General features: G+C 58.7%; 55 protein-coding genes and 6 pseudogenes. 33 read left to right on the top strand and 28 right to left on the bottom strand.

Going from position 1 to position 56,681, the window contains the following annotated elements; genetic code table 11:
- Positions 1-407 (bottom strand): hypothetical protein (locus AC0L3L_RS30120; RefSeq protein WP_473640676.1); only part of this gene is annotated, 407 nt, incomplete at its 3' end.
- A gap of 576 nt (positions 408-983) precedes the next feature.
- On the opposite strand from AC0L3L_RS30120, the gene AC0L3L_RS30125 reads away from it, so the two are divergent.
- Both AC0L3L_RS30125 and AC0L3L_RS30130 read left to right on the top strand, forming a co-directional pair.
- Positions 984-1,403, top strand: coding sequence for an Hsp20/alpha crystallin family protein (locus AC0L3L_RS30125; RefSeq protein WP_473640678.1), 420 nt, complete (start codon positions 984-986; stop codon positions 1,401-1,403).
- The gene (locus tag AC0L3L_RS30130; protein WP_473640680.1) at positions 1,396-1,860 is read left to right on the top strand and encodes an Hsp20/alpha crystallin family protein; all 465 of its coding nucleotides are present in this window, start codon (positions 1,396-1,398) and stop codon (positions 1,858-1,860) included. Before AC0L3L_RS30125 ends, AC0L3L_RS30130 begins: the two co-directional genes overlap by 8 nt.
- 79 nt (positions 1,861-1,939) lie before the next feature.
- Here AC0L3L_RS30130 and AC0L3L_RS30135 read toward each other — a convergent pair.
- From AC0L3L_RS30135 to AC0L3L_RS30150, 4 genes and pseudogenes are all read right to left on the bottom strand, one after another.
- Positions 1,940-2,185: pseudogene (locus AC0L3L_RS30135) on the bottom strand (cation transporter); the annotation flags it as partial.
- A 21-nt stretch (positions 2,186-2,206) separates the two neighbouring features.
- The gene (locus AC0L3L_RS30140; RefSeq protein WP_473640682.1) at positions 2,207-2,701 is read right to left on the bottom strand and encodes a hypothetical protein; all 495 of its coding nucleotides are present in this window, start codon (positions 2,699-2,701) and stop codon (positions 2,207-2,209) included.
- A gap of 193 nt (positions 2,702-2,894) precedes the next feature.
- A complete protein-coding gene (locus AC0L3L_RS30145; protein WP_473640683.1) occupies positions 2,895-3,563 on the bottom strand; it encodes a hypothetical protein in 669 nt (222 codons plus the stop codon).
- Positions 3,564-3,852: 289 nt separating this feature from the next.
- A complete protein-coding gene (locus tag AC0L3L_RS30150) occupies positions 3,853-5,106 on the bottom strand; it encodes an OmpP1/FadL family transporter (RefSeq protein ID WP_473640685.1) in 1,254 nt (417 codons plus the stop codon).
- A gap of 1,268 nt (positions 5,107-6,374) precedes the next feature.
- On the opposite strand from AC0L3L_RS30150, the gene AC0L3L_RS30155 reads away from it, so the two are divergent.
- Positions 6,375-6,575, top strand: a complete 201-nt coding sequence (locus tag AC0L3L_RS30155; RefSeq protein WP_473640687.1) for an Rmf/CrpP family protein — start codon at positions 6,375-6,377, stop codon at positions 6,573-6,575.
- A 47-nt stretch (positions 6,576-6,622) separates the two neighbouring features.
- Here the strand turns inward: AC0L3L_RS30155 and AC0L3L_RS30160 are convergent, their stop codons facing one another.
- The 7 genes from AC0L3L_RS30160 to AC0L3L_RS30190 form a co-directional block, all read right to left on the bottom strand.
- On the bottom strand, positions 6,623-6,868 hold the full coding sequence (locus tag AC0L3L_RS30160; RefSeq protein ID WP_473640689.1) for a hypothetical protein: 246 nt from the start codon (positions 6,866-6,868) through the stop codon (positions 6,623-6,625).
- A 373-nt stretch (positions 6,869-7,241) separates the two neighbouring features.
- Positions 7,242-8,894: an ABC transporter ATP-binding protein gene (locus AC0L3L_RS30165; RefSeq protein ID WP_287075206.1), complete on the bottom strand. Its 1,653-nt coding sequence runs from the start codon at positions 8,892-8,894 to the stop codon at positions 7,242-7,244.
- Positions 8,884-9,768 carry an ABC transporter permease gene (locus tag AC0L3L_RS30170; protein WP_473640691.1) on the bottom strand — a complete coding sequence of 295 codons (885 nt, stop codon included), beginning with the start codon at positions 9,766-9,768 and terminating at the stop codon, positions 8,884-8,886. Before AC0L3L_RS30170 ends, AC0L3L_RS30165 begins: the two co-directional genes overlap by 11 nt.
- On the bottom strand, positions 9,765-10,811 hold the full coding sequence (locus AC0L3L_RS30175; RefSeq protein WP_287075208.1) for an ABC transporter permease: 1,047 nt from the start codon (positions 10,809-10,811) through the stop codon (positions 9,765-9,767). The genes AC0L3L_RS30170 and AC0L3L_RS30175 overlap by 4 nt, the downstream gene beginning before the upstream one ends.
- Positions 10,812-10,883: 72 nt before the next feature.
- Complete coding sequence (locus tag AC0L3L_RS30180; RefSeq protein ID WP_473640694.1) at positions 10,884-12,491, bottom strand: ABC transporter substrate-binding protein; 1,608 nt, start codon at positions 12,489-12,491, stop codon at positions 10,884-10,886.
- Between the two features lie 111 nt (positions 12,492-12,602).
- Complete coding sequence (locus AC0L3L_RS30185; RefSeq protein WP_473640696.1) at positions 12,603-12,956, bottom strand: Rieske (2Fe-2S) protein; 354 nt, start codon at positions 12,954-12,956, stop codon at positions 12,603-12,605.
- Positions 12,957-12,968: 12 nt separating this feature from the next.
- Entirely contained in the window at positions 12,969-14,051 is a 1,083-nt protein-coding gene (locus AC0L3L_RS30190; RefSeq protein WP_473640698.1) for an amidohydrolase family protein, read from the bottom strand.
- A gap of 133 nt (positions 14,052-14,184) precedes the next feature.
- Here AC0L3L_RS30190 and AC0L3L_RS30195 point away from each other — a divergent pair, with 133 nt between their 5' ends.
- The 5 genes from AC0L3L_RS30195 (at position 14,185) to AC0L3L_RS30215 (ending at position 19,099) form a co-directional block, all read left to right on the top strand.
- A complete protein-coding gene (locus AC0L3L_RS30195) occupies positions 14,185-15,042 on the top strand; it encodes a LysR family transcriptional regulator (RefSeq protein WP_473640700.1) in 858 nt (285 codons plus the stop codon).
- An 89-nt stretch (positions 15,043-15,131) separates the two neighbouring features.
- Positions 15,132-16,214 (top strand): FAD-binding oxidoreductase, encoded by a 1,083-nt coding sequence (locus tag AC0L3L_RS30200; RefSeq protein ID WP_473640702.1) that lies wholly within the window; start codon positions 15,132-15,134, stop codon positions 16,212-16,214.
- A 401-nt stretch (positions 16,215-16,615) separates the two neighbouring features.
- A complete protein-coding gene (locus AC0L3L_RS30205; RefSeq protein WP_473640704.1) occupies positions 16,616-16,927 on the top strand; it encodes a helix-turn-helix domain-containing protein in 312 nt (103 codons plus the stop codon).
- A 407-nt stretch (positions 16,928-17,334) separates the two neighbouring features.
- Positions 17,335-18,129, top strand: a complete 795-nt coding sequence (locus AC0L3L_RS30210; RefSeq protein ID WP_473640706.1) for a methyltransferase domain-containing protein — start codon at positions 17,335-17,337, stop codon at positions 18,127-18,129.
- A gap of 181 nt (positions 18,130-18,310) precedes the next feature.
- Entirely contained in the window at positions 18,311-19,099 is a 789-nt protein-coding gene (locus AC0L3L_RS30215; RefSeq protein WP_473640708.1) for a class I SAM-dependent methyltransferase, read from the top strand.
- Between the two features lie 72 nt (positions 19,100-19,171).
- On the opposite strand, the gene AC0L3L_RS30220 is transcribed toward AC0L3L_RS30215, so the two are convergent.
- Positions 19,172-20,179 carry an RcgR family putative quorum lactone hydrolase gene (locus AC0L3L_RS30220; protein WP_473640709.1) on the bottom strand — a complete coding sequence of 336 codons (1,008 nt, stop codon included), beginning with the start codon at positions 20,177-20,179 and terminating at the stop codon, positions 19,172-19,174.
- Entirely contained in the window at positions 20,169-21,782 is a 1,614-nt protein-coding gene (locus tag AC0L3L_RS30225) for an RcgA family putative transporter (protein WP_473640788.1), read from the bottom strand. Before AC0L3L_RS30225 ends, AC0L3L_RS30220 begins: the two co-directional genes overlap by 11 nt.
- Positions 21,783-21,900: 118 nt before the next feature.
- On the opposite strand from AC0L3L_RS30225, the gene AC0L3L_RS30230 reads away from it, so the two are divergent.
- The 3 genes from AC0L3L_RS30230 (at position 21,901) to AC0L3L_RS30240 (ending at position 23,875) form a co-directional block, all read left to right on the top strand.
- Positions 21,901-22,278, top strand: coding sequence for a hypothetical protein (locus AC0L3L_RS30230; protein ID WP_473640711.1), 378 nt, complete (start codon positions 21,901-21,903; stop codon positions 22,276-22,278).
- A gap of 190 nt (positions 22,279-22,468) precedes the next feature.
- Positions 22,469-23,041 carry a recombinase family protein gene (locus tag AC0L3L_RS30235; RefSeq protein ID WP_473640790.1) on the top strand — a complete coding sequence of 191 codons (573 nt, stop codon included), beginning with the start codon at positions 22,469-22,471 and terminating at the stop codon, positions 23,039-23,041.
- A 339-nt stretch (positions 23,042-23,380) separates the two neighbouring features.
- Positions 23,381-23,875, top strand: coding sequence for a hypothetical protein (locus AC0L3L_RS30240; protein WP_210237729.1), 495 nt, complete (start codon positions 23,381-23,383; stop codon positions 23,873-23,875).
- 349 nt (positions 23,876-24,224) lie between these two features.
- Here the strand turns inward: AC0L3L_RS30240 and AC0L3L_RS30245 are convergent, their stop codons facing one another.
- The 6 genes from AC0L3L_RS30245 to AC0L3L_RS30270 all read right to left on the bottom strand — a co-directional run bounded on the left by AC0L3L_RS30245 (position 24,225) and on the right by AC0L3L_RS30270 (position 27,454).
- Entirely contained in the window at positions 24,225-24,644 is a 420-nt protein-coding gene (locus AC0L3L_RS30245) for a hypothetical protein (protein ID WP_473640713.1), read from the bottom strand.
- Positions 24,645-24,658: 14 nt separating this feature from the next.
- Positions 24,659-25,051 (bottom strand): hypothetical protein, encoded by a 393-nt coding sequence (locus tag AC0L3L_RS30250; protein WP_473640715.1) that lies wholly within the window; start codon positions 25,049-25,051, stop codon positions 24,659-24,661.
- Positions 25,052-25,212: 161 nt separating this feature from the next.
- The gene (locus tag AC0L3L_RS30255; protein WP_473640717.1) at positions 25,213-25,617 is read right to left on the bottom strand and encodes a hypothetical protein; all 405 of its coding nucleotides are present in this window, start codon (positions 25,615-25,617) and stop codon (positions 25,213-25,215) included.
- Positions 25,618-26,316, bottom strand: coding sequence for a thermonuclease family protein (locus AC0L3L_RS30260; RefSeq protein WP_473640719.1), 699 nt, complete (start codon positions 26,314-26,316; stop codon positions 25,618-25,620). It lies immediately after the preceding gene.
- The gene (locus AC0L3L_RS30265) at positions 26,313-26,852 is read right to left on the bottom strand and encodes a thermonuclease family protein (protein WP_473640721.1); all 540 of its coding nucleotides are present in this window, start codon (positions 26,850-26,852) and stop codon (positions 26,313-26,315) included. Before AC0L3L_RS30265 ends, AC0L3L_RS30260 begins: the two co-directional genes overlap by 4 nt.
- Positions 26,849-27,454 (bottom strand): hypothetical protein, encoded by a 606-nt coding sequence (locus tag AC0L3L_RS30270; protein ID WP_473640722.1) that lies wholly within the window; start codon positions 27,452-27,454, stop codon positions 26,849-26,851. Before AC0L3L_RS30270 ends, AC0L3L_RS30265 begins: the two co-directional genes overlap by 4 nt.
- Positions 27,455-27,629: 175 nt before the next feature.
- Here AC0L3L_RS30270 and AC0L3L_RS30275 point away from each other — a divergent pair, with 175 nt between their 5' ends.
- From AC0L3L_RS30275 to AC0L3L_RS30335, 13 genes are read left to right on the top strand one after another with little or no spacing between them, the layout of a single operon-like run.
- Positions 27,630-28,574, top strand: coding sequence for a lytic transglycosylase domain-containing protein (locus AC0L3L_RS30275; protein ID WP_473640724.1), 945 nt, complete (start codon positions 27,630-27,632; stop codon positions 28,572-28,574).
- 11 nt (positions 28,575-28,585) lie between these two features.
- Positions 28,586-28,936, top strand: a complete 351-nt coding sequence (locus AC0L3L_RS30280) for a TrbC/VirB2 family type IV secretion system protein (protein ID WP_473640726.1) — start codon at positions 28,586-28,588, stop codon at positions 28,934-28,936.
- Between the two features lie 3 nt (positions 28,937-28,939).
- Positions 28,940-29,239 (top strand): VirB3 family type IV secretion system protein, encoded by a 300-nt coding sequence (locus tag AC0L3L_RS30285; protein WP_236372195.1) that lies wholly within the window; start codon positions 28,940-28,942, stop codon positions 29,237-29,239.
- 3 nt (positions 29,240-29,242) lie between these two features.
- A complete protein-coding gene (locus tag AC0L3L_RS30290) occupies positions 29,243-31,663 on the top strand; it encodes a VirB4 family type IV secretion/conjugal transfer ATPase (RefSeq protein ID WP_473640728.1) in 2,421 nt (806 codons plus the stop codon).
- Complete coding sequence (locus tag AC0L3L_RS30295; RefSeq protein ID WP_473640731.1) at positions 31,653-32,738, top strand: lytic transglycosylase domain-containing protein; 1,086 nt, start codon at positions 31,653-31,655, stop codon at positions 32,736-32,738. The genes AC0L3L_RS30290 and AC0L3L_RS30295 overlap by 11 nt, the downstream gene beginning before the upstream one ends.
- A gap of 11 nt (positions 32,739-32,749) precedes the next feature.
- Positions 32,750-33,451: a type IV secretion system protein gene (locus AC0L3L_RS30300; RefSeq protein ID WP_473640732.1), complete on the top strand. Its 702-nt coding sequence runs from the start codon at positions 32,750-32,752 to the stop codon at positions 33,449-33,451.
- A gap of 22 nt (positions 33,452-33,473) precedes the next feature.
- Positions 33,474-33,656: a hypothetical protein gene (locus AC0L3L_RS30305; protein WP_473640734.1), complete on the top strand. Its 183-nt coding sequence runs from the start codon at positions 33,474-33,476 to the stop codon at positions 33,654-33,656.
- Between the two features lie 15 nt (positions 33,657-33,671).
- On the top strand, positions 33,672-34,709 hold the full coding sequence (locus tag AC0L3L_RS30310) for a TrbL/VirB6 family protein (protein ID WP_473640735.1): 1,038 nt from the start codon (positions 33,672-33,674) through the stop codon (positions 34,707-34,709).
- Between the two features lie 36 nt (positions 34,710-34,745).
- Positions 34,746-35,441, top strand: a complete 696-nt coding sequence (locus AC0L3L_RS30315) for a VirB8 family type IV secretion system protein (RefSeq protein WP_473640737.1) — start codon at positions 34,746-34,748, stop codon at positions 35,439-35,441.
- Positions 35,438-36,247: a P-type conjugative transfer protein VirB9 gene (gene virB9 / locus AC0L3L_RS30320; protein WP_473640739.1), complete on the top strand. Its 810-nt coding sequence runs from the start codon at positions 35,438-35,440 to the stop codon at positions 36,245-36,247. Before AC0L3L_RS30315 ends, virB9 begins: the two co-directional genes overlap by 4 nt.
- Entirely contained in the window at positions 36,247-37,479 is a 1,233-nt protein-coding gene (gene virB10, locus AC0L3L_RS30325) for a type IV secretion system protein VirB10 (RefSeq protein WP_473640741.1), read from the top strand. Before virB9 ends, virB10 begins: the two co-directional genes overlap by 1 nt.
- On the top strand, positions 37,460-38,482 hold the full coding sequence (virB11, locus tag AC0L3L_RS30330; protein WP_473640743.1) for a P-type DNA transfer ATPase VirB11: 1,023 nt from the start codon (positions 37,460-37,462) through the stop codon (positions 38,480-38,482). The genes virB10 and virB11 overlap by 20 nt, the downstream gene beginning before the upstream one ends.
- The gene (locus tag AC0L3L_RS30335) at positions 38,479-40,605 is read left to right on the top strand and encodes a type IV secretory system conjugative DNA transfer family protein (RefSeq protein WP_473640745.1); all 2,127 of its coding nucleotides are present in this window, start codon (positions 38,479-38,481) and stop codon (positions 40,603-40,605) included. The genes virB11 and AC0L3L_RS30335 overlap by 4 nt, the downstream gene beginning before the upstream one ends.
- Before the next feature lie 436 nt (positions 40,606-41,041).
- On the opposite strand, the pseudogene AC0L3L_RS30340 reads toward AC0L3L_RS30335, so the two are convergent.
- Together AC0L3L_RS30340 and AC0L3L_RS30345 are read right to left on the bottom strand one after the other, a co-directional pair.
- Positions 41,042-42,748 (bottom strand): annotated as a pseudogene (locus AC0L3L_RS30340) (adenylate/guanylate cyclase domain-containing protein); the annotation flags it as partial.
- A 233-nt stretch (positions 42,749-42,981) separates the two neighbouring features.
- Entirely contained in the window at positions 42,982-43,896 is a 915-nt protein-coding gene (locus AC0L3L_RS30345) for a LysR family transcriptional regulator (RefSeq protein WP_473640746.1), read from the bottom strand.
- A 103-nt stretch (positions 43,897-43,999) separates the two neighbouring features.
- Between AC0L3L_RS30345 and AC0L3L_RS30350 the strand changes: the two genes are divergently transcribed.
- The 5 genes and pseudogenes from AC0L3L_RS30350 to AC0L3L_RS30370 form a co-directional block, all read left to right on the top strand.
- On the top strand, positions 44,000-44,617 hold the full coding sequence (locus AC0L3L_RS30350; RefSeq protein WP_473640748.1) for a nitroreductase family protein: 618 nt from the start codon (positions 44,000-44,002) through the stop codon (positions 44,615-44,617).
- The gene (locus AC0L3L_RS30355) at positions 44,614-45,471 is read left to right on the top strand and encodes an EamA family transporter (protein ID WP_473640750.1); all 858 of its coding nucleotides are present in this window, start codon (positions 44,614-44,616) and stop codon (positions 45,469-45,471) included. Before AC0L3L_RS30350 ends, AC0L3L_RS30355 begins: the two co-directional genes overlap by 4 nt.
- Before the next feature lie 52 nt (positions 45,472-45,523).
- Positions 45,524-45,934, top strand: a complete 411-nt coding sequence (locus tag AC0L3L_RS30360) for a VOC family protein (protein WP_473640752.1) — start codon at positions 45,524-45,526, stop codon at positions 45,932-45,934.
- A 27-nt stretch (positions 45,935-45,961) separates the two neighbouring features.
- A complete protein-coding gene (locus tag AC0L3L_RS30365; protein WP_473640754.1) occupies positions 45,962-46,579 on the top strand; it encodes a YdeI/OmpD-associated family protein in 618 nt (205 codons plus the stop codon).
- 226 nt (positions 46,580-46,805) lie between these two features.
- A pseudogene (locus AC0L3L_RS30370) lies at positions 46,806-47,153 on the top strand (transposase); the annotation flags it as partial.
- Here the strand turns inward: AC0L3L_RS30370 and AC0L3L_RS30375 are convergent.
- Both AC0L3L_RS30375 and AC0L3L_RS30380 read right to left on the bottom strand, forming a co-directional pair.
- Positions 47,120-47,401, bottom strand: coding sequence for a GFA family protein (locus tag AC0L3L_RS30375; protein WP_473640756.1), 282 nt, complete (start codon positions 47,399-47,401; stop codon positions 47,120-47,122). The pseudogene AC0L3L_RS30370 and the gene AC0L3L_RS30375 overlap by 34 nt on opposite strands.
- Before the next feature lie 70 nt (positions 47,402-47,471).
- A complete protein-coding gene (locus AC0L3L_RS30380) occupies positions 47,472-48,293 on the bottom strand; it encodes an alpha/beta fold hydrolase (RefSeq protein ID WP_473640758.1) in 822 nt (273 codons plus the stop codon).
- A gap of 75 nt (positions 48,294-48,368) precedes the next feature.
- Between AC0L3L_RS30380 and AC0L3L_RS30385 the strand changes: the two genes are divergently transcribed.
- Positions 48,369-49,001: a TetR/AcrR family transcriptional regulator gene (locus AC0L3L_RS30385; RefSeq protein WP_473640760.1), complete on the top strand. Its 633-nt coding sequence runs from the start codon at positions 48,369-48,371 to the stop codon at positions 48,999-49,001.
- Positions 49,002-49,735: 734 nt separating this feature from the next.
- On the opposite strand, the pseudogene AC0L3L_RS30390 reads toward AC0L3L_RS30385, so the two are convergent.
- From AC0L3L_RS30390 to AC0L3L_RS30400, 3 genes and pseudogenes are all read right to left on the bottom strand, one after another.
- Positions 49,736-50,243, bottom strand: a pseudogene (locus tag AC0L3L_RS30390) (alpha/beta fold hydrolase); the annotation flags it as partial.
- Between the two features lie 340 nt (positions 50,244-50,583).
- Complete coding sequence (locus AC0L3L_RS30395; RefSeq protein ID WP_473640762.1) at positions 50,584-51,498, bottom strand: hypothetical protein; 915 nt, start codon at positions 51,496-51,498, stop codon at positions 50,584-50,586.
- Positions 51,499-51,942: 444 nt separating this feature from the next.
- Positions 51,943-52,161, bottom strand: a pseudogene (locus AC0L3L_RS30400) (hypothetical protein); the annotation flags it as partial.
- A gap of 468 nt (positions 52,162-52,629) precedes the next feature.
- Here AC0L3L_RS30400 and AC0L3L_RS30405 point away from each other — a divergent pair.
- The 3 genes and pseudogenes from AC0L3L_RS30405 (at position 52,630) to AC0L3L_RS30415 (ending at position 55,572) form a co-directional block, all read left to right on the top strand.
- Positions 52,630-52,794, top strand: coding sequence for a DUF3309 family protein (locus AC0L3L_RS30405; protein WP_473640764.1), 165 nt, complete (start codon positions 52,630-52,632; stop codon positions 52,792-52,794).
- Between the two features lie 96 nt (positions 52,795-52,890).
- Complete coding sequence (locus AC0L3L_RS30410; RefSeq protein WP_473640765.1) at positions 52,891-54,102, top strand: NAD(P)/FAD-dependent oxidoreductase; 1,212 nt, start codon at positions 52,891-52,893, stop codon at positions 54,100-54,102.
- A gap of 202 nt (positions 54,103-54,304) precedes the next feature.
- A pseudogene (locus AC0L3L_RS30415) lies at positions 54,305-55,572 on the top strand (NRAMP family divalent metal transporter).
- A gap of 294 nt (positions 55,573-55,866) precedes the next feature.
- Here AC0L3L_RS30415 and AC0L3L_RS30420 read toward each other — a convergent pair.
- A complete protein-coding gene (locus AC0L3L_RS30420; protein WP_473640767.1) occupies positions 55,867-56,475 on the bottom strand; it encodes a cysteine hydrolase family protein in 609 nt (202 codons plus the stop codon).
- Between the last annotated feature and the right edge of the window lie 206 nt (positions 56,476-56,681).

Here is a 56,681-nt window from a genome sequence, read left to right on the forward strand (position 1 = left end):
CTGCACGGCTGGCTGTTCGGAGTCTCGCCCTTCGCTTGAACGTCCGCAGCGACGGCGCGCCTTCGAGGATGTCCTGGCGAATCCCACCAGTTGCCGCGGATCGAGCGCCTCGCAGACGCCACAGTGAACCAATGCTTGGCATAAGGTCGGCACATCAGAATTTTGATCCATAGACCGGCTCCAGAACCTCCGGTGCCTGCTCGCCCAACTGCGGATGTGGAAGCCGGGTTAACGGTTGAACGCCTAAAGAAGACCTTTACGCCGATCTCTCCTCGCATGCGCCGAAGCGTCATAGGCCACGACGTGCGACAGTGGAACAGCAGATCGAACATGAGGCCGCCGAGCCAAGCCGGAGCAGTCGGGTTGCTGCTCGTCGCGCTGATCAAGGGATAGATCGGCGCCGCCATTCCGGTGTTCAGCGTATCTGCGTTCGACAGACCTCGGAAATCGATGGAGCCATAATCAGCTTCGAAGACCCGCGATCCAGAACGGGATGAGAGGGTGGCTGGCGTAAAATCGAAGCCTCGGAACGAGCCGGCTGGTTCGCTTCCCCGACCCAGAGTCCGTGGCCTGAGTACGCTAATCTCAGAGCTACGCCCATCTCATCGCCACTAAAAGGGGGATTGGGGACGGAACCATCCAATGAGGTGTTCGAATTGATTCAGATCAAAGCAACAAAGTGCCATCCGCGCATTCTTCTTCATCGTCATGCGGAGACAAACTGGCCATACACCATGGAGGACCGTTCAAGCGAATGGGAACCCGGGCAGGTAAACCAGATTGCCAGTGAAACATGATAGGCGAACCCGCGGCACCACCTAGGCGACTCTGAAGTTAAGTTCAGAGCTGGAAGGTGAGAGCCGCGGGCTCGGTACTCCTCGCTCCATGGCGCACCGCCGATGGGCGGTGAAGAGCGGGGATGGCCCGGCTGTACATCGAGGGAACCCGAGGGCCTTGCGGCGCGGCTTTCCAAGGAGGAGACAATGATCGCACGAATGCTATTCGGCGCAGATCCTTTCCGCAACATACGCCGCCTCCAGGACGAAGTGAGCCGACTGGAATTCCCGGCGGTGAATGTCGTCGTAAACCAGGACGGCGTCATCATCACCGCCGAACTGCCTGGGGTAAGATCAGAAGACTTGGACATCTTGATTCACAGGGATTCCGTTACGCTCAGCGGAGAGCGGCAAACCGAAACTGAGGAAGCCCGACGGGGATACCACCGGCGTGAGCGTCGTCGAGGCCGGTTTGTGCGGACTGTGTCATTGCCGTTTGTGGTCGACCCGAACAAGGTTGAAGCGGATCTCGTCAATGGCGTACTGACTCTGGATCTTCCTCGGGCCGAAGAGGACAAGCCCAAGCGCATTCACGTGAAGGCGAGCAAGGAGGCGGGTCATGGCTAAGCGAGAGACCACGAGAGCGGGGACGAAGGGGAGCAAGCAGTCTCAGGCCACGCCGACTAGCCAACCGGAGCTGGAGGGCAAGCTGTCCGCGGAGCAGGACGCGGGCGAGCGGACCCATGAGAGGCTGGTCTTCGTACCACGGGTTGACATCTACGAAACTGAAACGGGCCTTGTCGTCGTTGCGGATCTGCCCGGCGTCAGCCCGGAGGGTTTGGAGGTCACGTTGGAGAAGCGGGTGCTGTCGATCTATGGCCGCGTCGAAGAGGATACGCCCCAGGGCTACAGCCAGGCCTATCGCGAGTATGACGTCGGCGATTTCGAGCGGCAGTTCACTCTCTCCGGGGATTTCGACATCAACGGAATTGAGGCGAACATGAAGGATGGTGTGCTTCACCTCGCCATCCCGAGAGCTCCGGAGGCAGCGGCAAAGCGGATCGAGGTTAGATCGGTTTCCTGACGATCGAGGAAGATTGCGCAGACGCCGCGCTCGCCAGCGGTTAGCAGAGCCTACTGCATGACTCGCGCCGGGTCCTCTTCAGACCGGGGATCAGAATGACGCCCGCCAGGACCATCGCAAGCCGTGCCCGATTGCGGGCCGACCAGCCCAGGCCAAGGGCGATCAGCAGATTGATCGAGGTATCCTCGAGGAAATCGACGCTGTCGGCGAAAAGCGACACCGAGCCGATGGCCAGCGCCACGGCGAACTCGATGCCAAAATAACTCAGATTGAGGGCCGCCACTATGATGACGGCACGACGGAGCGACGCATTCAAATTCATCATCCCATGGTTGCGGAGAGCACCTTACTTAAGCGGAACGACCTGACGGAACTTGCCGCCCTTGGATTGCTCTGGTGGCTCGGCGCCGGGCTCCAAGGAAACATGCTCGAGACCGTGCTCGGCGAGCAGACGCTCAATGCCGTCCTTGATGGACTCCCACACGCGATCTGGATGAGCACCGTGCACCTTCAGGCGCACGCGCAGCTTTGTCGACTCGGTCTGCACGATCTGGAACATTTGCAGCCCCGGTGTGCGATCGGCCAGCGTCGAAAAGGCCAACGGTGGGATCGTCACCCGGTCGCCATCGGTGCGGAAGGTGAGAACTTCAGCGGATCGCCCCTGCACTCGGATTGCCGGGAGCGGATTGCCGCACGGGCAAGGCCCGGACTGCTGGACGACACTGTCGCCAAGATCATACCGCAGGATCGGCTGCACGCGATTGGCCAGATTGCTGATGAGAAACGGTGTGCGCGGGCTCGCCCGCCGGCACCGGCCGATAGTCCGCGTCGACTGGCTCAAACGAGACCCAGTCGCTGTCCACGTGCAGCCAGCCATACTCGCAGCTGTAGCTGAAAAACGGGCATTCGGTAGCAGCGTAGCTGTTGCCGACCTTTGCTTTGAATGCTCGTGCGATTCGCTCGTACTCGCCTTCGGGCAGTCCTTCGGCTGAGAGCACCAAAAGAACCGGATCAATCCGCAGTCGACCGGCTTCCTATTCAGTCGCAAGCAGCGCGGCCATGCTCGCATACGGGGTAAGGAGCACAGGCCGGAACTGATTGAGGCGAGCCACCAGCTCAGACATCGGCATGTGAACCGACAGGACCTCGAGCTGTCGCCCCCGGCTTTTCTCAAGACGTGCCGCAGCCACCGCAGAGGCAAAATGGCCGCCTGTGGCCATGACCATCGCCATGCGCCCTCGGCCCACCACGATCCGAATGAAATCCCCCGCACTGAGCCAGGCCGTCAGCGTCCGAAAGAGCATTGCGGTGGTGACAGCCATACTCCGATCGTCAAGCACGAAGAGGCCGTGCGTTCCCGTCGTGCCGGACGTCGTCAGCAGCGTGTATTTGTCGAGGAAGCGTTCGCCGATGAGGTTCGGGTCTTCTGCAAATGCTTGCGCCCGCTCCAGAGTGATCTCTCGATCGACGCACCAGTCATCGAAGCGAGCCATCAACGTCTTCTTATCGGTAACAGGAAGCTGCTCAGTGGCTTCGACGCGACCCTGCAGATCACGGTACAGCTCACGATAGTATGGCGAACTTGCCCGGGCATGGGCGACGATGTCGGCGAGACGGGCGCGCTGACGTTGCGCGATTGCGCCCACGCCCTTCTTTCGTGTGCGCCACGCGTCCCAGATCAGCCTTACAACATGCTCGGTCACAATCGTTCTCGGGTTCACACACCTCCAGCCACTCGCTATACGTACATCCTGTAGCCACTACAGAATCAACGCGCAATGATCGCTATCGGGCCTTATCCAAACGTACCGGCGTCAATATCGAGACGATCAGGCGACCCCGGCAGAGCTCGCCCTTGAATTCCGCACTTCAATCTTGTGCGACTTTTCAAGCACGGCTTGCCTTTGTAGCCTATCCCGATGTTGTCGGTCCTGATCCGCTTCATCTCCTCGGAGCCATCCCTGCCGAACTGCGCGCCAAGGGATTGAACTCCTATCCGCCGAATTTGTAACGCACGCCGAGCGAGATGATGTCAACGCGGCCCTCGGCCGTACCGGCATAACGAATGTTTGCCGTCGTCTCGTCGACCGGCGCATCGTCTACGAAGAGGTGTGCATAGGCGGCGTCGATCGAAAGCCGCTCGTTCCAGTTGTAGCTCGCGCCAATGCTGGCCCAGATGCGGTCTGCGTCCGGCAGGCGCATGGAGCGGTGCTCGTCCGTGGTTGGTGCGATCTCATAGCCGAGACCGGCCCGGAACGTCCAATTGGGATTGTACTTGTACTCGCCACCGAGCGAAAAGAACCATCCATCGTCGAAATCGAGTGCCAAGCTCGTACGGGCCGGCGAACCGCCGAACGGCACGGTCTGAATGCGGCTCCAATTGGCCCACTCCATGCCTGCCATGACCGTGAAAGCGTCGTTGATGCGCTGACGCACGCCGATCGAGACAGTTTCAGGTAGCGTGATGTCGGCGGAGACCGGATAGGTTCCCGCGGGTATCGTGCCGATCTGCGTAACGACGGGGATGCCGAAGGACTGGCTGCCGTTCAGCGAATGCTTGACCATCGAACGGTAGCCGATGCCGATGGTAGTGCCGTCGAACGGCGTTAACGTCACGCCGGCAACGAAACCGGCGTTGACGTCGTCGCCCTTAAGCCGTTGCCGTGGCGGCGTGGCGGTCGGTGCGAGCGCCGTTTCGATGTCGACGTCGAAATACTCGATCTGCATGCCGATGCCGACGCTGATCATGTCATTGAGCTTGAAGCCGAGCACCGGAGTCGCGTTGACCGAGACCACCTTCGCGTCGAGATGGCTGAACATCCCGACCCATGGCGCGTGCGAAGTCGTAGCGAGGCCATAGGGCGCGGTGACGCTCAAGCCGATATAGAACTCGTCGGTGACCGGCACCGCAAAATAGCCCGCCGGCACGATGCCGGTCTCGCCAACGTTGCCGCCATTGCCTGTAATGCCCAACGCCGTGAGCGTTGAACGCGTGGGGTCGACATCAAGCTCCGAGCGCGGGAAAATGGCTGTCAGATTGCCCTCGATGGTCGTACTGGTCACCGTGGTCACCGCCGCCGGATTCCAGAACATCGAGCTGATCGAATCGCCCGGCGCTGCCATGCCGGCAAAGCTTGAGCCCAATCCGTAGGCGGATTGCTCGCGGACCGCAAAGCCCCCGGCCTCCGCTGTCGCGACTTCCGCTACCATCGCCACTATCGTCGAAACAAAGAATATTGCGCGCATCTCGCTACTCTCGATGGCCGCCGGCGCATCGAGGCGACGGCAGTGCCACGTCAGAAGAGATAGAAGATCGGAAGCTGTTGTTGGTGTCGACGGCAGGCGGCCAGCACTTCTGGCACGTCAATGATGGAATGAGGGCAAATCCAAGTGCCCTACTTGCCAAACCGTCACGTACAAAATGGCTCAGGCGCATTCAGAGGTCCCCCTCTGCATTATCCAGCCAAGCCCGCCTTGATATGAAGGTGAATTATCATTGCGTACCAATCAATTGCTTTTTGACCCGAACCGGCATTGCGTCTTGCTGTGTGACGCATCGGCCACAGAGCTACCAACTGATGAGAGTTCGCCGAAGTCATCTTTGCCTGAAAAACCTCCCCGGCCATCCCCGAAGAGAACGGCAGGAGGCCAAAGCTGTGCATTTGAACGCGAAATGCGCAACGTACTCGTTCTGGCTGTTGAGCCGAACGGCAACTCCCCATCCATTTCGGCCGCTGGCAGCGGCCAGTTGGTAGAGTTTTGACCTTAGAACGCCAGCGTGTGAGATCGCCGCCGCCGGGACGGCCGGTCGGCGGCACCGCCCCGCCGGGGTTCGCCGGGGGCGGGGGTGGGGGGGGTGAATGTGGGGCCCCATCACCCCGCGCGCTCGGCCTGCGTTAGGCCGAGGCGCTTGTGGATGGCACGGAACTCGGTCGGGGATAATGGCGGAACGATCCGCTCCGATTTCGCATGAGATGGGATGACGATTATAAAAAATAGACGGTCTGTGAAGTTGCATCGCTCATGAAACTTGCCTCCATGACTCGGGGCTACGCCAATCTTCGCAATCAGATTAGGCCATCAAAACAGCAAAAATGGCGCCGAGCAAAATAGGAAGCGATGAGCGCGTTTGATATAGCCGTGCGCTGATGGAACCGAATTGATCCGGTGTGACTTATCAGGCCCATGAGCACACGCGGGAAAAATCTTTTTTCATCATTGGCTGACGAACAATGTGCCCGAGACGGTGGGCGCCGAGTTAATCTCGGTGAGCGAGTTGGCCAGCAAACTATTTGCCGACGCAAAGCGTCAGGGTATCAGCAGATCGAGGAGGACACCGACAGTGTCTACGAGACGATCCTCGACGCCATCGTGCACTACGACGCCGGTTTAGCCGACTGATCCTAGTCACAGGCCCTCTAGCCGTTCGACCGTTTGGTAGTGTCTCAGTTTGCCTTTCGCAAACCGGCCCGACTCTCCTATATGCTTGGCGGAAAGCATATGGAGGCACACACGTGGGCAAGCCCGACCCGAGAGACGAAGGCATAGACGCATACTGCCTAAAGCTGCCCCGATCGGCCTGCCCTTATCCCCTATTGACCAAAAAGCGACGCTCTTGGCTGCAAGGTTGGGACGAATCCAAACCGATTGATGAAGAGGAGCAGGAGGCAAAATGGTGCCTCGATCCTGATAGAAGCGCGTCCCTTGCGCCGTGATCTACGGCCGAAGCTTTAAGGCTTCCCTGCGGCCGATCATCACGAACCTAGATAGGCCGGCCGGTTCTCATCATGGCACGGGCGATCGCGAGCTGCGCCTCGACCTTGGCATTTTCCTTTTGCGTCATCTTGTCGGCGGCGATCAGCCGGCGTAGCGAGCGCATGATTTCCCCGCGTGTCCAGCCGGCCTCGAGCATGCAATCGACGATCGCCTGAAAGCCGGGCTCCATAGCCTCCTGGCAATCAATCTCACGGTCGAGATACTCGTCCTGTCGTCTTGGCGGTCTGATCATCCAGGCTTCCTCAAAGATATCGCTCGCCCTCGGCGCGGTGCTCGAAACAGAACCAGTGCGACGGCTGCCGCGGCTTGGCAAATCCCCATCCCGCATGCTTCCCGCAGCCTCGATGCTCGCCGGAAGAGTCCGATTAAACAATCACTGGGCCGGCCGGAACCTTTGTTGATTTAGAAGCTCTGGACGTCGCGGTTGCGCCATCCGCTGATTCCCGCAAACCGTCAATAGCGAACGTTTGCGCGAGAACTGGTGCCGGAGTCTCAAGCGGTCAAACCTCCACTGCCGACTCCCAAAGCCGCCGCCCCTTAAGCGTTGGACGGCGACTCAGGGCGCAGCCTGCTTGCCGTTGTTGCCATTCGTGATCCGTTGGGATTCAGTTCGCCGCGCCGACCCGCTTGCGCTCCCGGGTTTCCAGCAGCTTCGTCAGCCAGTCTGGATCCATCTCCGGCACCGAGGAGAGAAGCAGTTCGGTATACGGAGCATGCGGCGGCGTCAGGATTTCGGTCTTGAGCCCCTGCTCGACGACTTTGCCTTGGTGCATGACGACAATTTCGTCGGCGATTGCCCTCACCGTCGCGATGTCGTGCGTGATGAAAATGTAGCTGACTCCGAATTCTTGTTGCAGCCGCATAAGAAGCTTCAGGATCTCTTCCTGTACGATCTGGTCGAGCGCCGAGGTCACCTCGTCGCAGATGATGAGCTCCGGATTAGCAGCCAGCGCCCGGGCAATGCAGATGCGCTGCTTCTGACCGCCCGAGAGTTCGCCCGGCAGACGGTCGAGGAAGCTTTCATCCATCTCGATCATGTGCATGAGTTCGCCAACGCGGCGGTCGCACGCCGCCCCTTTGAGGCCGAGATAGAACTCGAGCGGCCGGGAGATGACTTCCTCGACGGTCTGACGCGGATTGAGCGCGTTGTCAGGCATCTGATAGATCATCTGAATGCGGCGCAGAATGTCTTTGGGCCTCTCTTTCAGTGTTCTTGGCAGACGATGCCCCGCAAATGAGATCGAGCCCGAGACCGGCGGCAGCAGGCCGGTGATGACGCGGGCGAGCGTTGATTTACCGGAACCAGATTCACCGACGACCGCTACCGTCCGTCCGCGCGGCACCTTGATCGATACATCCTGCAGAACCTTGACTTTCCCTGCGTAGGCGGCGGTGATGTTATCGATCGTGAGCAGATGGTCCGCGGCCGGCACTTCGGGTTTGGCTAGCTTTCGCACCGCCCAGAGCGTCCTCGTATAGTCTTCGGCCGGCGCCGCAAGCATCTGGCGTGTTTCGGCCTCCTCCACAGTACGGCCATGGCGCAGAACCATGATCCGGTCCGCCATCTGCGCAACCACGGCCAGATCATGCGTGACGTAGATCGCGGCAGTGTTGAATTCTTCGACAATCTTGCGGATCGAGGCGAGGACCTCGACCTGTGTGGTCACGTCGAGCGCCGTCGTCGGCTCGTCGAAGACGATCAGGTCGGGCCGGCAGGCCATAGCCATCGCCGTCATAGCCCGCTGCAACTGCCCTCCGGAGACCTGGTGAGGATAGCGGAAGCCGATGGTGTCCGGATCCGGCAGGTGAAGACGCCGGTAAAGTTTGATGGCATCCCGATTCGCTGCCTCGCGACTAGCGATCCCGTGCGCCACGACCGTTTCGACGGTCTGATCGAGGAGCCGATGGGCCGGGTTGAAGGAAGCGGCCGCGCTTTGCGCGACATAGGCGATGCGCGAGCCTCGGAGCCGCCGCCGTGCGGTTTCGGCCATGGCGAGGAGGTCGATCCCGTCGAACAGGATGGATCCTTGCGTGATCCGGCAGCCTGGCTTGGCATATCCCATCGCGGCAAGCCCAATGGTGGACTTTCCGGCGCCGGACTCGCCAATGAGGCCGAGAACCTCACCGCGCTTTAGCGAGAGATCCACACCGCGAACGATCGGATGCCAGCGCTCGTCGGAAAACCCTTCGACGTGAAGGTTGCGAACGCTGAGGAGTTTCGTTCCCTTTTCGCGTTGGCCAGAATTCTTACTTTTCATCGCGCAACCCGCTTGTCGCATGCAAGAACCAGTCGACAACGAAATTCACCGAGACCGTGAGAAGGGCAATCGCGCCTGCCGGCAAGAGCGGAGTGATGTCGCCATAGGTGATGAGGGTAGCGTTTTCCCGCACCATCGAGCCCCAGTCGGCAGTCGGCGGCTGGATGCCGACGCCGAGAAAGGAGAGCGCGGCGATGGTGAGGAAAACGAAACAGAAGCGCAGGCCGAATTCCGCGATCAGCGGCGGCAGCACGTTGGGCAGGATCTCCTTGGTCAGAATCCATCTCGGCCCTTCGCCACGCAGTTGCGCGGCTTCGACATACTCCATGACGGCAACATTCAGCCCGACCGCGCGCGCCAGCCGGAATACGCGGGTCGAATCGAGCAGGGCGATGATGAGGATCAGGCTGGTGACCGACGAACCGAAGATGGATAGCAACATCAGCGCGAAGATGAGGCTCGGGATCGACATCAGCACGTCTACCGCGCGCGACAGAATCTGGTCGAGCCACCCCCGGTACATCGCGGCCAGCAAACCGAGCGTGACGCCGATCGCGAAGGACAGAAGCGTAGTCGCGAAGGCGATGCCGATCGTATTGCGCGCGCCATAGATCAACCGGGTGAGCACGTCGCGACCGAGTTGGTCGGTCCCGACGATGAACTCTTGGCTCCAAGGCGCGAAAGCCTCGGTGAAAACCTGCGTTTCTCCGTAGGGCGCTATCCAGGGCGCTAACAGCGCGACGAAGACGTAGCCAAGGATGACCACGATGCCGAACCAGGCGCTGAATGGAGCCTTTTTGAGTGCGGTTTTTACCCGGGAGGCGCGCGTGCGCCTCTGTCTTGAGACCGCCACGACATGTTCGGTGCTGGTCATCGCGGGTGCAAAAGCCTCGGATTGGTGGCAATGGAAATGATGTCGGCGGTCAGGTTGAGTAGGATGTAGGTTGCCGCGAAGATTAGGGCGCAGGCTTGCACGACCGGAACATCCCGGGACTTCACCGCATCGACCATCAATTGGCCGATGCCGGGATAGACGAACACCACCTCGACCACGACCACGCCGACGATGAGATAAGCGAGGTTGAACGCAATCACCGTGACGATAGGCGCCCAGGCATTGGGCAGGGCGTGTCTGAGAACGATTGTCATAGGCGACATTCCCTTGAGCCGCGCCATATCGATATAGGGGCTTGCCAGCATGTTGATAATCGCCGCGCGCGTCATACGCATCATATGGGCAACAATCACCAGCGTGAGGGTGATGGACGGCAGCGCTGCGCGCCAGACGTGCTCCCAGAACGGCGTTTGGTCGCTGATATTCGCCAGTGTCGGAAACTTGGGAACCAGGTTCAGGACCCAGTTGATCGAAGCCGCGAGCCACTCGGGCAGGGATTGTGCGAATTCGGTTCCGATGAACGTGTCGCGCGAGATGATCAGGTAGGCCAGCATATAGGCGACGAAGAATTCGGGGAATGAAATCGTCGTCAGCGTCACCGTGTTCACCACACGGTCGAACCAGCTGTTGCGGTAGAGAGCGGCGAGAATGCCAAGTCCCAGCGCGAGTGGAACCGCTATAAGGGCGGTCATCACGGCAAGGAACATCGTGTTGTAGAGCCGGGGCGCAATGATCTCGGCGACTGTGCGCCGGTAGCCGGTGCGGCTTGCGAAGGAAGAGCCGAAATCCCCCTGCACGATCTGCCCGACCCAGGCGAAATAGCGCTCAACCGGCGGACGATCGATGCCGATTTCGCGCTGGAATGCGGCGACCGTCTCGGGCGTCGCGGATTGCCCGAGCATCGCCTTGGCGAAATCGCCCGGAAGCATGGCAATCGCCGAAAAGATGATGATGGTGACGATGAACAGCGTGATCAGGCCGAGGCCCAGGCGCTGCAGAACCGTCCTAACGACCGGATTCATGGGCGGTGCCTTCGAGCGTTTCCCCTGAAAAGAGCGAACCGCCCGCGCCGCGGGCGGTTCGCTTGGCGAACGTCACGCGTTGGCTACCCACCAGCGCTCGGCCATCTTCAGTCCGTCATTCTCCCAGTTCGGCGCCAGCTCGCCGTGCGCCAGTTTCTTGGACTTGGCGCCGACAAAATTGTTGAAGACCAGGACGATGGCGCCGCCGTCGTCATGCGTCAACTGCTGCATTTCGGCATACATCGCGGAGCGCTTGGCCTCGTCGGTCTCCGCGCGTGCCTGGATCAGCAGTTCGTTGAAGCGGGCATTTTTCCAGAACGTCTCGTTCCAGCTGGAATCCGCCGAGTAGGCCTGCGTGAACATCCAGTCGGCCGTTGCACGACCGCTCCAATAGGAGGCGCACCACGGTTTCTTGAGCCAGACATTGTCCCAATAGGCGTCCTCGGCCTCGCGCACCACATTGACATCGATGCCGCATTGGGCCGCCGTCTCGCGGATGAGGGCGGCTGCGTCCACGGCGCCGGCGAAAGCGGCGTCGGCGACGGAAAGGTCGACCTTGAGATTTTCCATTCCCGCTTTTTTCAGATGGAAGCGCGCCTTTTCCGGATCGAACTTGTGCTGCGGCTCCGGATTGATGGCGAACTTGATCGCCGGTGCGATCGGGTTGTCATTTCCGACGGTTGCATGGCCAAGGAAGATCTTCTGCGCGATTTCCTCGCGATCGATGGCCCATTTCAACGCCATGCGCACATCGGGGTTGTCGAATGGCGCCACCGTCACGTTCATCGGCAGCGTGTAATGGCCGTATCCGGTGACCTCGAGGATCTCGATATTCGGCTTGCGCTTCAGCATACCGAGCGTTTTCAGGTCGGCGCGGCCGATATAATCCACCTCGCCGGTTGACAGCGCGGCCATACGCGCGGCGAGGTCCGTGATGGCGATAAACTCCACCTCGTCAAAATAGGGTTTGCCGTTCTTGAAGTAGTTGGGATTGCGCTTGAGCTTGGCCGAGACGCCTGGCTGAAAGTTCTCAAGCACGAAGGCACCGGTCCGGACGCCCGATTCCCAGTCCGCCTTTCCGTCCTTGGCAGGCATGACGACAAGGTGATAGTCGCTCATGATGTAGGGAAAGTCGGCATCGCCGCTTTTTAGCGTGAAAACGATCGTTTCCGGACCGTCCGCCTTGATGTTGGTCACCGATTCGAGCAGCGACTTCGCCGCCGATTTGGTGTCGGCTCCCATGTGATATTGCATAGAGGCGACCACGTCGTCCGCGGTGATGGTCTTGCCGTCGTGGAAGGTCGCACCTTTGCGCAGCTTGAAGACCCACGTCGTCGCGTCGTCCGAGGTCTCGAAGCTTTCGGCAAGATCCGGCTGGATGCTGCCTTTCGCGTCCACCTCGGTCAGGCTGTTGGACATGGCGCCCGAGAAGGCGGTTTGCGTGAAGGTATCGGGATAGCCGGCCGGATCGATCGAATCCGTCGTCGCGCCATGTGCCATACCGAGCTTGGCGAAGCCGCCCCGCTGCGGTTCGGCCCGCGCCACGCTCACGAAGAGCATATCGGCGGCGGCGACGGTCAGGCCTGCCGCCAGCCCAAGATGGATGAAATCACGGCGCGAAACCTTGCCGCGGCCGATCAGGTTTTGCGCCAAGCGCAGTTTGTATTCAGATTCTGACACTGCTTCCTCCCATTGCGGATTTCCCGCATTCTTGTTGTTGGCATTTATTGAGCAGATCTGGCGGATTCAGCCGATTTGCCTCCTTTCGATTTTCCCCGGTTTGACGCAAATCTACGCCGTTACATAGATTTCACCAGCTTCCACCATGACCGGGAATGTTCGGGCACGCACGCCCGGATCGACCAGGGCCGCACCGGTCTTTATGTCGAATTCCCAGCCGTGCCAGGCGCAGCGCACGATCTCGTTCTCGCGGTGATAGATGAATTGCGCTTGGTCGACCGGCGCCGTGGTTCCGCATTGCGGTCCCTCGCAAAGCGGAGCGCCGCGGTGCGGACAAACGTTCAGCAAGGCATGGAATGAATCTCCGATGCGGAAAACCCCGACTGAAAGGCTGCGGATCTTGGCGATGTAGGGAGTTCCGGTCTCGATTTCGTCGACGCGGCAAATGTATGTCTTCTCAGCCATGGTTGACTCCCGTCAGGCGGCATTAGCCGCTTGCGTGCGGGGAATGCGTTTGTAGACCTCGAGCGCATTCAATCCCATGATCTTGCTCCTCCAGGCAGGCGGGATGTGCAGCGTGTTGGCATCGTCATAATCCCAATGCGGGTAGTCGGAGGCAAACATCAGCGTGTTCTCGCCGTCCATCGCTTCGAGAGTGGTCCAGAGATGCTGTATGTTCGCGGGCTGCTCCAGCGGCTGCGTGGAAAAGCGGATGTTGCGACGGCAATACTCGGAGGGCAGCATCTTCAGCCACGGCGTTTCCTTGCGCAGCGCTTTGTAGTCTGCGTCCAAGCGCCACAATACCGACGGAACCCAAGCCACGCCGCACTCGATGATCACGAAATACAGATTCGGCCATTTCTCGAAAACGCCATGCGCGATCATGCTTGCCACGTGCGACAAGGCCGACATGTGAAGAATAGCGTGCGTCTCCCAGAAGAAGGTCGTGGGAGCCGGTGCCACCGCGTTCCAGTTGATGCCGCCATGGCCGCCCAGGTGAATCGCGAATGGCAGCCCGACTTCGGCGCAGGCCTCGAAAATGGGATGGTAGAACGGATCGCCGTAGGGTTTGACCGAGCCTTGGGAGGCTAGGACCTGGACCATACGGGGGTGGTTGCCGAGACGGCGGATTTCGGCTGCTGCGAGCTTCGGATCCTGCGGCGCGATGATGATGGAACCCATGAAGCGGCTGTCTTTGGGAAGCCACTCGGCGATTTGGTAGTCGTTATAGGCGCTGACCAGCGCGCTAGCGTAATAGGGATTTGCCAGCGTGGAGGCTTCGATCGGCTCGTCGCCGGTGAGGATAGCGGCCGCGACATTGTATTTGTCGAGGTGCTTTTCTTTCATGATGAGATAGTTGTCGGCCTCCGACTCGGGCCTAACGTCCTTGCGGGAAAAGTCCTGCGGGTGGAACCACGGACGGTGCCCGTGCGGGAAGGCGCCTCTCGGACCAGTTTTCTCGCCTTCTGTGAACATGTCTTTCCAGACGCCGGAAAGATAGGGCTCGAGCACCGTCGCGCTCGACCAATAATTGTGACAATCGCAATCGACTATGAACACCCTATCCAACTCCCTGGCGCGGCAGGCCGGCTAACCTAGCCGGCTTCTTCAACCGCAGCTTCCGCCTTGGCAATTATTTGATCAAGCTTGTGATCTGGGGTAATACGATCGGATTTTTCGATTGCGAGGCGACATGCAGCTGGATCACATCGAGACCTTCCTCGACATCATGGAGTCACGAAATTTTAACCGTACGGCCGATCGGCTAGGGGTTACGCAATCGACGGTGAGCACGCGCATCAGGAACCTGGAGCAGGCCATTGGTTCGGAGCTCTTCCTGAGGGGACGCGCCGGCGCCGAACCGACCGCGGCGGGGCGACGTTTCGAAGCCTATGCGCGCGCCATGCTCTCGACATGGTCGCAGGCCCGCCATGACGTTCGGGCATTCAACCGGTTCGAGGGCACCTTGCGCGTCGCTGCGCAGGTCGGGATGACGCGATCGATATTGCCGGGTTGGGTGGAAACGCTGTTCCAGGTGCTGCCGAAATCGTCAATTCACGTAGAGTCCGACTACTCGCCGCAGATGATTTCCGATTTGAGCTTGGGAAACCTCGATATTGCTGTGGTCTACGCGCCCCGTTACCTCCCTGAAATCTCCTACGATCCTCTCATGGTTGAAGAATATGTGATGGTGTCTACGACGGCCAGCCTCCTGTCGGAGGTCAACCCGGATACGTATATCCGGCCAGGCTACACGGTCGCGCTTGAGAAAGCCCACGCCGAGGCGCTGCCGCAATTGGCGATAGGCCGCCTTTCGATGGGCTCGGAAACGCTCGCCGAAGCGATGCTGCGGCGCATGGGTGGCACTTGCTATATGCGCAGTGACGACGCTCGGCGGTATACGGCCGAGCGTCCGTCTTTTATGGTCGAGGGTGCGCCCGCGCTTCAGCAGCCCGTCCACACCGCTATTTTGGCGCGACGCAAGCACGAGCCGATTATCCGTAGAGGGATTCGCGCGCTCCATCTGGCCGTTATGTCCATGGAAAGTTAGATCGGAATACCCGATTGTAAAGGCGACATCTGCCGCTTTTTCGAAAGCATCCAGGCTGCCATCCTGGCCGGGTAAAGCAGAGTCGATCGATGAACGCGCACGCTTCCTTTTCAACCACCGATTTCGCTCCGGCGATGCGTCAACGGCAATGGGCGGAGAGCTCAAAACAGTTCGTGCGCTGCCGGCGCGTAATCGACGAGACGCGCGATGCCCGCACATTCGTCTTTTCGGCCGCTTCGGGCCAAATGTTCAGCTTCAGTGCAGGCCAATATCTGATCCTGCACCTGACGATCAACGGCGCCACGGTAACGAGATCCTACTCGGTTTCCTCGCCGCCGACCCGACCGCTCGACCTGCAGATCACGGTGAAGCGGGTGAAGGGCGGGCTTGTTTCCAACTGGCTTCACGACAATCTCCGGCCGGGCCACGACATTGAAATCGAAGGGCCGATCGGACGTTTCAGCTTCGACGATCTACCATGCGAGAAGCCGCTTTTCCTTTCGGGCGGCAGCGGCATCACTCCCGTTATGTCGATGCTGCGGGCGCTAACCGACAGGGCATCTGGCCATGACATCCGTTTCATTCACTGCGCTCGGACGGCGAACGACATCGCTTTCCGCTCCGAGTTGGAGGCGCTCGCCGCGCGATTCTCCAATGTCGATGTAAGCTTCATCTGCAGTCAGGAAGGTTCGGCGTGGCAGGGCCCTAAGGGTCGCATCGACGGCCCCATGCTCTGGCGGCTGGCTCCCGACCTTCACCAGCGCACGTCTTACGTTTGCGGCCCCGAGCCGTTTATGCAGACGGTTCGGGCCTGTGTCGCGGAGATCGGCATCGCACCCTCGCAATACCACGAGGAAAGTTTCGGCGGCGCCGTGGGCAATTCCATGCCTCCTCAATCGGCTGCCGCTGGCCCAACTTGTGTCCGTTTCGCCCGGTCTGGCGTGGAGCACCTGTGTGCGCCTGGAGAGACCCTGCTCGATGCGGCGCGCAATAGCGGCCTCTACATTCCTACCGCATGCCAGCAGGGCATTTGCGGAACTTGCCGGACGGTCAAGCTGTCGGGTGAAGTCGTGATCGACGACCTTGGAGGACTCAGCCTTGAAGAGAAGGCGGCTGGTTATGTGCTGGCTTGCTGCAGCCGGCCGCAAGGCACCGTTTGCCTCGATCTCTGAGCGCATTGCGGACTGATGGCAAAGCCCGGCGCTGCGGGCATGCCGGTGGCTCACATGATTGAATAACGTCGCGCTCACTCATGGGTCGGTTCGGGCAAGTTGTGCTTGGCCTCGCGCCCGCCTTCTGGTGGCAGGCTGGTTGCGATCGCTGCTGGCCGTGGGGATGCGCACCTCGTTTAAGCAGATGGTGGAGATCGGGGGTGATGCAATTGTGCTGATCTTGGTAAAAACGGCGGTCCTTACCGGATTGGTATCGCCGGCCTCGAATTTATCCAGGGGTAATAGAGGCAATGTCGGAGAATTGGCGCCTGCGACGGGCGGTCCAACAGCTCCGGCCACGGCGCTGAAATCCGGAACTGAAGTTCGGTTCGGCGGAGGAGATCAGCGCCAGCCTTCGACGCGTGCGCGACAAGCGAAAGATTCCGCGGTCAAAATTCGCCCCGATGCTCGGCCTGAGCGAACCGGTTTATGTCCGCTACGAGCGGGCAGTGTCGAAATTGACGGTCGGCCGACTTCTCCACATTTGCGAGCTGCTGGATGTTTCGCCGCTGGAGATTCTGTTCCCGGCCGCGCCGCATCTTTGGGGCGACGGCCAGGCCGAAGCGGAGCAACGCAAAGCGATCATCGAAAGGCTCGAGGACTTCGACGAGCTGACCCTGACGGCCATCAATGATTTCCTCCAACACTTGAAAACCAAGCACTGCTGCTTGTGAACTGTAAGCGGTGTTCTCAGGGCCACGGCCCCCTCAGCGTGGGAGTGCGGATGTAGGCCTAGGGCAAGGAGACTCGTCTGTTGGCGTGGCCGTTGACGATCCTGGTGAGGGCGTCCGCGAGATGGCCAAACGGTTCGATGCCGTTTCGACGGCCCCGACGGTGGCGGTGAGCGGGCTGCGGCAATAGCCCACAAGCAAAGTCGCAGATGGGTGGAAAGCGGAGAAGCAGCCATCCTCCAATTCCCACATAGCTGGCATTCCGCGAGCCGCCTTGATGGGCGAGTTACTGCCGCTGCCATGGGACTGCAATGCTCTCAAAGAGACTCATCGTCGGAAAGCGGACGTGATAATGTGAACCCCATGCTTTTCGCGGCGGCTAGCGCCCAGTGGAGACAGGGCACATCAAAATGAGCGGCGGGCTGGAATTTGACGAAGAGACCAGCCGAAAGGTCGAAGCGCTCTATTTGACTCCCGACGTGGTCGAACAGCGGTGCCAAGTGCTGAAGGCACTGCAGCTGAGGGAGGGCGAACGGATTCTCGACATCGGTTCTGGCCCCGGACTCCTGGCTTACGACATGGCAGCTTCTGTCGGGCCCGACGGGCGTGTGTGCGGTATCGACATCAGCGACGACATGCTGGCCATGTCCAGAAAACGTTGCGCTAATCGGCCTTGGGCCGAATTCCTGCGGGCAGAGGCAACCAAACTGCCCTATCCGGACGATGATTTCGATGCTGCCGTATCAACTCAGGTCTACGAATATGTTGCCGATATTCCGGCAGCGCTCGCGGAGCTTTACCGAGTAACGCGCCCGGGCGGTCGCGTGGTTGCTCTGGATACGGACTACGATTCGTTGGTAATTTACACGGGCGATCAGCCGCGCATGGAGCGGGTGCTTTCGGCTTGGGACGAACATTTTGTACACGGCGGGCTACCCCGGACCTTGTCGGGGCAGCTCCGCGACGCCGGGTTCACGATTCGACAACGCGGTGTGATTCCGATGTTCAATCCCGAGTACCACGACAATACCTACGCCAGACGCATGCTGGCTATCATGGCATCCTTTGTAGTCGGGCGCAGAGGCGTGTCCCAGGAGGAAGCAAACGCTTGGCTTGCTGAGTTTTCTGAACTTGGCAAGCAGGGGAAGTTCTTCTTCAGCCTCAATCGTTACCTTTTTGTCGCGGACAAGGTTGCGGTTACGTGACCGGAGAATTTCAGCGGAATCAATGTCGCGTTAGCAGTCATCTTCCGTCGTAGCCTGCTCGATGCGCGGACGCCTGGATTGGGTCAAGCCTTCGCGTTGTGGAGGTCGCGGTCGCGCCAAAACCGGGCATTCGCTTCTCAAAGTTGATATTGTGAAGCTCAGTCGGGGAGAGGTGATCTCGATGAGCCAGATCGAAATCCGCTATGACGATGGGGTCGCCTATGAAAAGATGATGGGCACCTGGAGCCGAGCGGCCGGCGAAATCTTCCTGGAATGGCTCGCGCCCTCGCAAGGCTTACGCTGGATCGACGTCGGCTGTGGAACTGGCGCGTTTACGGAATTGATTATTGAACGTTGGGCGCCCGCTGAGGTCCAAGGGGTTGATCCCTCTGATGCGCAGCTGTCGTTTGCACGGACGCGACCCTTGGGTCAAATCGTCAAGTTTCAATGGGGTGACGCCCTGAGCCTTCCGTTTTCGGAGGCCGAGTTCGATGTCGCCGTTATGGCGCTGGTGATCTTCTTCGTTCCTGATCCCGCCAAGGGCGTTGTCGAGATGGCGCGGGTAGTTCGTCCAGGCGGCATCGTGGCCGCTTACGTCTGGGACATGATCGGTGGGGGACATCCGCTTGAGATGATGCACACCGAATTGAGCGCGATTGGTTTCCCTGCTGTACATCCGCCGCATTCGGAAATAACCGGCCTGGAAGCACTGCGGCTATTGTGGCGAAATGCCTCCCTGGATGAGATCGATACGCGAGAGATCACAGTTCGACGAACATTTGCTGATTTTGAGGAGTATTGGACGACCAGCACGCTCGCGGCTACCGTGCGTCAAACCATCAAAGCCATGCATCCAAGTGATGTTGGGCTGCTTAAAGAGCGCATGCGTGGACGCTTATCGGCGGATGCTGAGGGGCATGTCACCAGCGTTGCCCGTGCCAATGCAATAAGGGGTGTCCGATCTCGATAGGAAGGTGAACTGACCGGCCAACGCCAAACTCATGCTCGCCGGGCCGACTTGTCAGCAGACGACAGAAACCGCTCAACGGCCGCGCGTTAGTAAGCGCTTCAAGCTCAAACCGGCCAACAAAATGTAAGGCGGCATGGCGAGCGAATAGTGACCACAGTTTAATTCCAGAATATTTGGCCTAGCCCCGGCGTCCTTCAGCCTCTGCATGAACCTCTCCGATAGCTCTGGCAACACCACTTTGTCTCTCTTAGCCAACACAACCTGAAGATCGAGATCAGGCCGTGCCAAACTATGCGCGTAATTCTCCAAGTTAAGTGGACCCCAGGCCCTTCTGAGATCGGTCAGCTCAATCTCAGGCTCAAGGCTATCGCGTATCGATCGTGTCGCCCGGCCCGTCCAAACCATATCCGCTAGACTCCCCGCCGTCAGAAACAACGAGGCTTTTGACACAGCCAAGTCGTGTGCCGCGACTATGGCCGCAACCCAGGAACCTAAGCTCATTCCGAGAACCGAAATCTCTCGATAGCCTTCGCTTTTCAACCAACGTATGAGTTTTCGCCCATCCAACACTGCCTGCCTTACAGATTGGATCGTTCGACCGAGATTGGGGCTAAGCATATGGTCGGCGTGCACGGAGCCGGGACGGCTGCGTTCGAAGTGATAAGGCATAGCAATCTCGACAACCGTGATGCCACGCTGCGAGAAAAAGTTGGCAATCTGACGATTCCGGGCGCTTGCATTCCAATGGTGAAAAATCACCATCGCCTGATCGAACGACCCGCTTTCTGTGATTTTCGCCGAGACGACATTGTTCTGTTCGATATCAGTAGAAATGTCCGATGGAAATTTGAGCCACCCATCTAGCCTTTCAAAACCCTGATCACTCACACTCGGCTCATCGAAAAAGGCTGGATCAGCCACGGCTTGGTCCGCAAGGGCACAGAATTCCTCGATACTTGTTATCTTCTTCGCACCTGGAAAGGCGCGTTCCGCGTCAAGGACGAAATCCGTTGGTTTCTTCCCTTCCTCTCCGCGAAGGGCCCGGCGTTCGTCCCAACGATCGAGCCAACTATGAAACACTCTGATTGTTTCCTAACTCGCTCGCTCGCCAGCGGCCTAATCCTGGATCGAACAGGCCGTATAGTGCGACTAGCACTGAAATGGCCAGAAGGGTGGAAAAGCCGGCAAACGCGTCGATCAACAAGTAGCTGACAACAAGTAACGCCACGACCGCCGACATCTTCCACAAAGGCGCATGAAAACGACCTCCGACACCTAATCGGATGGAGCCATACAGAAATACAAAACAGGTCGAAATAACGATAAGAAGGCTGCTGTAATGCGTCGGCATACGATAGCGGAACCCGGTGCTCACATCATCGCGACCTTGGAACATCGAAGACATATCGCCGACCAACCACGCCACAATATTCTCACCACTGGATGCCAGATAAGAGCTTTGGACCTTCATCCATATGGCGACCAGAACCCCCAAAACGGTACACCGAAAAACCCCACGCATCACTGTGAGGCCGGCTTCATTGAGCTCTTGCTGACGATCAACATGCGGCAGCTTCTTCAATCCGTCTCCAATTCTCCAAAGATCATGAACAACCGTATAGAGCAAAATGAGACCTGCGAAGAAAAGATAAAACACCAGGCACATGTATAGGTAAGCGAGCCCCGTAAAAATGACTGTTTCGGGGACAGATATGACCTCAGGACGCACAAGAGCTATTTTCCCCCAATCTATGGCATAGTTGCCACCGCCCTTCATCAACGGCATCAAGGACACGCCGATCCATTGAAAAAGACCCGCGAACAGCAAGCAAATCAAAAAAACCGACAAATATGTGTACGAGGAAGCGTCAACGTTGCGCAACCAGGCGTCGTCGCTTTCCACCTGATCGCCCTGCGCTGCGAGCTTTCTGCGCCCCTCACTTTTCCAGAAGACCAGCAACTCTATAACGAAGAAGAAAAACAGCGGTAAGAACACCATAAAGTCGAGTGTCCAATTCGCTGCCCAAAGGAATCCAACCTGCTTAACGAGCCCGTCCGCTCGCTCGTAGGTGACGTTGTGGATACCAATGATGTACGACAAAAAGCCGAGGGCGGTCATGCCGGCAAACACCGACGCCGGTAAATTCAGGGGAGATCCGTGACTAAAAAACGCCTCCGATTTCCTCGCCAAACTAAAACGCCGCCTCGGCCCCTTGGCGTCAGTATCCCGTGTCGGCTCTGCCGGGGAGTCTGTCTCGTCATCGAATGTCGCAGCCAGTGCCGTATCTGGAATCTCCTGTGCAACGCTGCTTCCGGCTCTCTTCCATTCTCGTCTCTTGGCCGATAACCGCGATTGCGCCGCACTAAGCTCCATCTGCCATTCGCTGGTTGCCACCGGATCATCGCACCCAAAAACCCTCGCCAGCCAACGAATATTGGCAGTGCTAATTCCCTTCTCGTTCTCTTGAAACCAAAGCTGCACCGTTCGCAGATCGACCCCAATCCGGTTGGAATCGATCTGTGAAATCGCCTCTGCGAGAAGCTCTGGCGTCCATGGGCCTGCAGGAAACCCGTCCTTGCCCAATGGCCTACCAGCACCCGCCGCGGCCAACCGCTTGAATATTTCTTTGAAATCACTTTCGTCCCCCGGCGGAGGGAGAAATATTTTTCCATTCTTAATCAATGGCTTACAGGCGCTGCTTTCGTTTCGTTTCGTTTCGTATCCTATCGTGCTCTCGTCCTTGATCAACGTTTTTATCAACTCGATTTTGGCCGGGGTGGCAGGGGCGGAGTGTGCCCGCATGAGGAATGAAGCCATGCTGAGCCTAGGAAAATCTTCAAATGACCTATCCGGAGACAACCATTTCACTCGGCAGAATCGCACGGCGATTAATGCCGAGGCGCGGCTCGGCACCCTGGCCGACATAACCGAACGACATGTCGCAGCTCAAAGAGTGGCCAAAGCGTTGCGAAAGACTGAGAAGGGGCCCGGGGCTGGCGACGTGATCGCGTTGGACGAGGCCGCGGCGCGGCGCGACGTGATTGCGTATCAGCCCGCCGATCACCAGGAATCCATCGGGAAGCTGGTATACATCGCGGCATATTTGATCGCGAGGCGGGAGCGTCTCGAGGAACGGGAAATGGCGACGGTTATGGAGATGGCGGCGCCTTTTGGGTGAGGTGATCGGCCATCATGGGGGTGAACAAGCCCGCTGAAAAGCGGGCTTCTTCATGCCACAGGTGCTTGCGGTCAAAGTCGATCTGCTCTTCCGTGGATCAACCTGATCGCACCGGCTTGCACGGCACCGGTCAAGCATCCCCAAATCAAAGCGGCTATGAAGTTCCAGCCGAAAAGCAGGGCAATGACACCTGCAGCGCGATGCGCTGATCAAGGCCGGCGTTCTTCCCAACCATATCTATCAGGATGCCGCCTCCGGCCGGCGGGATGACCGGCCTGGTCTCGAAGCGTGCCTGAAGGCACTGCGCGGGGGCGATGCGCTCGTGGTCTGGAAACTCGACCGGCTCGGCCGCGATCTCCGTCATTTGGTCAATCTCGTTGGCGATCTCACGAAGCGCAGTGTCGGCCTGAAGGTGCTCGCTGGCGAAGGCGCCTCGATCGACACTACGACCGCCAACGGCCGACTGGTCTTTGCGATCTTCGCTGGGTTGGCTGAGTTCGAGCGGGCGCTGATCGTCGAACGTACCAAGGCGGGGCTGGCATCAGCCCGCGCGCGAGGGCGGCACGGCGGTCGTCCTTTCAAGATGACCCCGGCCAAGTTGCGCCTTGCTCGTGCGGCGATGGGGCAGCCCGAAACCAAGATACGCGATCTGTGTGCCGAACTCGGGATTACCAGGCAGACGCTTTACCGGTTCGTCGGGCCGAACGGCGAATTGAGGGCCGATGGTGAAAAACTCCTCGCCCGTCGCAAGCGCGAAACCTGAAGCATTCAGGGGAGACAGATTAGCGGCTTTTTCGGCCGCTCTCGACGCTTTGCGGTCGTTCAGTTGCGAGGGTAGCATGACGCAATCTGACCCGGCTAAGACGTTGCGTGCCTATGCAAAGCATCGGCGTGCGCAGGCCTTGACACCGCTTTCTCAAGGACATGAGATCGTGTAATCTTTGCAGCTCTGTTCTTGAAGCTCGAGGCCCCGAGAGGCCTTCGCGGGAGAGCGGCAGTGACATCTACATTCGACGCATCCAAACAACGCGCGTGGTACGCACGTCCTTGCGTGCTCTCGACATGTTCACCGAGCTTTCGAGACGAATCAAAGGAGAACACAATGAGGAGGTTTAGCACGATCACTGCGGTTGCGACGCCTTTGTTAATTATCGCGTCTCCCGTTCAGGCCGAGCCGGTGAAGTTTGAGGCGCTTGTCGCGCAGAAGGAAGCCATCCGGCTCGATTTCGCCGATGCGAGCAAGCACTTCTTCTTGCTGGTCCGACGGGAAGGCAAGTCCGAAGGTCAGGGTCCACTCGCCGGCGCGACCGTTCAGGAATATGGCGCTCACGACGTCGTGCCAGGCGTTGGCGGCGAACCGCGCGGCTATCTGGAATTCGCTACGACGGATGGCAACAAGGCCTACATAAAATGGGTTATCCAGGCGGTGTTCGTCCCCGGGCCCGATGGTAAGCCGAAGCTCCTGGACAATGGAGTGTGGCAGGTCGTTGGCGGCACCGGCAAGCTGGAGAAGCTCAAAGGCGCCGGAAGCTTTCGTTTGCTGCCAACCGGTCCCACCGAGCGCCGTTTCGTGATGGAAGGCGAACTCGTCCAGTAGGGATCGCCGTCGAAGACGAAATTACTCGCTGGTTGCCGATCGTCACAGCGCTCGGCTTAAGCTTGACTGAGCGGTTCGAGTCGACTGGGTCCATGGTGCCCACCACATCGCGTGGGCTTGTCAGCTGATGGCACCACGTGCTCGTTCTGTAGCCGAACGGCAACTTCCCACCCTTCTCCGACCCTCGATTTCGCGCGGGACTGGAGCTCGGAATCGGGCCGCTGTTCATGATATGATCTTTCTACCGTATATCTGTGCCCCTTTAATGTTCAGGGGCGAGTTCGTCTTCCATTTTCAGCAACACCTGTTTTCGTCGGTCTCGCCGTTTAAAAACGGCGGCGGAGGCCGGCTAGTTGATGGTAGCGATCCATTCGCCGGATGCACCTTTTGCAAACCCGACGACGCGATCCAGGGGCTGAGCCTGTGGTGACATCTTGATTGATGTCATGCACGATACTCCGAGGCCGCTGCTGTTCTTGTCGCACTGGCCGAGAGTAAGCGAGATCTCGGGCATGTTGTTGCGGTCCCAAACGAGCGGCGAAGCTTCCTGTGCCTTCCGGAAGGCGGCAAGAGCTTCATCCTCCGTCGGCGCTTCGACGATCGGGGCTTGCGGAACAGGGCACAGAGAAGGATCGGCAGAAATAGCCGCTGTGAGTTCGGCCTTAGAAAGTGCCTGTGCTTCGACGCCGGGCATCGCAAGCCATGTGCCGCCAGCGCCGGCTAACAAGCCAACGGTGGCGGCAATCGCGAGAAGTGCGTTTTGGTTCACGCTGGAGTCCTCACCTAGAGATTCAAATTGAACCAGTGGCGTTGTTTTACGCCTTGGTCGTTCGGGATGTCGAAATACCAGGGATCGGCGCGGCGGGGACGCATTGACGAAATTTCTTTAGTGCAGCTATCGCTTCCGTTGTCGCTGTCACGACCAGCGCGACGAACGGGAATAGTGAGGCCATTTTTGTCGGCTTGGCTGTTAAACCTCGATTTGCAGACATTCACGGTCTTGACGCACTGATCGGGGACGCGGCGATTGCCTTCCTTGCCCCGCTCGCTATAGCCGACCTTCGAGCCTTCCGGGCAGTCGGCGTACTCTTGGCGGCCAGGTTCTCCAGCCTTTGCTTCGTGGCAAATCGGCCAAGAGAAGCCTGGCTTCGCCATGGCGCGAATGAGTTTCGTCATTGGCGGAACGCAGTAGGAGACGCCATGCCAGGACGGACTTTGCGAGGCAGCACAGAGCAGTACTTGGCAACCCCAGGAGGCATCTTGAGCCTTGGCGGCGGTAGCAGGCAGGAAGGTGACAGCGGACAAGGCCGATTGCGGCGTAAAGCAGTTGTTTCATGTCAGATGATCCTCTCGATTGTTGCTGCTGGTGGCTCCCGACCGACAAATATTTGGTCGATGGGTGAGGCGTTCGACGCTCGATCGCCGGCGGCGTAGGAGACGGCGGCAATGAGCGTGAAGGCAGAGAACCAGAAGATCCCCACACGATAGAGCAGCGGTTTGTTGGGGATATCGCGGCAAAGAGTGGGAAAGGCGAAGAGGCCGACAAGAAAGCTGTCGAACGCCAGGTGACGTTGATCGTGAAGCAAAATCGAAGCGACAAGGAGCAGTGCGGCGAGCGGCCCGTGGACCCACCACAGTTTGGCCGAAACGGTAAGGAGAGCAAACGATAAGGGAATGGCGAGCAATAGGCCCGCCAGAGGATCGGTTGCGAACGAGCTCGCAATATGAGCGAAGTCCGGCAACTATCGGTCTGTCCTCTTCGGTTTATGACGAGCATCGACGAAGGGAGGCGAAATTTCACTCTCGCGCTCAGCGAGCAGGTTAAAATCGGCGATCGGACGCCGGTCGAGCGTCTTGTCGACCGCCTTGCGTCGCCACTCATTCATATCGAGGACGTACGTGGCCCACATGCCGTAGCGCGCTGCCATCGCGTAGTTCTGAACGGTCAGATACTGGCCGTTCACGGGGTAGGGCGAGGCAACGCGCGCCCATCCGACACGCAGCATTTCGAGGGCGAGATCCTCGCCGCCCGTTGCGCAGCGACCGCGCGGCACACCGTCATGGCTGTAGCCGAGAACAGCACATTCGACGCTTTTGTTGCCGACAGTGCGTTTCAGCCATGCCTTGGCGAGCGGACCGCATGGGACTGGTGGCGGCGCCTTGATCTTGTCGCGGGTCTCCCATTTGGGATTGAGCGCCCATTGCGGCAGCTCGCATGCATCGATGTCTGCGAGGCGAACCCGTTGTGCATATTGGGGATACCAAAGCGTTCGGCCGTCCATGACCGCCACCCGGCCGCGAAAGACGGCGAAGGCCGGAGCTGGCGCTGCGGCTTGCGGCCCGAGGCGCGGCGGCAATGGCGGCTCGTCGATGATGTCGGCGGCGATCGAGGGATGCGCGATGGCGGCGGATACAGCAGCCGCGAGCACATGCTTTTTCATTTGGCAGCTTTCTTGGCGCGTTCGTTTGCCGACCTGCTCAAGAGGATCGCCGGGTGCTGTACGTCTTCGAACTGCCACAGACCGGCCCGTTGCTCTCGGGCGCCTTGTTCGGCAACGGCATAAGGAGGATGAAACGGCAGGCCTTCGGCATTGAGGGCAGCGAAGGCATATCCGCTAGTGACCATCATGGTCGCAAGGTCCAGTCTGTCCCTGCCGACTGTGGCGTAGCAGACGACATAGGACGTCTCCACGGTCTTGGCGACAGGCGCACAAACCGGTCGGGTGTCTTTGATGTAGGCGGCGAAAAGGGCGAGCGAAGCGTCGCCACAATCTCGCTTTTGGCCTGTCTTGTCGGTGTAAGGGGTCCCGCGAAGGCAAGATTGCACACCGTAGAGACGATAGCGGTTGCCGCCGGCAACCCACGTGTCGCCGGATTCGAGCGTCACGCCAGGTTGAAGATCGAAGTATCCTGCAGGCGCGGCATTGATCTCTCCTGATGTGAGAATCGCCGCTAGATAAATCGCGGCCCTTCTCATTGGCCTTTGACCCTCGGATCGGCCCACATCCCGTATCCTTGTTTGCCGATGCGTTGTGCTTTTTCGAGATCCACTCGCGCGGGCGAACCATCCGGGTTTTTCACCACTCGAAGTGCGCCAAGGGAAACCAGCTCGTCTTCAAGCATGTCAACGCTGTCGAGGCTGCCGGGATAGTTATAGTAGCCGTAGCAAGTCGCATCCTGGCTCGGTGCATTCTGTTCGCTGACGAAGGCGCGGCAGAAGAGAACCTTTGCTGACTTCAGCATCACCTGCAATTCTTGCTGCGCGAAGCCGCTGCATGATCCCGAATATCCTTCGGTGCGATTCACCATCTCGCCGGTGCACGGCTCGACGCCGTAGAGATGCAGTATTGTCTTGTCGTCGACCTGAATGTCGGTCGGCGAGACAGCCTTATATCCACTGGCAGATGCAAAGCCCTTGCGATCCACGACTTTACCGCTGCCGTCATAGTATTCGACGACCAGGACTGTCTTGCCCGGCGACGCCAGCGATTTGACGTAGTCCTTGTCGATGTCCGGCGCAGCGAAGGCAGACGTTGCCAATATGCAACTTGCGAGTGCGGCGATGATCGTGCCTTTCATTTTCTAGCCCTTACCATTTTGGTTGTGTTGGATTCCCTGCACCTAGGGGGTTTAAGTATGGCGCAAAAGCATGTATCAGTATGCCATATCGGTATCATACCTGTTAGAACTTAACGGTTTTCGTTGCGATCTCAACACCTCAAATGGGGTGGGGCCGATGGCAGGAAGGGCTAGGATGGCAGCTGATTCACGCATCGTTCTGCTGATAGGTGTAGCGGCGCTTTCGACCTTGGGAGGAGGAGCATCCCAGGGCGGCGAAATCCTTAAAAGAACGCCAAAACAGCACGTTTCTATCAGCGATCAGGGAAACCCTGCCGCTCTTAGCGAAACCGCGATCACGGCCATATTCGATAGACGGTGGTCCAGCCCTGAAAGCGACTTTGTCCTTGGTGCCGATGGCGTTGTGCTGTCAGAGCCACCGGCTAAAAACGCCGTCATGACATCTAATCATATCGGTAACATTTCTCCAGTGCAGAGAGTTAAGAACGATAAACCGATTGATACCGACCGAGTTGGAAGCGTCACGGGTGCAATAACCCACAATGGCATCATTGTGCCCGACAAACAGGACACGGAAAACGTGCGGCAATGCGGCCCATCTCCATTAAGTGCGTCTGAAACCAAGACGTTGGTCATTGAGTCAGCACGTCGCCACAGGGTCGATGAAGTATTTGCGACGGCCATTGCCTGGGCTGAGAGCGGCTTTGATCGAATCCGAAACTCGGAGAAGGGCGCGCGCGGGCCGATGCAGCTCATCCCTGCGACCGCGGCACAATTCGGTGTGCGCGACGTCTGCGATCCCGCGGAAAACATCGAAGGCGGGATGAGGTACCTGCGGGTGCTCCTCGACGAATTTCAAAATCCACTGCTGGTCGCGGCCGCCTACAACGCCGGGGAACGGCGGATTTATGAGTACGGCGGCATTCCGCCTTTCAGAGAGACCGTCGGCTACGTGGCGAAGGTCGTGAACTATCAGCTTGGCCTGCCGATGCCGGCAACCACGGGCAAGTCGCCGGCGGATGCTTCGGAAGCAATCGCCGATGCGGGCGATGATCGAGATGTTGGCGTCATCGCGGTCAAGAAAACCGGCAGGTTCGTCGGCGGTGTGATGCATTTTTGAAGGAGAGAAGTATGAGAATTGATGCGGTAAGGGGACCGGGGGCAGGGGCTGTCAAGGTGGCGGCGCTACTCGGGCTCGTGGCGGTTATGCAGGTGGCTGGCGCCGATCTGGTGCTTGCACAAGACACTGGCGGTGGTGGTGGTGCATTCGGGCCGCTTCAAACCGCCGTACAGATGATTGTTGACTTCATCACCGGTCCGTTTGGTCGGTTGCTCGCGATCATCGCCGTCATCGGACTGGGCTTTCTGGCATTTGCGGGCCGTCTGTCTTGGTTCACGGCGGGCGCGGTTGTCATCGGCATCGGTTTGGTGTTCGGCGCTCCCAATATCGTCGATGAGATGATCTCGGCTGTCGGCAATTGACCGATGGCTGAGCACCAGGACGAAAAGCCTCTGGTGACCCCGTTGGTGATCGGACTAACCCGGTCACCAACGCTGTGGGGAGTGCCGTACATGGCCGTCATCATCATCGTCGGCATAACCATCATCGGCTGGCTTGGGACGAATTCGCTGTGGGCGCTCCTGGTAGCTCCGGTGAGCTACCTCTTCCTGTTTTCGCTCTGCACTTGGGACAGCAAGATTCTTGACGTGTTGCAGGTGGCGTCCCGGAAGACTCCGCGGACGCCCAATAAGACATTTTGGGGAGCCAACTCATATGGGCCGTAACGGATGCTGAAAGTCGTTAGAGAAGAACTCGGATTTGGGAAGGTCGCTAACAAAGAGCGGCCTATGGCGGCTCATATTCCTTACTTACGGCACGTCTCGAATACGGTCGTGGGGTTGGAAAATGGCGCCCTTCTTTGCGTGATCAAGCTGGATGGCCTGTTCTTCCAGACGGAGGATCAGGCTGAGCTCAATATGCGCTCGGTCGTCCAGAACACGATGATCCGGGCGCTCGGTTCAAGCCGTTTTTCTGTCTGGTCGACGGTTATCCGGCGCGAGGTCGAAACGGAGATTGAGGGAACCTTCGATGATCCGTTCTGCGATCTCCTGAACAGGCGCTACATGGAGCAGTTGCGCCGGAAGCGCATGTTCACAAACGAGATCTATCTGACCATTGTGCGATCGGGTTTGCGCGGACCGCTCGGCTTGAGCGATGCGGCCAAGCGCCTTCTGGATCGGACTGCAGGCGGCGATGCGCGCGGGCAGCAAACGCGCGAGGATGTGACGGAGCTCGAGGAGCTGATCGGAAACATCACGCGTGAGCTTCAGAAATACGGTGCCCGGGCGCTCGGCATCAGCTATCGCGACGGCGAGCCCTATTCGGAACCTTGCGAGTTTTTCAATACGATCCTGACCTGCGGTGTGCCCCGGAAGATGAGGCTGCCCCGCATGGGCATGCGCAATTACGTCGGAGCGTCGCGGTTGCATTTCAGCAAGCGGACCATGCAGGCGCAGGGTGCCATCGAAGAAGACAACCGGTTTGGCGCGCTGCTGTCCGTCAAGGAATATCCGCCGTTCACCGGTCCAGGGATGCTCGACGGCCTGCTGCAGGTGAACCACGAATTCATCCTGACGCAATCATTCACGATTGCGGACAAGCCAATTGCCCAGGAGCGGATTAGCCGCCTGCAGCGGCAAATCCAGGCATCGGATGAAGCCGGAAGCTCGGTCGAGCACGATATCGACTTTGCGCTCAACAGCCTCATGAATCAGGAAGCCGTGTTCGGGTTTCACCACCTGACATTGCTATGCCTATCGCGGGATCTTGAAGGCGTAAGCCGCTCCGTTTCGGAGCTCGGGTCGTGCCTCACCGACATGAACATTAACTGGCTGCGAGAGGACGTGAACCTTGAAGCAGCCTTTTGGGCGCAACTGCCGGGAAATCACAGCTACATCGCCCGCAAGGCCATGCTGTCGAGTGCAAATTTCTCAGGCCTATCGTCGATGCACAATTTCGCAACCGGGCAGGCCGACCGGACACATTGGGGACTGCCGATCACGATCCTCGAGACAACATCGCAAACGCCCTATTGGTTCAATTTTCACCGTCGCGATATCGGTCATTTCACAGTCGACGGTCCCACCGGGTCGGGCAAGACCGTGGCGATGACGTTCCTTCTGGCGCAAGCCTTCCGGGTATCGCCGTCCCCCAAGGCTGTGTTCTTCGACAAGGATAGGGGCGCGGAGATTTTCATCCGTGCGATTGGCGGCTCTTACGAAGTTTTGTCGCCTGGCACGCCGACCGGCTTCAATCCGTTGCAGCTTGAGAACACCGGGCCGAACCGCGAGTTTCTGTTGCGTCTGCTCAAAGCCATGCTGCGGTCGGGCGATCGGCAGGACTTTTCACCAGAAGACGAAGACACGCTCGAACGAGCGATCGCCCGCCTGATGCAGGAGCCTGCGGCCGAACGCAATCTGCCAAATCTTTCGGGCCTGCTCGTCGGCCGTTCTCGGGCCGACGCGAATGACCTTCATTCCCGACTGCGACCTTGGATCGACGGTGAAAAGGCCTGGATGTTCAACGCTCCGCACGATGTCTTGTCGTTCTCCGGAAGAAGCGTCTTCGGATTCGACATGACAAGCATCCTCTTGACTGAGGATCTTCGCACGCCTGCTTTGATGTACATCTACCATCGCCTCGACGAGCTGCTGACCGGCGATCCTGTTATGTTCTTCATGGACGAAGGCTGGCAGCTTCTTTCCGACGAAACGTTCAGCAACTTCATCGTCGATAAGATGAAAACGATCCGAAAGCTGAATGGCATCGTTGGCTTTGGTACGCAATCAGCGGCCGATATCGCCAAGGCCAAAGCGTCTCACACGATTATCGAGCAAGCAGCGACGAACATCCATTTCCCGAATCCGCGCGCGGATGACGAGAGCTACATCAAGCGATTTGGGCTGACGGTCAAAGAATTCAACTTCATCAAGAATACCCCGCCTGAAAAGCGCACGTTTCTCATCAAGCACGGCAATGACTCCGTCATTGCCCGTCTCGATCTGTCGACAATGCCGGATCTCGTAAAGGTGCTCTCCGGCAACAAGAAGACGATCGAAGAGTGTGCCGCGCTGCGGGAAAAATATGGCGATGAGCCTGAAAACTGGCTGGCTGAATTCTGCGGATGGGAGAGGGTCAATGGAGAATAGTCCTGCTCTATGGCTGATGTTGACGGCGCTTGCTGTACCGGCGCCGGCATTGGCGGGAGGAGTGCCCGTTATCGACGGTGCGAACCTGACCGAGCGTACGACGAGGGACGAAAAGACGACCGAAATCGAAAAAGTCGACAAGGATCGTTTTTCCATAAACAAGAGCGTCACTTGCTCGGTGTACCGGCCTGGCCGGCGAGACGATCCGGTAGCAGCTGCCAACGCCAATCCGGAAATTGCCGGTCTGGTGAAGCGTATCGCCCGAGAGGAAGGCATTAACGAGAACGAATTTCTCGCTCTTGTGTACCAGGAAAGCCGTTTCAACCCTTGTGCAAAGTCAGGCGTGGGCGCGATCGGCCTGGCACAGCTCATGCCCGGTACGGCTGCCGATCTCGGCGTCAACCCTCACAACATCGAGGAAAACCTGCGCGGAGGCGCCAAATATTACCGGCAGCAATTGAGGCGCTTCAACGGCAACGTGAACCTTGCTCTTGCGGCCTACAATTCCGGTCACGGCAACGTCCAAAAATACGGCGGCATTCCGCCGTTCAAGGAGACTCAGGGCTACGTAAAAAACATCACGCAAAGATGGCTTCCGGCCTTCGGCGGTTCGGACTCGGCGAACATTCCGCTGAACTATGGCGGAGGCGATACCGCATATACCGGCATGCGGGACTCAACGATCAACGCCATGGCGACGTCGCAAGCGGCGACCGATAGCGTCGGAAATGTAGCGTTGTGGCTACAACAGTTGGGTGGGATGCAGAGTGGCACGATCCAGGACAGTTGGGATCACAACTCCGGCGCCCGCAATGCCAATCTCGAAATGATGAATCAGGTCATCCGCATGGGAACGGCAATGGGCGACCTGATCAACTCTCGCAACGCCGGCACGGCAAGCAATCTCTCGGGCACTTCGCAGTCCTCAGATTTTAAGGACGAGGACAAAAAACCGCGCGAGACAACCGGCCTCTGCGATCCGCGCGAAGGGCTCGAATGGAGCCCGACGGAGAAAGCATGCGTTCAGAAACGCGAACGCGCGGCCAACGTAAATCTGATGTTGAAGCCACAGTGAGGGAGAATACCATGAAGCGCTTTATCTTTTCTGCGTCGGCGATAGTCCTTGCATCGGCCGCATCCGCACAAGTTCCTGTGATTGACGGAGCAAACTTTGATGTAGCGAAACAGACAGCCGCGACCACAGACAAGATCCTCGGCACGAACAAGGAAATCCTCACGACCGTCGAGCAGACCTTGAAGTCTGTGACAGGCGATCGCGGCAGTGATGCCAACCAGATGCAGGACCTGGCCGTCGGCAATGGCTTTTCAGTCTCGTCGATGCCGTCATTCGATAGCCTGCTCCAGGGCGGTGTGCCGAATTTCGGCGGCATGGGCGGGGACATCGCCAAAGTTGCCACGACGTTTATCAATGGTCTGCAACTGGTCAAAAGTCTCTCTGGCCAGGCGAACAGCACGTTCTCTGGCGATAAGTCCTACGAGGAGTTGGTGAACACCGTACTTGGTGTCGCGGCACTGGTGAATGGGTCCCAGCAGGCGGCCCAGACGCGGAAAAGTGCTTTTGAGCAGGCAGGCCAGCAGATCGGCCAGGCGCAGGACATCAAGGGCTCGATCGACCAAAACACGCAGCTTCAGGTGCAAGCGGGCCTGACGATCAACGAACTGATCGGTGTGATGAACGGCGCGGTTTCGTCTCTTCAGGCGGACAATCAGCGGCGTCTGACCGATATCTCCAACTCAAAAAAGGCGCTCAGCTACAGTGGGAACTAAGCCGACAAAAACAGCGACAGTGATGACGCTTTTCGTGGTCGTGGCCGCTCTTTCCGGCTGCGGCACGGTCAAGGAGAAGACCGCGCCCTGCAAGCGGCCGGCAAACCAGACATCTTATGCGCCGGATCCCCGTCTCGAGTGCGGACCGATGATGCATGTCAATGGCGGTGCATCTGCGGCCTTCGAGGCGATGGAAGTGGAATAGGGACGCTAGGCGACAATGCAGGATTTCTTAGGCGAACTGCTGGACAGGATAGAGCAGACGGGGGCGAATTTTTCTGAACGTGCCTACGAAATTGTCGGCGGCGAGATCGTTCCACTGCTCAATGTCATGTTCCTGGCCTATGTCGGCTATTACGGCCTGCAGCTCTTTATGGGAACTGCTCGCGTCAGTGTCAGCGAAATCATCGGTCGCGTCGTTCGCATGCTGCTGATCCTGACACTGGTGAGCCAGTGGAGCCATTTCAACACGTTCTTTTACTCCTGGCTCAACAATACCCCCGAAGACGTCGGGCGGGCCATCCTCACGGCGACCGGGACAGGCATCACCGAGCCGACGAATGGCCTGTCGATGATCTGGAAAACAGCCAATGAAGCGGCTTCGGCATTCGCCGAACAGTCAGGTTATTTCTCGGTTCTCCCTTCAATGGTCGGCTTCCTGATCATGTTGTGCGTCGCCGTCTTCATTGCCGTTGCCCTCGCAATTTTGCTGCTCGCCAAGGTGATGATGTGGGTGCTCATTGGAACCGCTCCGATTTTCATCGCTTGCATGCTCTTTGAACAAACGCGGAACCTGGGCGTCTCATGGTTTCAACAGGTTCTGCTGTACGCGCTGATTCCGCTCTTTGTTTATGTCGTTGCCGCGTTCTTGATCGCGGCGATGGACCCTGAGTTGACGAAAGTATCGAACGCAGCGAACCAAAGACGGCTCCAGCTCAGCGATATTTCGGCATTTCTGCTGCTGTGCGGTGCCGGCGCGTTTGTACTGTTCAACATCCAGGTCCTCGCACAAGGGATAGTCGGCGGAGTGGCGGCCGGTATCGGCAGTGTCGCGAGAACTGTCGGTCGATATACCGGCTTGACGGCGCCTATGAACGTGTCCCGGGCCGGCATCAAGGGCGCAAGCATCGGCTTCCAGGGCAGCAAGAGCCTCTACACCCGCTTCCGTGGCAATGGCGGCCCTACATCAACATCCCGGGGAGACGGCGCAAAGGCAGCAATGCAGAACCGGATAAGCAGCCACAGCATGCCTCGTTGAGGCTGTTGGTTCGTAAGAAAGTAAGGGCTAGGCGCGATGACAGATTCTAAGGACGTTGCTCTCAGGAGTTATTTTCAGGACGGTGATCGTTGGGAAAATGAGATCGTCAAAAAGGCGAAGCGCTCGCGCGCGCTCGCGTGGTTTGTGACAACGCTTTTCGGGGCGACAACGCTTCTGGCGCTTGCTGCTTTGGTGCTGCTCGTACCGTTAAAGAGCTTTGAGCCATACATCGTCGAGGTCGACAAGAACACGGGCTATATGGAGGTCAAAACGGGCCTGACCAGGCCGTCGAACCTGACCGAACAGCAGGCAATCACCCAGGCCAACGTCGTACGATATATTCGTGCGCGCGAAGGCTATGATCCGTTCGCCATTGAAGAGAATTTCGGCATCGCCGCACTGTTGTCGACAGGCGACGCGGCCCGCGAGCTGCAAGAGCTCTATAGCGCCGCTAACACGAACAATCCGGCGAAGGTCTATGGAAAGAACAAGCGCGTCCTCGTCGAGATCAAATCGGTAACGTTTTCGAACGCCAGCACAGCGCTGGTCCGTTTCTCGACGACGGAAAAGACCGACACGGACTCGATCGTCCGGCACTACATTTCCGTCGTGCGCTACCGCTACACTGATACGCCGGTAACAAACGAGTGGCGCTTCGAAAACCCGCTAGGCTTCCAGGTCCATAACTATCGTCGCGATCAAGAGACCGTGACGCCGGGAGGTCAGGGATGATAAAACGTTTCCTGACGTCGGCGGCGATCTTCGCCGCGATCCTCACTCACGCCCATGCGGCGCAAACGCCTCGGCCAGGCAGCCTCGATTCGAGGGTGACGAGCGTTGTCTATCAGCAAAACAACGTGGTGAAGGTGGCCGCGACCTACGGTATCTCGACGATGATCATCTTTGACGAAGATGAGAAATTCGAGACCATTTCGCTCGGCGATACCGAAAGCTGGCAGGTCTCGCCGTCCGAGAAAGGCAACATTCTGTTTGTGAAGCCCATCGCGAAGAACGTGGCCACAAATATGAATATCGTCACCACCAAGAGGATCTATTTCATCGAATTGCACGATTTTGCGCCCGATGCCGACAAGAAGGTCTTTGGGGTTAGGTTCGTCTATCCGGACAAGGACCTGAACGCTGCACTAAGGAAAGAGGCCGAGTATCGCGCCTCTAATCCCAATGTCTCGAACATCGACAAGGCGAACGTCAATCTCGACTATTCTTTTTCCGGCGATCCGTCGCTCAAGCCGTCTATGATTTTCGACGACGGGAAGAAGACGTTCTTCAAATTCAGCGGGCGCATGCCCGCAATATTCGCTGTGAATTCCGATTTCTCGGAAACGCTCCGCAACTTCCGCAAGGAAGGGGAATATCTGGTCGTCGATGGCGTGGCGACCCAATACACGCTGCGTGACGGAAACCAGTGGACGTGCATTTTCAATCTGAGAAAGCCTGATTTTGGCGCACCGGATCCCGATATCCTCGGTCCAGCTCCCGATCGCCTGGCGTCCAAGCGCAGAAGGGGCGGCAACTGATGAAACGGACTCCCGAACTTGAAGCGATGCTCTCGGCCGACGAAACGGACGTCAGCAACAAGAACGCCAAACGCAACCAGGTCCTGGGCGGCGCGGCACTCCTGCTCGGCGGTGCCGTCGCGGCCTATTTCGTTCTCGCCGGTGCACAGGAAAGGCCTCGTGACGCGCTGGATGGTGACGAGGAATTCAGGACCACCACGTTCCGGCCCCCGTCCTTTGTTCGTGATGTCGAAGAGCCGCCGGCCGCTCCTGACAGTGAGATCATATCGTTGCCGCCACCACCCCCGCCTCCCGCTGAAGAAAAGCCGGACACGACAGCGTTCAACGTACCGCCGCCACCGGCACCTGTAGTTGCCGCTCCGCCGCCACCCGAAGCCGCCGAACCGCCGCCGGAAGAATTTCCGGAGCGCTACAAGTCGGCCATGGTCGTATTCGACAACAAGGGCTCGGCGGCCGATGGTGGCACGCTGGCCGGTGACGAAGGCGAAGGCGAAGGCCTGAGTGTCGCCGGCGAGGACCGCAACAGCAAATATCTGGCGGCAGCAGCGAGCTTGGCCGACAGATCAGCGACAGCACGCCAGATCAAGCGTGTCGACGCCATGATCCCGGAAGGAACATTGATTCCAGGCATCCTCGAAACGGCAATCGTCAGCGACTTGCCAGGACAGATACGCGCCATCACTTCGCAGGACGTTTATTCCTTCGACGGAAGGCGCGTGTTGATCCCGACGGGTACCCGGCTGATCGGCGAATATCAGTCCGATGTCGTCAGGGGCCAAAAGCGCATCTTCGTCATCTGGACGCGCCTCATCCGTGACGATGGGGTGTCAGTGCGCCTCAATTCGTTCGGCACGGATAGCCTCGGCCGCTCCGGCCTCACCGGCATTGTCGACAACAAGTGGCGCGAGAGGTTCGGATCAGCCATCCTTCTCTCGATCGTCGGCGCCGGCGCAAGCTATCTGACCGGCTATGGCAGCGACGAAGCTTTCGGCGACGAAAAGGATGATGCCAAGCGCGGCGAAGAGCTCGCGCGCGACACCATCGCGCAAACCTTTTCGGACATGGCAAATCAGGCCCTTTCCGAAAACCTTCGCATCCCTCCGACGATCAGTGTCAGCCAGGGCGCGCGGATCTTCGTCTATGTTCGCCAGGATCTCGATTTCTCGGCCATGTACGACGATCCGGTGGCTGAAGCCATGAAGGAAATCAAGCGTGAACGTGGCTTCAAATAATTTCGGGCCGCGAGACCCCTACTATTTTCTCAATCGTGCGCTCGCACCGATAAAGGATTTCCTGGATGACCCGGCTGTCGTCGAAATCTCGATCAACAAGCCGGGCCACGTCTATGTCGAACGGCTTGGGTCCGATCACATGGAGTTTCACAAGGTCGATGCTCTGACTGCTGAAGAAATCCAGAACATCGGGGAGCGCGTTGCCGGCGCAACTGAGCAGTTCATCAGCCGGCATAGGCCGATCCTGAGCGCAGCCTTGCCAACCGGCGAGCGCATCCAGGTCGTTCTTCCGCCTGCCGCGCCGGAAGGCGGGGCCATCTCCATCCGCAAGCAGGTCGTGAACAATTTTACGCTGGAAGAATATCGCGACAACGGTTCGCTTCAAAAGGTCTCCGTGGCTGTCGGAGGACTAAGCGACACCGATCGCGAGCTGATCGGCTATCTCCGCTCAAATGCCATCTACGAGTTCATCCACACCGCGATCATCAAACGTGTTTCGATCCTCATCAGTGGCGGCACATCGTCTGGCAAAACCACATTTCTCAATGCGTGCCTGAAGAGCGTTGACCTGAACGAACGCATTCTGACCCTCGAAGACACCAGAGAGCTCTTTCCTCCCCAGACGAACAAGCTGCATCTCATCGCGTCGAAAGGCGACCAGGGTACCGCCGACGTGACGATTCAGCACTTGCTCGAGGCGTCACTGCGCATGCGGCCGGATCGGCTGTTCGTTGGTGAGATTCGCGGCGCGGAAGCATTTTCCTTCCTGCGCGCCATCAACACCGGCCATCCAGGCTCGATGTCGACGGTCCATGCCGACACGCCTCTCGGGGCCTATGAGCAATTGGCAATGATGATGCAGCAGGCCGGTATGTCGGCCGGGTTCACCAAGCAGGATCTCATGTCCTATATCCAGATGGTGATCCCGATTGTCATCCAGTTGCGCCGTGAGGGCGGCAAGCGCGGCGTTTCAGAGATTTTTTTCGCGCGGCACGAATCATGAGCAAGGGATATCAGGCCGTCTTCCTGACCTTCTGCCTCGGCGTTGCATTCACAGTCTGGATGTTCGGCTATGGCCTCGGCCTGCAACTCTTCTACAAAGACGGTCGGATCCTCGAGACGACGATCACCACGAATCCATTCGTTCCGATCCAGCAATTTTGGCACTTTGCGGGTAATCCTGCCCTGCAGAAGGTCGCGATCGGCTCGCTTGTACCCGCGCTGGTCGCCGGCGGTCTCGTTGCTTACATCGGCCTTCGGCCGCAAGGCAGCCCACTCGGTGACGCGGCCTTTCAAGACATTGCCTCACTCCGCCGCGGCAAGTGGTTTCGCAAGTCCGGTCATATCTTTGGCCGCATCGGCCGCAAAATCCTGCGCACCAAGGATGATCGTCACCATCTGATCATCGGGCCGACACGATCCGGCAAAGGCGCCGGCTATGTCATTCCCAATGCTCTCATGCATGAAGGGTCGATGATCGTAACCGACCTCAAGGGAGAGGTTTTCAAAGCAACGGCCGGCTATCGCCGGCGCAACGGTAGCCAGGTCTTCCTTTTCGCGCCGGGCGCGGAGCGGACGAACGGCTACAATCCTCTCGACTTCATTCGCCAGGAACGTGGAAATCGCACGACCGATATCCAGAACACGGCGAGCATTCTCGTTCCCGAAAACACCGAATCCGAAAACTCGGTGTGGCAGGCGACCGCTCAACAGGTCATGGCAGGCGCTATCAGCTATGTGCTGGAAAGCCCGTTTTATAAGGGCCGGCGCAATCTCGGGGAGGTCAACTCGTTCTTCAACAGCGGCGTCGACCTGCAGGCGTTGATGAAATTCATCAAGGCAAAAGAGCCGTACTTGTCCAAATTCACGTTGGAAAGCTTCAACGCATATCTGGCCCTTTCCGAGCGCGCCGCCGCCTCGGCCTTGCTCGATATTCAGAAGGCGATGCGCCCGTTCAAGAACGAACGTATCGTCGCAGCGACGAACGTCACCGATATGGATCTCCGCGCGATGAAGCGACGGCCGATCTCCGTCTACCTCGCGCCCAACATCACGGATATCACGCTGCTCAAGCCGCTCCTGACGCTGTTCGTGCAACAGACAATGGACATTCTTACCCTCGAGCACGATCCGAACTCACTGCCGGTCTACTTCCTGCTCGACGAATTTCGGCAGTTGAAGAAGATGGACGAAATCATGACCAAGCTGCCCTATGTGGCAGGGTATAACATCAAGCTCGCCATCATCATCCAGGACTTGAAGAATCTCGACGAGATTTACGGCGAAACCTCCCGGCACTCTCTGCTCGGCAATTGTGGTTATCAGCTCATTCTGGGCGCGAATGATCAGGCGACCGCCGACTATGCATCCCGTGCGCTCGGCAAGCGGACCATCCGCTACCAGTCGGAATCCCGCACGATTGAGCTCTTCGGCCTGCCAAGGCGCACGAAGGTCGAACAGATTCGCGAACGTGACCTGATGATGCCACAGGAAATCCGGCAGATGCCGGAGAGAAAGATGGTGCTGCTTGTTGAAGGCCAGCGCCCGATCTTCGGCGACAAGCTGCGCTTTTTCGAGACACAGCCATTCAAGTCCGCCGAAGCCTTTTCGCAGACGCACATTCCAGATGTACCGCCGATCGAATACCTCCCGGTTCAGCCGGTTCCGGCTTTGACTGACGATTACAACCGGGCAGGCCAGCCCGCCGAAGATGTCGGGGCCCCGACTACCGGGATGGCTTATTCCGAAAAGAGAATGTCATCCCCAGCTGAGGTGATGGCGACGGCCGCTGCGACCGCGAAAGCGGTAACAAATGAGCCCGCAACTCGCACCGTGAATCGAAAAGCCAGCCTGCCGAAACCGAAACGCGCTAAAGCGGCGTCGAGTGGCGGATCTGGAAACGAAGCGGAGGCGACACCGGACGTAGCAGCTATCGACGCGCGGATTAAGGTTGCTGAAGAAAGCCTGAAACCTAGCGCTGAACGCCTTAAGGAGACGGTTTCTCAGAAAGTCGAAAAGCTCGGCCAAGCATCGCCCACGAAACGGCGAAATTATCTCGATATTTTCTCGACGACGGTCCCCGATCCCGTCGAACTCGGCCTGGCGGCCGTGGAAGCCCCAGCATAAAGAGCCGCGAATTGCGGGTCTTTATGCGATGCGAAGTGTAGCGGCCAGAAGAAAAGTGCAATGCCAGCGGCGGAGGGAATGTCGCGGAAGGGTGGATTTCGTTGAAAAAGTCCGCGACTGAGCCCACGGTGACAGTCGTTCCCGAAGAATCCGTTGGCGCCACCGCAATACGGGGTTTGATCCGCCTGTCCGGTGGGGCACCTATCTCTCGCTCAAAGCGGAGCTCACAAACCCTGTACCTTCGAAACACGCCGAAGTGCCCGATCCAGTGGCTTTGCAGAGCCCTTCATGTGGCGTTCAATGGCCCTCTCGTCCCCTCGAACGGAATGCCGAGATCGGGGCCTGCGCCAGTTCGACCACAAGCCCCTTCTCGGTGAAGAGCAAGCTGCCCGCGTTTTAACTACTAAACCGCGATCGATGCGCCAGCCTAGCAGCGCTATTCCGGCAGCCCCGCCTTTCGCAAACCTTCTGAAAGCAGAGCCATATCGGCCGCACGCTGCCTGATTGCAACGACGTCGGCGAGATCGGAAATTCGTTGGCTAGGATCGAGGGCGAGAATTCGGCTCACCACCTTTTGCGCATCCTCGGTTCGGCCGGCGTGAGCATAGCTTGCAGCCGCAAAGCGCAACGACGGCAAAAAGTCCGGCTTTTCCCGCAACGACCTTTCAGCCCAAGATGATGCCTCCTCAAATCGACCAGCGAAGAGATGAGCCACTGCAACCGCATTCTGCATATCGAACATGAGCGGGTCGACTGGACTCATGCGTATCGCAGTCGCCAGGTGCTGGAGTGAGGTTTCCGTATCGCCAAGGTCGGCTCTGACCCAGCCGCTGAATAGCCACGCAGTAGCCAGGTTCGGATTGAGCGCAAGCGCGCGATCAATGAACGCTGCCCCGCTATTGTTGTCGCCCACGACGAAGGCGAGCGCGCTCCCGCCGCGTGAGAGCGCAACCGCGTCATCCTTGCCCAAATCCACTGCCTTCAGAGCCAGGCGTTCCGTCTCGGCGGTTTCTTGCTTGCGATCCGTCATCCAACCGTTCGCCTTGCGCATGACGGCACACCAGGCGGCCATGCCGTATGCCGAGGCGAATTCAGGGTCGAGTTCGATGGCTTTGTAAAACAACTGGAGGGCGTTTGCCGTGGATTCCCTGGTCAACTGGTGGAGGCTTGCTATCCCGCGCAGATAGTAGTCGTAAGCGTCACGGTGCTCGGTCGGCTTTCGCTTGGCCCGCTCGATCTCTGCCTGTTCCAGCTTCGGAGCGATCGCTCCGACGACGCTCCGGGTCACTTCCTCCTGCAGGTCAAAAACGTCCTCCAGCCCGCCGTCGAAACGGTCGGCCCATAGATGTGCACCCGTTGTCGCATCGATAAGCTGCCCGGTGATGCGCACCCTGCTCGCCGCCTTGCGCACGCTCCCTTCAAGCACGTAGCGCACACCAAGCTCGCGTCCAACCTGCTTAATGTCCACTGCCCGGCCCTTGTAGGTAAAGCTCGAGTTGCGCGCGATGACGAACAGCCAGCGCGTCCGGGACAGCGCGGTGATGATCTCCTCCACCATGCCGTCAGCGAAGTAGCCCTGCTCGGGGTCGCCACTTAGGTTGTCGAATGGCAAGACCGCGATAGACGGTTTTTCGGGAAGCGTCAGCGTATCCCTTGTCGAGAATGCCGAAGTGGGTTTTGCTCGAGTGACCCGATAGGCGCGCACCGCCTCCACGATGTTGTGGACCTGATGGCTACCGAGGTCGGTGTAGGCATAGTCTAGTTTGCCTTTGACCTGCTCGTAGACGTTGCTCGCGACGCAGACGCCGCCAGGTTCTGTAAGCTTCTCGAGCCGCGCGGCGATGTTCACACCATCACCGTAGATCGTGTCGTCCTCTGCAATCACGTCGCCCAAATTCACGCCCATGCGGAAAGTCATGCGCTTGTCTTCGGGCAAACTTGCATTGTGAGCGGCCAATCCCTCCTGGGCTTCGACCGCGCACTGCACCGCGTGGACTGCGCTGGCAAATTCGACAAGAAGGCTGTCGCCAGCGGAACCGACGATGCGTCCGTGCAACTCTGTGATCTTGGGCTCGATCACTTCGGCGCGAAGCCTCTTCAGCTGCGCAAGCGTCGGCAGCAAGGATTGCGGTGAGGCGTCGCTCCATGCTTGTGTCCTGCCTCTTCGATAGGTCGAAGCTCGGGCAGCGAGCGTATTCTAGTCCTACCTCGAATGCGAGCGTGCAGTGCCGGCGCCAGCAGCGATCAACTCACCAGATCCCTTTGGCCGCCTGGACCCGACCCTCGCGCTACTGCCCACCCTGCAGCTCCAACGACCAGCATAAATGTTATTGAGATAGCCGCCATGTCTTTTGCGAACCAGAGCTCGCTGAGGGCTCACGTCGAAGAAGCATGAACACCATTGTCCCGGGCAAATTCTTCGATCAGGAAATCAAGGAAGACGCGGACTTTTGGGGCAAGGTGCTGCCGGGCCGGGTAGACCGCGTACAGTGTGGTTTCGACCGTGCTCCAGTCATCCAGAGCCGATTGCAGCCGGCCTGCTTTTAGGTCGCTCTCGACGTAGGGATGGGGGATCAGACTGACGCCGAAGCCCGCGCGCAACGCATCGCGCACGGCAAGGCTCGACGAGACCGAATATCGACCGTCGATGGCAATTCGCTCGATGCGACCGTCCTTGCGGAACTCCCATAGGTCCGCATGCCCCGAGAGGCTGAACCGGATGCAGTTGACCAGCTTCAAATCGGAAGGCGTCTTGGGCCGGCCATGCTTCTCAAAATAAGATGGAGCCGCGCAGAGTACATGCGGCATGACCGCAAGCTTTCTCGCGACCAGGCTGGAATCCTCAAGATTGTCGCTGCCGCGAACGGCAAGGTCAAAACCATCCCGGACGATATCGACGCGCCTGTCATCAAGATGCAGATCGAGTTTCAAATCGGGATAGCGTGATAGAAACTCGGGAATAACAGCCGAAAGCCGCGTTAACGTGACCGTCATCGGCGCGCTGACCCGCAAGGTGCCGCTCGGTGCCGTTTTGATGGGGCGCAGGATCTGGTCCGCCCTGGCCAGCGCATCGAGCCCGTGTGTGATATACTCCAGATAGATTCTGCCTTCCTCGGTCAGGGCCATACGCCGGGTCGTCCGGTTGATGAGCCGCACGCCCAGATGCGCCTCCAACTCGGCGACATTCTTGCTGATCGCGGGAGGAGAGAGACCCAGCCGCCGTCCGGCCTCGGCAAAACTGTTCAGTTCCGCCACGTGCCGGAAGACCTGCAAGGCGGTCAGGCGATCCATCAATTATTCCCCGTTGGTAAACAATATCTTTCAAAAATTGCACATTATCGTACTCCAGTAAATTGTTTAGGCTCTTAAGATCAACATCTCAATTTGGAATAGCATGACGATCAATTCTACAATTGCGCTTATCGAACAGCGCGTTTCAGCCAATCTGTTCGACGCCTCGCATATTCTAACGGATGCCGAGATCGCGGAATTGACGCGCCTGGCAACGCGCGCACCGAGCGCCTACAACCTTCAGAACTGGCGCTTCATCGCGGTGCGGGCGCCTGAAGCAAAGGCACGATTGCGCCGTCTCGCCCATGGCCAAGCCAAGGTGCAAGCCGCGGCGGTGACCTTCATCATATGTGGCGTGCTGCCGGACCACGCTTCTCTCGCCGCAAGGCTGCATCCTTTTGTGGAAGCCGGCTTCATGCCGTCGGACATGGCTTCGGGTTGGCAGGAAGGCGCCCGCGTACAATATGACGATCCACAGACAGCCCGCGATGAAGCCGTGCGCTCAGCAGCTCTTGGCGCTGCAACTCTGATTTTTGCAGCCGAAGCGCTGGGCCTTGTCTCCGGTCCAATAGGTGGTTTCGATACCGACGGCGTTTCGCGTGAGTTTGGCCTCGGCCCGAATGAAGTGCCGGTGATGCTCGTCGCGATCGGTCGCTCCTTGCCCGGAAATTGGCCGCAAAAGCCCCGCCGCCCGCTTACCGAGGTTCTGGAGCTTTCATGAAAACGACTGCTTCCGATCTGCTGCTGACGGCAATTTCGCCGGTGATATGGGGCAGCACCTATATCGTCACCACCCACTTCCTGCTGGGCTTTTCCCCGATGACGGTCGCCATGCTGCGCGCCTTACCTGCCGGCTTGCTGCTGCTGGCGGTCGTTCGGCAGCTCCCAGCGGGCATCTGGTGGCTGCGCGGTTTCGCCCTTGGGGCGCTTAACATCTCGATCTTCCTGAGCATGCTCTTCGTTGCGGCTTACCGTCTTCCGGGCGGAGTAGCCGCGACGGTGCTGTCGGTTCAACCGTTGATAGTGGTTTTCCTCGCTTCTGTCTTTCTTGGCAGCCCAGTTCGCCCCTTCTCGGTCCTCGCCGCTCTTGTAGGGATCGGGGGTGTTGCCCTGTTGGTGCTGACCCCTCATGCAGCTCTCGATGTAGTTGGCGTTTTAGCTGGTCTGGCGGGAGCGGCCTCAATGGCCTTCGGGACGGTATTGAGCCGAAGATGGCAACCGCCCGTATCACCTCTCACGTTGACAGCATGGCAGCTGACTGCCGGCGGTCTCCTCCTTGTCCCGATAGCTCTGGCTTTTGAGCCATCCATCCCACTCCCGACCGGGACCAACCTGCTTGGGTTGGCATGGCTCGGACTGATTGGTGCGGCCATGACTTACGTCCTTTGGTTCCGGGGCGTAGCGAGACTGGAATCCGCAGCGGTGTCATTCTTGCTTTTCCTCAGCCCGGTAACGGCCGTATTGCTTGGATGGGTGTTCCTCGACCAAACGCTGTCTTGGCCTCAAATCGCCGGCTTCGGCTTTGTCACCTGCAGCATCTGGCTAGCGCAACGCACGACTAGCAGTTCGGCTTAAACCGCAACGTCAACACGGGCCGCGCACACCACACCTAAGAAGGAGACGAGGAATGTCCAGAATGATTTTTGTGAACCTGCCGGTTGCCGATCTGGCGAAGTCGAGGGCATTCTACGAAGCCATCGGTTTCACGAACAATCCGCAATTTAGTGATGACACGGCGGCCTGCATGGTTGTCTCAGAGAGCATCAACGTGATGCTCCTGACCCATGCGAAATGGCAGACCTTCACGAGCCGACCCATTCCACCAGCGACGTCGAGCGAAGTCATGCTGGCGCTGTCATGTGACAGCCGAGATGCTGTGGACGCGATGAACAAAGCTGCATCGGCCAATGGCGGGACAGCAGACATCAACCTCAAGCAGGACCTTGGCTTCATGCATAACCGCAATTTGGCCGATCCCGACGGTCATGTCTGGGAAGCGATCTGGATGGACATGTCCGGCGCACCTGGCGCTGTATAAAAAGATTTTATCGAAGGGAACCATCCTATGGTCGCGCCAAACCACAATGCCAAGGTCGATGCTTACGCTGAACAGGCTGAAGACTTCGCCAAGCCAATCCTTGCGCACCTGCGCGGCCTCATCCACGCCACCTGCCCGGAAGTCGTTGAGGAGGTCAAATGGGGAATCCCCCATTTTGACTACAGGGGCGAAATGATGTGCATCTTCGCGGCTTACAACAAGCACTGCTCTTTCAGCTTCTGGAAGGACTCGCTGATGGCCGATGTGCGGCTCAGGCGGAATACAGAATTGGCCGCCGCGAAGCGCTTCATGGGCAACCTTGCGAGCCTTGGCGACCTGCCCGCCGACGTCGAGCTAATTGTTTGGATAAAGGAAGCGATGTCGCTCAACGACCGCGGCGTGAAAGTCCCGCCGCGAAAGTCTAAAGACCCCAAGGAGGTAGAAATACCTGCCGCTTTCGCTGCGGCGCTCGCTGCCAAGCCCGAGATCAAGGCGATTTTCGACAGCAAGTCGGCTTCGTTTCAAAAGGAATATAATATCTGGATCGGCGAGGCTAAAACTGATGGAACGCGCGTCAAGCGGATCGAGGAGTCGCTATCGTGGATAATCGAGGGCAAAGGGCGCTTCTGGAAATATGCCAAATGAATAGCTGCTTTTGCGCAAGGCGACCGTTACTTCGAACGACCCATATCAGGCGCAGAGCTGTCATTCAGAAGGTCGTGTCCCACCGCGTGGTGTAGGTCGGCGGCAGCGAAGCCGCTCGCGAGCGCGCCCTCAACAGCGCTGTAGCGAGCGAGCGGCGTAGCGGCGGTCATCGATGTTCTTCGGTAGGGTTGGGTTGCTGACACAACCTGATTCGAAGGAACCACCGATGACCAACGACATGATGAACCTGCGCACGCTCGTAGAGAAGACCCCCGACGCCGATATCCTGCGCGAGATGATCGGCTTTGCCGCCGAGCGGCTGATGGAGCTGGAGGTTGGCGCCGCCACCGGCGCGCCCCATGGCGAGAAGAACCCGCTGCGGGTTGTCCAGCGCAACGGCTACCGCGAGCGCGACTGGGAGACGCGGGCCGGCACCGTCGAACTGCGCATCCCCAAGCTCAGGAAGGGCTCTTACTTCCCGAGCTTCCTGGAGCCGCGGCGCATGGCCGAGAAGGCGCTGACCGCCGTCATCCAGGAGGCCTACGTCCAGGGTATCTCGACGCGCTCGGTCGAGCCGCATGTCTTGCAATGCTCATCGCTGAACTGGTCTTTCTCGAATGAGGAGATGTCCTCTTCGCCCCGAATGACAGTCAGTTCTTCGCCATGAATGCGGGCGAATGCCTTGAACGCGGACCCCGTTGTGCGGCGACAAGCTGCGCAATGACAGTTTGCTGCGAAGATGAACGCGTCGGTGACCTGATAGCAGACTGTTTGGCATAAGCAACTCCCCAGCAATCGGCGCTTACGGCTCGTCTCTCTCATCTGGTTCTCCGCATGTCGTCATCATTGACTTCTCGCAGCCGGCTGCCTCTCCGCGACCGCCAGCTACTGGTCATCGGTCCGAACCCGAGATCGATACCTTGGCTATGAAGGCAAGGACCGTCGCGTTGAATTCGTCTGGACGCTGTAGCGGCGCAAAGTGACTAACGCCTGGGAAAATGATTAATGTGGCCCCCGGAATAGCGTCAGCCAGGTAGTTGGCATGCTCCCGCTTGATGAATTCGTCATGCTCGCCGAGTGCGATGGTGACAGACACCTTGATGGCGCCAAGGTCCTCTTTGGTATAGTTCGGCTGGGTTCGCATCATCAGCCCCACCGCGCTGACGAACTGGTCGAAGTCGGCTGGCGTGGCGGAGAGCATGGCGTAGTCTTTCCTGTGGCGACTGAAGCAGCGATCGAGAAGCGGACTCGGTTCGATCTGCTTTGTGCCACCAGGATCCATGTTGCAGGCAAAAAAGAAGACGCCTGACACCCGTGCTGGTGCCTTGGAGGCAAGTACCAGAGCGGCGCAGGCGCCGTCACTCCAGCCGACGAAGGCAGCTTTGTCGAGGGAAAGGTGGTCCATCACAGCCACGACGTCAGAAGCCATGAGTTCATAGGAATATGGCCTGTCATCGCGGGTGCTGCGGCCGTGCCCGCGACTATCGATCGTCACGACACGGTGGCCCGCCGCTACCAAGGCCGGCACCTGATATCCCCAATTGCCGCTGTGGCCGAGTCCGCCGTGCAACAGGATGACGGGAGGACCGCTGCCAAATGATGCATACCAGATCAGGGCTCCCTCATGCTCTACGCGATCCTCGCGATCGGGGACGGGGAGAAGGGCGGCTCCATGCTCGGCAAACCGGGTAAGGTCGTCGTCATATAAATTCATATCGGGTTCCGTGTTTTCGAGAGCTATGCGCGCTCTAGTATTGACACATACCAACCGTACGGTATGAATATGCACATGTCTAGGCCAACCAAACATGCTCCCGAGCGCGGTGATGCCCGAACCCGGCTCCTGGAAGCTGCAAGGGACGTCATCCGCGCCAAAGGCTTCGCCTCGGCCAGCATTGATGATCTTTGCAGGGCGGCTGAGGTAACCAAGGGGGCATTCTTCCACAGCTTCGGTAGCAAGGAAGCCCTGGGAGTTGCAGCTGCGGAATTTTGGGCCAGGACCACCTCGGACTTTTTCGCCGCGGCTCCCTATCATCACCCTTCCGATGCCTTGGAGCGGGTGCTTGCCTATGTCGCTTTTCGCAAAACGATCATCACCGAGGATCCGGCGGAGTCCAGCTGTCTGGTCGGAACGATGGCTCAAGAGACCTACATGACCTTCCCCAGCATCCGCGATGCGTGCGGAGCCAGCATGTTCGGTCATGCGTCGACGCTAGAGGCCGACATTGAACTGGCCCGCCGTGAGCGCGGCGTTACGGATGATTGGACTGCCGAAAGTCTGGCTCGATACACGCAGACTGTTATACAAGGAGGGTTCGTCCTTGCGAAAGCAGGGAATGACGCGGAGTTGGCGCGCGAAAGTCTTGCTCATTTGGAGCGGTATATTCGGCTTCTGTTTCGTGTTGCCGAGGACAAGACATGAGCGAGACTATTAAAACGCGGCCGGTGCATGTCGCGGTCTCAAGGATTTCAGTCACCTGCAGCCCGGTGCGACCGCAACCCCGTCAACCTGTAGGTCCGAATTCCAAAGCCGCAACCAATCTGGCGCTTACAGGATAATCCGTTCGTTGAGGCAGCAATTGAGGCGCTGGGTGAAGAATGGGAGACGAAAGCCTGTTCGATCACGCACTGGAGGAGCCATTCTGCGGTCCGTGGCGCTGGCCGAAGGAACTTGCGAACACAACGCATGTCTGACTTCTTGGCCTCGCTTCCGAAAAGCCGCCGCACAAGCAGAAAACCGGCTTTCCCCATGCTTCGGCCTACGGCCTGCAGCACCGGCCCTTCGGGTGGGCGATCCCCCTTCCGGTTTTCAGCTTGTCCCCCGTTCTCCCGGTCCTCGCCAGACGGGCAGGGGCAGGACGAGGCCTGCCCTGCCTTCCACTGGAAGGGAAAAAAGGAGGCCGCTTGAAAGGGAGCTGATGCGGCAATGGTGCAATGGTTGAAGCGAGGAATGAGGGCCGGGCTGAGCCTGGCCGAATTACAGAGCGGCATATGGCGGCGCAAAAGGCCGCGGCTGATGTCGTGCGAGAGTGGGACTATCGTCGTGCTGCCGGCGACGTCAGTAGCGTCGCCTAGGGGGCGACCCCAGATTCATCACTTTCGTGTCGTGACGCCTACCAGAGAATTTGCTGGTGAACTGACCGGCCGACGCCAAACTCATGCTCGCCGGGCCGACTTGTCAGCAGACGACAGAAACCGCTCAACGGCCGCGCCTTAGTAACCGCATCAAGCTCAAACCGGCCAACAAAATGTAAGGCGGCATGGCGAGCGAATAGTGACCACAGTTTAATTCCAAAATATTTGGCCTAGCCCCGGCGTCCTTCAGCCTCTGCATGAACCTCTCCGATAGCTCTGGCAACACCACTTTGTCTCTCTTAGCCAACACAACCTGAAGATCGAGATCAGGCCGTGCCAAACTATGCGCGTAATTCTCCAAGTTAAGTGGACCCCAGGCCCTTCTGAGATCGGTCAGCTCAATCTCAGGCTCAAGGCTATCGCGTATCGATCGTGTCGCCCGGCCCGTCCAAACCATATCCGCTAGACTCCCCGCCGTCAGAAACAACGAGGCTTTTGACACAGCCAAGTCGTGTGCCGCGACTATGGCCGCAACCCAGGAACCTAAGCTCATTCCGAGAACCGAAATCTCTCGGGGGCCTCTCGTTTCCTCGGCTCGCGCGATAAGTCATTGAAACGCCGTGTGTAAGTTTCTTCCACTCACCATCGCGTTCGTGGGTGGTCCCACAGTCCTGGTTTCGTCGGTAGCCGAGGCGGCCTAAGCAGCTTGAGAGGCGATGGCCGAACAAAGAAGCGGAAGTCTACAAAAATGCTGTGCGCCTCGTGGCTGCTGGAAGGGCGGGATTTGTCGGCCAGAGGTAACGTTCGACGCGTTCAAGACAGCGGCACGCGAGCAGCAGCTCTTGCGGCCGACGAAGCAGAGCGCGGCACTCGCCGCGCGCAAAAGGCCCGCGCCTCTCGGAGACGCGGGCCGATCAGGCCGGGGCTCGTTATCGGTTCGAAAGATAGAGTGCTTCCTCATCGTCGCGCTGTCTGCCGCCAAGCGCTGCAGCGGCGCTCGCGATGAAGGCGCCGACGACCAGCGACAGTGCGCCAAGTAGTGCGAACATCGCGCTGGCTTTCCTGGCTGTGTCGGCGGCCTGTTGTGCCTTGGCCTTTGTGTCCTTTACCTTGGCGATCATCCCATCGACTCGCGCCTTCGCATCAGCTTCCGAGAGCCCGGTCCGCGCGGCCACAAGTTGCGTCAAATAGGCACTATCGTCTGCCGACACCTCGCCTGCCGCCGCACTGGCGACCAGGATGCGCGAAGCCTGCGCGGCCGCTGCGGCGTCGTTTTGCGGATTGGCAGCCGCAAGCTTGCTGGGGTCGGCCGGCCGAAAAAGCAAATCCACGAAGTAGGATGTCGTGTTGTCGACCGCTCCGCTGGCATTGGCGGAGGCGCCGGCCGAAGCACCCATCGCGGCACCCGAGGCGACGGTCGAAGCGGCTTGAACGCCCAAACCCAATGCCGCAGAGAGTGCCGAGCCCAACACACCGGCGACAAGCAGCGTGGCCAGCGCCCAAGCCAGGAAGCCGTGGGCGGTGTCGCGGAAAAAAACTTCATCTGTGTGAATACCCACCCATTTGGTGCGAAGCCGGCCGGCAAGATAGCCGCCGACTCCCGATGACAGCCACTGCACGACCACCAGCCACGCGGCGGTGGACGCCGCGAATGTAGTGACCGAGACACCCGCGCCTGACCATGGCGATACCATTGTGAGGCCGAATCCCGAGCCGAGCAGCATCAGGATGAAAGTGAGGGTCGACGCGGCGAAGGCGCCGGCGATGATCGGACCCCAACTCACAGCAGGGGCCGAGGATTCCGTCGACGCGGAAACATCGGCGGCCAAGAGGGTTGACTGCATCACAGCCTCCTACCGCGCGAAAAGCATGATGAGAATGATTATCGGAATGGGAACACCGAGCAGCCAGAGCAAGATACCGCGACCCATGGAAACCTCCCGTGCGTTATCAACGACGATCTAATAATGTCGTTGGGGGAGTTCTGTTCCGTGGACTTGCCGATCGACGATGCATGCCAGCCAGATGTAATTTCGACATGATCGTTCTGGGCCATCATCGGGGCAATCTGTTTGGGTGACTATCCGGGAACCTAGGGGCAAGTGGACGCCCCTACCCCAAGTTTCCGCTCATTCGTGGAAGGTCCTCCATCATCGCGGCAAGGCGGGAGGACAGCATCTAGGACAACGGGCAACCACCCGGAAATTTTGCTCTCCCGGCCTCCCGTCACAAGCTCTATTCTATAGTGGTCAATCAACTAACAGAGTTGTTGTCACTGGTCTGCGACTTCAATGCACTATTTTCTCTCTCAGCCAAGTAAGAAGCCTATTCCGCCAATTGTCCGACGGACTCTGGCGGCGGCCCATAGCACCTACATGGCAACTGCAGACGATGTTGTGCAATTGCCAGTCAGTCAGTTCAAAGAAGCGCTTTGCCTCCCCATAAGTATCGTCTTTAAGGCCCAGCGCGCGAAGTACCGGGTCCTCGAACGCATCGGTGATTGGCGATCACCAGGACCGCTAGTCTGGTTTCCGTCCGCAAACGCGGGTATTTTGAAGCGTTTGAAGCACTTAATCTCGTCCGGTATCGCCTTTGAGAGGCAGGAGCCAGAGCCCGGATTTGTCGACAGGCACGGTCAGGCACACGCCACCGCGGGGCGGCTTGCCGGCGGGCGGCCCGCTAGATCTTCCTCTTCGAGTACTTTTGACCACCCCTCGGTGCTTCGGGCTGCGTCAAGCATTCCTGCCAAGTCCAATGGCTCCCTCCGGTTGGACAAGAGGTGAAGACGCCCTTCGTCCGCTGGCTCCTGGCCGGCGGGCTTTTTTCCTGAGCAAGCCGGCTTTTTCGCAAGATGAATCTGCACGGCACGCGCCTTGGCGGAACAGGAAAGCCTTTTGCGAGTTCATATCCATCGACACGCGCATCGACGCGCTATTGCAACTATCGCGGCGGTGCAAACACGGAGAGCGGAGACCATGGGCCTTGGAACCATTCTCATCGTCATTCTCATCCTTGCCTTGCTTGGCGGTTTCAGCGGCCTAGGTGGTGGGCCGTTCTATGGCACCGGCTATTATGGCGGCGGCGGCCTCGGCCTTGTGCTGCTCATCGTTATTATTCTTGTCCTTCTCGGGCGAATCTAGCGCCTCCCGCACGAATAAGCGGCCCGCCTCTCTCTGAGCGGCGGGCTTATTCGTCGAGGTGAGAAACCGCACCGATGGCGGTTTTCGGAGTTTTCAATGCCTCGCAAACTCGACCTTCGCGACGGACGGCCTGTGTGGTTTTCCTATCCTTCGCCTTCTGTGCCGGTCGGAAAGCTGACGCGCGATGTAAAGACGGACGTGCTGATCGTCGGCATGGGCATCAGCGGCGCTATGGTAGCCGAGGCTCTGACGCGTAATGGCCATTCGGTGATCTGCATCGACCGACGAGGTCCCCTGAGGGGCTCGACCGCGGCGACTACCGCGTTGGTCCTGTTCGAGATCGATCAGCCGTTGACGTTACTTTCGGCCATGATCGGACGGGCTGCGGCCGAGCAGGCTTGGCGGCGCGCGCGCCTCGCCGTCCTCAACCTTTGCGGACGGATTGCCGAACTGGATATCCACTGTAACCAAGCCAGCGCTCAGTCGCTCTATCTGGCCGGCAACGCGCTCGGGCCTTCGGAACTGCACGATGAGGTCGAAGCTCGCAGGCGGGCCGGCATCAGTGCAACGTACCTGTCACGGCGGCAGCTGATTGAAAAGTTCAGCATCGAGCGTGCCGCTGCAATCCTAAGCCACGACAACATCGCGCTCGACCCGCGCAGGCTCACCGCCGGACTGCTGCTGAAGGCGTTGGCGCGTAAGGCGCGCTGTTACGCGCCAGTCGAGGCAACGGCGATCGAGGACAACAACGAAGCGATCGTTGCCAGTACGAGTCGCGGACCGACCATCGCGGCAAGGCATCTGGTGCTGGCAACTGGATACGAGCTGGCCGACATCGTGCCGGCAGCGGCCCACCGGATCGCCTCGACTTGGGCGATCGCCACAAGCCGGCAGCCGCACAAACTCTGGCCGGGCGCCGCTCTCATCTGGGAAGCATCGGAGCCCTATCTCTACATACGGACAACAGTGGACGGCCGCGTCATCTGCGGCGGCGAGGATGAGGATTTTACCGACGAGATACGTCGCGATGCGCTGACTGCTGACAAGTCGGCGCGGATTTCCGAAAAACTGGGCCGCTTGTTCCCCAAACTCGATACCCTGCCCGAATTTGCTTGGGCCGGCTCCTTCGGCACTACGACCACCGGTCTGCCCTATATAGGAGCGCTACCCCGGCATCCGCGCATTCATGCCGTGATGGGCTATGGCGGTAATGGCATAACATTCTCGCAGATCGCGTCGGAGATTGTCTCTGCCTCGATTGCTGGCCGCGACGATACTGATGCCAGGCTGTTTGCATTCAAGCGTTGAGCTGTTTTTCGTCGGCTGCCGTCCGGCCAGCGCCGCCCTGGCAACAGTTGAGCTGGGAAAGGCGCTGCGGATTTTTGCCTGCCGGTTGGAACATTCGGTTTCGCTGAATGTTCGAACTGGGCAGTCGACCGGATGGCGTGTCTCAGGCGCGCCTTTTGAGTCCGCAGGGAGGAAAGCCTTGAACGCAGACGTTTCCGGTCAGATGCGGGATCCACCGAAATCGCGGCTGCTGAGCGTGCTTGGGCCGGGCCAGATAACCGGGGCTTCCGATGATGACCCTAGCGGTATCGCGACCTATTCGCAGGCAGGCGCGCAGGCCGGCTACGGTCTGGCCTGGACCATGCTGTTCAGCTACCCGCTGATGTCGGTCGTTCAGGAAATCAGCGCGCGCATCGGCCGGACCACCGGGCGCGGTATCGCGGGCAACATGAGAGCCTATTATCCGAACTGGCTGTTACAAACGGTCGTTTTGCTGCTTCTGATCGCCAACACGATCAACATCGGCGCCGACCTCGGCGCTATGGCTGATGCGCTGAGGCTTATCGTTGGCGGCCCCCAATTGTTCTACATCGCGCTGTTTGGCGGGATATCGGTCGCTCTTCAAGTTTTCGTCAAATACATCCGGTATGTGTCCGTCCTGAAATGGCTGACGGTTTCATTGTTTGCCTACTTCGGCACAGTCCTCTTTGTGCAAGTGTCATGGGACGATGTCGCCCAGCGATTGTTCATTCCGAGATTTTCCGCAGATGCGCAATTCTGGACCACGGTCGTGGCCATCTTCGGTACGACGATCAGCCCGTATCTGTTCTTCTGGGCAGGCCTCGCAGGAGGTAGAGGATGAGAAAGCCAGTACACGACGCAAGCCCCTGAAAAAGGCCCCACAGCAGTCCCCTCGCGCCATAAATCGCATTCGTCTAGATACTTATCTCGGGATGGCGTTCTCAAATCTGGTAGCGCTTGCCATCATGATAACCGCCGGCGCTACGCTGCACGCCAAAGGGCATCACCGAAATTGATTCATCAAGCCAGGCAGCTGAAGCGCTCAAGCCCGTCGCCGGCCAGTTCGCCTTTGCGATTTTTGCCCTCGGCGTCATTGGAACAGGGCTCCTAGCGAGCCCGGTTCTCGCCGGCTCTGCTGGCTATGCTCTCGGCGAAGCGCGCAAATGGCCGATCGGACTGGCGCGCAAGCCGCTCGAAGCAAAAGCCTTCTATGCGACGATTGCTCTGGCAACCCTCATTCGTGGGTGTCTCAACTTCACGCCAATCAATCCTATAAGAGCCCTTTACTGGAGCGCTGCGATGAATGGCGTGGTCGCGGTGCCAGTGATGACCGTGATGATGCTGATGACGGCGCGACGCGATGTGATGGGCCGTGCCGTTATACCTGTGGGTATGCGTTGGGTGGGCTGGGCGGCGACATGCATCATGGCGCTTGCAGCGGCGGTTATGATTTTTCATCTTTTCCGCTAGTTCCCAGTGCCAAAAAGGGCGTCCCTGTCGCGATAAGCGAGAGGTAATGTCCGACGAATGAAAATTCCTTCAGCACGACTTTTCAAACCGACTGTGAAGGCAACCAACCGCAGTTGGATGCATTGGCCTGCACAAACCATGCAGGAGTTTCCGATGCCGCTTACCGCCTTCACTCTCAACTGCAGCCTCAAGACGTCGAACGACAGAGAGAATCGTCAACCGAATTAACCGAGGTTCGTTCTCGACCATACCGGCACTCGAACTCAGCTTTCAATTGCCAGCCGACGACCATTCCTACGTCCAACATGAAAGGATCGTCTCCATTTCGACGGTTTCGACCTGTTGGGCGAATCGTTGATGATAAACCGTTAGCAGGGCGTCGTGGGTTGTGTCCGAAGAACTGCACAATGCATCGGTGACAAGAACGACGCGATAGCCGTGATCGATAGCGCCCAGCACCGTGGCTAACACGCACACATCCGTCTCGCCGCCGGTAACAATCAGCGTATCGACATAGCGCTTTGATAGAAGGGCCTGAAGGCGGCCCTCAAACCAAGGCGAATAGATGTGCTTGTCGATGACAGCCGCTGGAGGACAATATCGTGCCAGAGAGGGCAAGAGTTCTATCATCGTGGGGTCGAGATTTTCAATCGTCATTGCCGCCCAACGCTCATAATAGCGCTTCCACGTACCTACGCCGTGCCCTGTTTTTTGTGCCGGTAAAAAGCGAGTAAAGACCGTCTGCTCGGACCGTCTTTTGACAAGGCCCTCGATCAAAGGAGCGACGCGGATGATCCACGGGGTCGCCCAAGGCGATGGCTCCGCGAACAAGCGTTGCATATCGACGCATAAATGCACACACCGGTCACCCAAGGGGCCATATGCCAAGCCCGGCGTCGACATCAGTACATCTGAAATTGGCGGGACACTTCAGCAACAGCTGTTCTTTCCAGCAAATCTTCAGCCAAGCGTTGAAAAGGCTCGACCCGGCGGACAGTGTTATGCCCCACCGAAACCAGCACCGTCGCTAAGACTCTCTGGCGATACACGATTTCAACTCGATCGAATGTCTTGCTTGCAAACGCTAAGCGCCAAATGTCGTTCCCGTG

It is taken from the genome of Mesorhizobium sp. WSM4849, assembly GCF_055811385.1.

Coding starts and splice junctions, on each gene's coding strand:
- AC0L3L_RS30385 (WP_473640760.1), top strand. CDS start 48,369: ATGTCTAGGCCAACCAAACATGCTCCCGAGCGCGGTGATGCCCGAACC.
- AC0L3L_RS30285 (WP_236372195.1), top strand. CDS start 28,940: ATGGCTGAGCACCAGGACGAAAAGCCTCTGGTGACCCCGTTGGTGATC.
- AC0L3L_RS30280 (WP_473640726.1), top strand. CDS start 28,586: ATGAGAATTGATGCGGTAAGGGGACCGGGGGCAGGGGCTGTCAAGGTG.
- AC0L3L_RS30200 (WP_473640702.1), top strand. CDS start 15,132: ATGAACGCGCACGCTTCCTTTTCAACCACCGATTTCGCTCCGGCGATG.
- AC0L3L_RS30175 (WP_287075208.1), bottom strand. CDS start 10,811: ATGAATCCGGTCGTTAGGACGGTTCTGCAGCGCCTGGGCCTCGGCCTG.
- AC0L3L_RS30290 (WP_473640728.1), top strand. CDS start 29,243: ATGCTGAAAGTCGTTAGAGAAGAACTCGGATTTGGGAAGGTCGCTAAC.
- AC0L3L_RS30410 (WP_473640765.1), top strand. CDS start 52,891: ATGCCTCGCAAACTCGACCTTCGCGACGGACGGCCTGTGTGGTTTTCC.
- AC0L3L_RS30405 (WP_473640764.1), top strand. CDS start 52,630: ATGGGCCTTGGAACCATTCTCATCGTCATTCTCATCCTTGCCTTGCTT.
- AC0L3L_RS30170 (WP_473640691.1), bottom strand. CDS start 9,768: ATGACCAGCACCGAACATGTCGTGGCGGTCTCAAGACAGAGGCGCACG.
- AC0L3L_RS30265 (WP_473640721.1), bottom strand. CDS start 26,852: ATGAGAAGGGCCGCGATTTATCTAGCGGCGATTCTCACATCAGGAGAG.
- AC0L3L_RS30210 (WP_473640706.1), top strand. CDS start 17,335: ATGAGCGGCGGGCTGGAATTTGACGAAGAGACCAGCCGAAAGGTCGAA.
- AC0L3L_RS30350 (WP_473640748.1), top strand. CDS start 44,000: ATGACGATCAATTCTACAATTGCGCTTATCGAACAGCGCGTTTCAGCC.
- AC0L3L_RS30260 (WP_473640719.1), bottom strand. CDS start 26,316: ATGAAAAAGCATGTGCTCGCGGCTGCTGTATCCGCCGCCATCGCGCAT.
- virB10 (WP_473640741.1), top strand. CDS start 36,247: ATGAAACGGACTCCCGAACTTGAAGCGATGCTCTCGGCCGACGAAACG.
- AC0L3L_RS30310 (WP_473640735.1), top strand. CDS start 33,672: ATGCAGGATTTCTTAGGCGAACTGCTGGACAGGATAGAGCAGACGGGG.
- AC0L3L_RS30195 (WP_473640700.1), top strand. CDS start 14,185: ATGCAGCTGGATCACATCGAGACCTTCCTCGACATCATGGAGTCACGA.
- AC0L3L_RS30125 (WP_473640678.1), top strand. CDS start 984: ATGATCGCACGAATGCTATTCGGCGCAGATCCTTTCCGCAACATACGC.
- AC0L3L_RS30305 (WP_473640734.1), top strand. CDS start 33,474: ATGACGCTTTTCGTGGTCGTGGCCGCTCTTTCCGGCTGCGGCACGGTC.
- AC0L3L_RS30275 (WP_473640724.1), top strand. CDS start 27,630: ATGGCAGCTGATTCACGCATCGTTCTGCTGATAGGTGTAGCGGCGCTT.
- AC0L3L_RS30360 (WP_473640752.1), top strand. CDS start 45,524: ATGTCCAGAATGATTTTTGTGAACCTGCCGGTTGCCGATCTGGCGAAG.
- AC0L3L_RS30160 (WP_473640689.1), bottom strand. CDS start 6,868: ATGATCAGACCGCCAAGACGACAGGACGAGTATCTCGACCGTGAGATT.
- AC0L3L_RS30230 (WP_473640711.1), top strand. CDS start 21,901: ATGAGGAATGAAGCCATGCTGAGCCTAGGAAAATCTTCAAATGACCTA.
- AC0L3L_RS30250 (WP_473640715.1), bottom strand. CDS start 25,051: ATGACGAAACTCATTCGCGCCATGGCGAAGCCAGGCTTCTCTTGGCCG.
- AC0L3L_RS30270 (WP_473640722.1), bottom strand. CDS start 27,454: ATGAAAGGCACGATCATCGCCGCACTCGCAAGTTGCATATTGGCAACG.
- AC0L3L_RS30165 (WP_287075206.1), bottom strand. CDS start 8,894: ATGAAAAGTAAGAATTCTGGCCAACGCGAAAAGGGAACGAAACTCCTC.
- AC0L3L_RS30375 (WP_473640756.1), bottom strand. CDS start 47,401: ATGAGAGAGACGAGCCGTAAGCGCCGATTGCTGGGGAGTTGCTTATGC.
- AC0L3L_RS30335 (WP_473640745.1), top strand. CDS start 38,479: ATGAGCAAGGGATATCAGGCCGTCTTCCTGACCTTCTGCCTCGGCGTT.
- AC0L3L_RS30380 (WP_473640758.1), bottom strand. CDS start 48,293: ATGAATTTATATGACGACGACCTTACCCGGTTTGCCGAGCATGGAGCC.
- AC0L3L_RS30240 (WP_210237729.1), top strand. CDS start 23,381: ATGAGGAGGTTTAGCACGATCACTGCGGTTGCGACGCCTTTGTTAATT.
- AC0L3L_RS30185 (WP_473640696.1), bottom strand. CDS start 12,956: ATGGCTGAGAAGACATACATTTGCCGCGTCGACGAAATCGAGACCGGA.
- AC0L3L_RS30315 (WP_473640737.1), top strand. CDS start 34,746: ATGACAGATTCTAAGGACGTTGCTCTCAGGAGTTATTTTCAGGACGGT.
- AC0L3L_RS30215 (WP_473640708.1), top strand. CDS start 18,311: ATGAGCCAGATCGAAATCCGCTATGACGATGGGGTCGCCTATGAAAAG.
- AC0L3L_RS30150 (WP_473640685.1), bottom strand. CDS start 5,106: ATGCGCGCAATATTCTTTGTTTCGACGATAGTGGCGATGGTAGCGGAA.
- AC0L3L_RS30395 (WP_473640762.1), bottom strand. CDS start 51,498: ATGCAGTCAACCCTCTTGGCCGCCGATGTTTCCGCGTCGACGGAATCC.
- AC0L3L_RS30420 (WP_473640767.1), bottom strand. CDS start 56,475: ATGTCGACGCCGGGCTTGGCATATGGCCCCTTGGGTGACCGGTGTGTG.
- virB9 (WP_473640739.1), top strand. CDS start 35,438: ATGATAAAACGTTTCCTGACGTCGGCGGCGATCTTCGCCGCGATCCTC.
- AC0L3L_RS30300 (WP_473640732.1), top strand. CDS start 32,750: ATGAAGCGCTTTATCTTTTCTGCGTCGGCGATAGTCCTTGCATCGGCC.
- AC0L3L_RS30365 (WP_473640754.1), top strand. CDS start 45,962: ATGGTCGCGCCAAACCACAATGCCAAGGTCGATGCTTACGCTGAACAG.
- AC0L3L_RS30295 (WP_473640731.1), top strand. CDS start 31,653: ATGGAGAATAGTCCTGCTCTATGGCTGATGTTGACGGCGCTTGCTGTA.
- AC0L3L_RS30345 (WP_473640746.1), bottom strand. CDS start 43,896: ATGGATCGCCTGACCGCCTTGCAGGTCTTCCGGCACGTGGCGGAACTG.
- AC0L3L_RS30130 (WP_473640680.1), top strand. CDS start 1,396: ATGGCTAAGCGAGAGACCACGAGAGCGGGGACGAAGGGGAGCAAGCAG.
- AC0L3L_RS30355 (WP_473640750.1), top strand. CDS start 44,614: ATGAAAACGACTGCTTCCGATCTGCTGCTGACGGCAATTTCGCCGGTG.